Annotated in this window: 50 protein-coding genes and 1 pseudogene (2 of these 51 cut by a window edge); 26 read left to right on the forward strand and 25 right to left on the reverse strand. The window is 58.0% G+C overall.

Features of this window, described 5'->3' with window-relative positions; all coding sequences use genetic code 11:
* Nucleotides 1-743: the 5' portion of a heat-inducible transcriptional repressor HrcA gene (gene hrcA, locus ACTIEN_RS08830; RefSeq protein ID WP_439522760.1), read on the reverse strand. Its footprint begins 328 nt before the window's first position; only the first 743 of its 1,071 coding nucleotides appear in the window; the start codon lies at nucleotides 741-743; the stop codon falls past the left edge of the window.
* Nucleotides 744-849: 106 nt separating this feature from the next.
* Between hrcA and rph the strand changes: the two genes are divergently transcribed.
* From rph to hemW, 3 genes are read left to right on the forward strand one after another with little or no spacing between them, the layout of a single operon-like run.
* Nucleotides 850-1,563: a ribonuclease PH gene (rph, locus tag ACTIEN_RS08835; RefSeq protein ID WP_439522761.1), complete on the forward strand. Its 714-nt coding sequence runs from the start codon at nucleotides 850-852 to the stop codon at nucleotides 1,561-1,563.
* The gene (gene rdgB / locus ACTIEN_RS08840; protein ID WP_439522762.1) at nucleotides 1,560-2,171 is read left to right on the forward strand and encodes an RdgB/HAM1 family non-canonical purine NTP pyrophosphatase; all 612 of its coding nucleotides are present in this window, start codon (nucleotides 1,560-1,562) and stop codon (nucleotides 2,169-2,171) included. Before rph ends, rdgB begins: the two co-directional genes overlap by 4 nt.
* Nucleotides 2,134-3,309 (forward strand): radical SAM family heme chaperone HemW, encoded by a 1,176-nt coding sequence (hemW, locus tag ACTIEN_RS08845; protein ID WP_439522817.1) that lies wholly within the window; start codon nucleotides 2,134-2,136, stop codon nucleotides 3,307-3,309. Before rdgB ends, hemW begins: the two co-directional genes overlap by 38 nt.
* A 1-nt stretch (nucleotide 3,310) precedes the next feature.
* Here the strand turns inward: hemW and ACTIEN_RS08850 are convergent, their stop codons facing one another.
* Genes ACTIEN_RS08850 through rho form a run of 6 tightly spaced genes read right to left on the reverse strand, consistent with a single transcriptional unit; the run spans nucleotide 3,311 to nucleotide 10,078 of the window.
* Nucleotides 3,311-4,219 (reverse strand): ParB/RepB/Spo0J family partition protein, encoded by a 909-nt coding sequence (locus ACTIEN_RS08850; RefSeq protein ID WP_439522763.1) that lies wholly within the window; start codon nucleotides 4,217-4,219, stop codon nucleotides 3,311-3,313.
* 9 nt (nucleotides 4,220-4,228) lie between these two features.
* Nucleotides 4,229-5,041, reverse strand: coding sequence for a ParA family protein (locus ACTIEN_RS08855; RefSeq protein WP_439522764.1), 813 nt, complete (start codon nucleotides 5,039-5,041; stop codon nucleotides 4,229-4,231).
* Nucleotides 5,034-5,621, reverse strand: coding sequence for a 16S rRNA (guanine(527)-N(7))-methyltransferase RsmG (rsmG, locus tag ACTIEN_RS08860; RefSeq protein WP_439522765.1), 588 nt, complete (start codon nucleotides 5,619-5,621; stop codon nucleotides 5,034-5,036). The genes ACTIEN_RS08855 and rsmG overlap by 8 nt, the downstream gene beginning before the upstream one ends.
* Entirely contained in the window at nucleotides 5,618-7,492 is a 1,875-nt protein-coding gene (gene mnmG, locus ACTIEN_RS08865) for a tRNA uridine-5-carboxymethylaminomethyl(34) synthesis enzyme MnmG (RefSeq protein WP_439522766.1), read from the reverse strand. Before mnmG ends, rsmG begins: the two co-directional genes overlap by 4 nt.
* Before the next feature lie 12 nt (nucleotides 7,493-7,504).
* The gene (mnmE, locus tag ACTIEN_RS08870; RefSeq protein ID WP_439522767.1) at nucleotides 7,505-8,788 is read right to left on the reverse strand and encodes a tRNA uridine-5-carboxymethylaminomethyl(34) synthesis GTPase MnmE; all 1,284 of its coding nucleotides are present in this window, start codon (nucleotides 8,786-8,788) and stop codon (nucleotides 7,505-7,507) included.
* Nucleotides 8,789-8,809: 21 nt separating this feature from the next.
* Nucleotides 8,810-10,078: a transcription termination factor Rho gene (gene rho, locus ACTIEN_RS08875; protein ID WP_439522768.1), complete on the reverse strand. Its 1,269-nt coding sequence runs from the start codon at nucleotides 10,076-10,078 to the stop codon at nucleotides 8,810-8,812.
* A gap of 508 nt (nucleotides 10,079-10,586) precedes the next feature.
* Between rho and ACTIEN_RS08880 the strand changes: the two genes are divergently transcribed.
* From ACTIEN_RS08880 to dnaQ, 4 genes are read left to right on the forward strand one after another with little or no spacing between them, the layout of a single operon-like run.
* Nucleotides 10,587-11,186, forward strand: a complete 600-nt coding sequence (locus ACTIEN_RS08880) for a Maf family protein (RefSeq protein WP_439522769.1) — start codon at nucleotides 10,587-10,589, stop codon at nucleotides 11,184-11,186.
* Nucleotides 11,183-12,016 carry a shikimate dehydrogenase gene (locus tag ACTIEN_RS08885; protein ID WP_439522770.1) on the forward strand — a complete coding sequence of 278 codons (834 nt, stop codon included), beginning with the start codon at nucleotides 11,183-11,185 and terminating at the stop codon, nucleotides 12,014-12,016. The genes ACTIEN_RS08880 and ACTIEN_RS08885 overlap by 4 nt, the downstream gene beginning before the upstream one ends.
* Nucleotides 12,013-12,606, forward strand: a complete 594-nt coding sequence (gene coaE / locus ACTIEN_RS08890) for a dephospho-CoA kinase (RefSeq protein WP_439522771.1) — start codon at nucleotides 12,013-12,015, stop codon at nucleotides 12,604-12,606. The genes ACTIEN_RS08885 and coaE overlap by 4 nt, the downstream gene beginning before the upstream one ends.
* Nucleotides 12,599-13,288 (forward strand): DNA polymerase III subunit epsilon, encoded by a 690-nt coding sequence (gene dnaQ, locus ACTIEN_RS08895; protein ID WP_439522772.1) that lies wholly within the window; start codon nucleotides 12,599-12,601, stop codon nucleotides 13,286-13,288. Before coaE ends, dnaQ begins: the two co-directional genes overlap by 8 nt.
* 3 nt (nucleotides 13,289-13,291) lie before the next feature.
* Here the strand turns inward: dnaQ and secB are convergent, their stop codons facing one another.
* Together secB and ACTIEN_RS08905 are read right to left on the reverse strand one after the other, a co-directional pair.
* Complete coding sequence (gene secB / locus ACTIEN_RS08900) at nucleotides 13,292-13,798, reverse strand: protein-export chaperone SecB (RefSeq protein WP_439522773.1); 507 nt, start codon at nucleotides 13,796-13,798, stop codon at nucleotides 13,292-13,294.
* A 65-nt stretch (nucleotides 13,799-13,863) separates the two neighbouring features.
* Entirely contained in the window at nucleotides 13,864-14,358 is a 495-nt protein-coding gene (locus ACTIEN_RS08905; RefSeq protein WP_439522774.1) for an FxsA family protein, read from the reverse strand.
* A gap of 104 nt (nucleotides 14,359-14,462) precedes the next feature.
* Between ACTIEN_RS08905 and ACTIEN_RS08910 the strand changes: the two genes are divergently transcribed.
* The 3 genes from ACTIEN_RS08910 to ACTIEN_RS08920 all read left to right on the forward strand — a co-directional run bounded on the left by ACTIEN_RS08910 (nucleotide 14,463) and on the right by ACTIEN_RS08920 (nucleotide 16,743).
* On the forward strand, nucleotides 14,463-15,122 hold the full coding sequence (locus ACTIEN_RS08910; RefSeq protein WP_439522775.1) for a Tim44/TimA family putative adaptor protein: 660 nt from the start codon (nucleotides 14,463-14,465) through the stop codon (nucleotides 15,120-15,122).
* A 38-nt stretch (nucleotides 15,123-15,160) separates the two neighbouring features.
* Nucleotides 15,161-16,162 (forward strand): murein transglycosylase A, encoded by a 1,002-nt coding sequence (gene mltA, locus ACTIEN_RS08915; protein ID WP_439522776.1) that lies wholly within the window; start codon nucleotides 15,161-15,163, stop codon nucleotides 16,160-16,162.
* Between the two features lie 233 nt (nucleotides 16,163-16,395).
* Entirely contained in the window at nucleotides 16,396-16,743 is a 348-nt protein-coding gene (locus ACTIEN_RS08920; RefSeq protein WP_439522777.1) for a Smr/MutS family protein, read from the forward strand.
* Here ACTIEN_RS08920 and bchO read toward each other — a convergent pair.
* From bchO to crtA, 4 genes are read right to left on the reverse strand one after another with little or no spacing between them, the layout of a single operon-like run.
* Entirely contained in the window at nucleotides 16,710-17,570 is an 861-nt protein-coding gene (gene bchO, locus ACTIEN_RS08925; protein WP_439522778.1) for an alpha/beta fold hydrolase BchO, read from the reverse strand. The two genes, ACTIEN_RS08920 and bchO, sit on opposite strands and share 34 nt — an antisense overlap.
* Before the next feature lie 4 nt (nucleotides 17,571-17,574).
* Complete coding sequence (locus ACTIEN_RS08930) at nucleotides 17,575-19,263, reverse strand: magnesium chelatase subunit D (protein WP_439522779.1); 1,689 nt, start codon at nucleotides 19,261-19,263, stop codon at nucleotides 17,575-17,577.
* Entirely contained in the window at nucleotides 19,260-20,264 is a 1,005-nt protein-coding gene (gene bchI, locus ACTIEN_RS08935) for a magnesium chelatase ATPase subunit I (protein WP_439522780.1), read from the reverse strand. Before bchI ends, ACTIEN_RS08930 begins: the two co-directional genes overlap by 4 nt.
* Nucleotides 20,261-20,968: a spheroidene monooxygenase gene (crtA, locus tag ACTIEN_RS08940; protein WP_439522781.1), complete on the reverse strand. Its 708-nt coding sequence runs from the start codon at nucleotides 20,966-20,968 to the stop codon at nucleotides 20,261-20,263. Before crtA ends, bchI begins: the two co-directional genes overlap by 4 nt.
* 123 nt (nucleotides 20,969-21,091) lie before the next feature.
* On the opposite strand from crtA, the gene ACTIEN_RS08945 reads away from it, so the two are divergent.
* The 4 genes and pseudogenes from ACTIEN_RS08945 to ACTIEN_RS08960 all read left to right on the forward strand — a co-directional run.
* Complete coding sequence (locus ACTIEN_RS08945) at nucleotides 21,092-22,642, forward strand: phytoene desaturase (protein WP_439522782.1); 1,551 nt, start codon at nucleotides 21,092-21,094, stop codon at nucleotides 22,640-22,642.
* Nucleotides 22,639-23,679, forward strand: coding sequence for a 15-cis-phytoene synthase (crtB, locus tag ACTIEN_RS08950; RefSeq protein WP_439522783.1), 1,041 nt, complete (start codon nucleotides 22,639-22,641; stop codon nucleotides 23,677-23,679). Before ACTIEN_RS08945 ends, crtB begins: the two co-directional genes overlap by 4 nt.
* A 5-nt stretch (nucleotides 23,680-23,684) precedes the next feature.
* A complete protein-coding gene (gene tspO, locus ACTIEN_RS08955) occupies nucleotides 23,685-24,164 on the forward strand; it encodes a tryptophan-rich sensory protein TspO (protein ID WP_439522784.1) in 480 nt (159 codons plus the stop codon).
* A gap of 8 nt (nucleotides 24,165-24,172) precedes the next feature.
* Nucleotides 24,173-24,357, forward strand: a pseudogene (locus ACTIEN_RS08960) (creatininase); the annotation flags it as partial.
* A 52-nt stretch (nucleotides 24,358-24,409) separates the two neighbouring features.
* Here the strand turns inward: ACTIEN_RS08960 and guaD are convergent.
* The 5 genes from guaD to xdhA all read right to left on the reverse strand — a co-directional run bounded on the left by guaD (nucleotide 24,410) and on the right by xdhA (nucleotide 32,122).
* Nucleotides 24,410-25,747, reverse strand: a complete 1,338-nt coding sequence (gene guaD / locus ACTIEN_RS08965) for a guanine deaminase (protein WP_439522785.1) — start codon at nucleotides 25,745-25,747, stop codon at nucleotides 24,410-24,412.
* Nucleotides 25,748-25,810: 63 nt separating this feature from the next.
* Nucleotides 25,811-27,412 (reverse strand): xanthine/uracil/vitamin C permease, encoded by a 1,602-nt coding sequence (locus ACTIEN_RS08970; RefSeq protein WP_439522786.1) that lies wholly within the window; start codon nucleotides 27,410-27,412, stop codon nucleotides 25,811-25,813.
* Nucleotides 27,413-27,451: 39 nt separating this feature from the next.
* The gene (gene xdhC, locus ACTIEN_RS08975; RefSeq protein WP_439522787.1) at nucleotides 27,452-28,333 is read right to left on the reverse strand and encodes a xanthine dehydrogenase accessory protein XdhC; all 882 of its coding nucleotides are present in this window, start codon (nucleotides 28,331-28,333) and stop codon (nucleotides 27,452-27,454) included.
* A gap of 3 nt (nucleotides 28,334-28,336) precedes the next feature.
* Entirely contained in the window at nucleotides 28,337-30,655 is a 2,319-nt protein-coding gene (gene xdhB / locus ACTIEN_RS08980; RefSeq protein WP_439522788.1) for a xanthine dehydrogenase molybdopterin binding subunit, read from the reverse strand.
* A gap of 15 nt (nucleotides 30,656-30,670) precedes the next feature.
* Entirely contained in the window at nucleotides 30,671-32,122 is a 1,452-nt protein-coding gene (xdhA, locus tag ACTIEN_RS08985; RefSeq protein ID WP_439522789.1) for a xanthine dehydrogenase small subunit, read from the reverse strand.
* A 157-nt stretch (nucleotides 32,123-32,279) separates the two neighbouring features.
* Between xdhA and ACTIEN_RS08990 the strand changes: the two genes are divergently transcribed.
* Nucleotides 32,280-33,182: a LysR family transcriptional regulator gene (locus ACTIEN_RS08990; RefSeq protein WP_439522790.1), complete on the forward strand. Its 903-nt coding sequence runs from the start codon at nucleotides 32,280-32,282 to the stop codon at nucleotides 33,180-33,182.
* Between the two features lie 475 nt (nucleotides 33,183-33,657).
* On the opposite strand, the gene ACTIEN_RS08995 is transcribed toward ACTIEN_RS08990, so the two are convergent.
* Nucleotides 33,658-34,527 (reverse strand): HpcH/HpaI aldolase/citrate lyase family protein, encoded by an 870-nt coding sequence (locus tag ACTIEN_RS08995; protein WP_439522791.1) that lies wholly within the window; start codon nucleotides 34,525-34,527, stop codon nucleotides 33,658-33,660.
* 14 nt (nucleotides 34,528-34,541) lie between these two features.
* Nucleotides 34,542-35,753 (reverse strand): CaiB/BaiF CoA transferase family protein, encoded by a 1,212-nt coding sequence (locus ACTIEN_RS09000; protein ID WP_439522792.1) that lies wholly within the window; start codon nucleotides 35,751-35,753, stop codon nucleotides 34,542-34,544.
* 92 nt (nucleotides 35,754-35,845) lie between these two features.
* Between ACTIEN_RS09000 and ACTIEN_RS09005 the strand changes: the two genes are divergently transcribed.
* Nucleotides 35,846-36,793, forward strand: coding sequence for a LysR substrate-binding domain-containing protein (locus tag ACTIEN_RS09005; protein ID WP_439522793.1), 948 nt, complete (start codon nucleotides 35,846-35,848; stop codon nucleotides 36,791-36,793).
* A gap of 324 nt (nucleotides 36,794-37,117) precedes the next feature.
* Nucleotides 37,118-38,512 (forward strand): hypothetical protein, encoded by a 1,395-nt coding sequence (locus ACTIEN_RS09010; RefSeq protein ID WP_439522794.1) that lies wholly within the window; start codon nucleotides 37,118-37,120, stop codon nucleotides 38,510-38,512.
* 4 nt (nucleotides 38,513-38,516) lie between these two features.
* Here ACTIEN_RS09010 and ACTIEN_RS09015 read toward each other — a convergent pair whose 3' ends face one another.
* From ACTIEN_RS09015 to ACTIEN_RS09025, 3 genes are read right to left on the reverse strand one after another with little or no spacing between them, the layout of a single operon-like run.
* Entirely contained in the window at nucleotides 38,517-39,740 is a 1,224-nt protein-coding gene (locus ACTIEN_RS09015; RefSeq protein WP_439522795.1) for a CaiB/BaiF CoA transferase family protein, read from the reverse strand.
* The gene (locus tag ACTIEN_RS09020; RefSeq protein WP_439522796.1) at nucleotides 39,737-40,108 is read right to left on the reverse strand and encodes a PaaI family thioesterase; all 372 of its coding nucleotides are present in this window, start codon (nucleotides 40,106-40,108) and stop codon (nucleotides 39,737-39,739) included. Before ACTIEN_RS09020 ends, ACTIEN_RS09015 begins: the two co-directional genes overlap by 4 nt.
* A gap of 60 nt (nucleotides 40,109-40,168) precedes the next feature.
* Nucleotides 40,169-40,954: an IclR family transcriptional regulator gene (locus tag ACTIEN_RS09025; protein ID WP_439522797.1), complete on the reverse strand. Its 786-nt coding sequence runs from the start codon at nucleotides 40,952-40,954 to the stop codon at nucleotides 40,169-40,171.
* 148 nt (nucleotides 40,955-41,102) lie between these two features.
* On the opposite strand from ACTIEN_RS09025, the gene ACTIEN_RS09030 reads away from it, so the two are divergent.
* From ACTIEN_RS09030 to ACTIEN_RS09070, 9 genes are all read left to right on the forward strand, one after another.
* Nucleotides 41,103-42,662, forward strand: a complete 1,560-nt coding sequence (locus ACTIEN_RS09030) for an acyl-CoA synthetase (protein WP_439522798.1) — start codon at nucleotides 41,103-41,105, stop codon at nucleotides 42,660-42,662.
* A gap of 39 nt (nucleotides 42,663-42,701) precedes the next feature.
* Nucleotides 42,702-43,841 carry an FAS1-like dehydratase domain-containing protein gene (locus ACTIEN_RS09035; RefSeq protein ID WP_439522799.1) on the forward strand — a complete coding sequence of 380 codons (1,140 nt, stop codon included), beginning with the start codon at nucleotides 42,702-42,704 and terminating at the stop codon, nucleotides 43,839-43,841.
* 35 nt (nucleotides 43,842-43,876) lie between these two features.
* Nucleotides 43,877-44,362, forward strand: coding sequence for a TRAP transporter small permease (locus tag ACTIEN_RS09040; protein WP_439522800.1), 486 nt, complete (start codon nucleotides 43,877-43,879; stop codon nucleotides 44,360-44,362).
* A gap of 21 nt (nucleotides 44,363-44,383) precedes the next feature.
* On the forward strand, nucleotides 44,384-45,385 hold the full coding sequence (locus tag ACTIEN_RS09045) for a TRAP transporter substrate-binding protein (RefSeq protein ID WP_439522801.1): 1,002 nt from the start codon (nucleotides 44,384-44,386) through the stop codon (nucleotides 45,383-45,385).
* Nucleotides 45,386-45,467: 82 nt separating this feature from the next.
* The gene (locus tag ACTIEN_RS09050) at nucleotides 45,468-46,757 is read left to right on the forward strand and encodes a TRAP transporter large permease (protein WP_439522802.1); all 1,290 of its coding nucleotides are present in this window, start codon (nucleotides 45,468-45,470) and stop codon (nucleotides 46,755-46,757) included.
* A gap of 92 nt (nucleotides 46,758-46,849) precedes the next feature.
* Complete coding sequence (locus ACTIEN_RS09055) at nucleotides 46,850-48,457, forward strand: carboxyl transferase domain-containing protein (protein WP_439522803.1); 1,608 nt, start codon at nucleotides 46,850-46,852, stop codon at nucleotides 48,455-48,457.
* A 2-nt stretch (nucleotides 48,458-48,459) separates the two neighbouring features.
* Nucleotides 48,460-50,454: an acetyl/propionyl/methylcrotonyl-CoA carboxylase subunit alpha gene (locus ACTIEN_RS09060; protein ID WP_439522804.1), complete on the forward strand. Its 1,995-nt coding sequence runs from the start codon at nucleotides 48,460-48,462 to the stop codon at nucleotides 50,452-50,454.
* A complete protein-coding gene (locus ACTIEN_RS09065) occupies nucleotides 50,451-51,332 on the forward strand; it encodes a hydroxymethylglutaryl-CoA lyase (protein WP_439522805.1) in 882 nt (293 codons plus the stop codon). The genes ACTIEN_RS09060 and ACTIEN_RS09065 overlap by 4 nt, the downstream gene beginning before the upstream one ends.
* Nucleotides 51,329-52,120, forward strand: coding sequence for a crotonase/enoyl-CoA hydratase family protein (locus ACTIEN_RS09070; RefSeq protein ID WP_439522806.1), 792 nt, complete (start codon nucleotides 51,329-51,331; stop codon nucleotides 52,118-52,120). Before ACTIEN_RS09065 ends, ACTIEN_RS09070 begins: the two co-directional genes overlap by 4 nt.
* A gap of 404 nt (nucleotides 52,121-52,524) precedes the next feature.
* On the opposite strand, the gene ACTIEN_RS09075 is transcribed toward ACTIEN_RS09070, so the two are convergent.
* Together ACTIEN_RS09075 and ACTIEN_RS09080 are read right to left on the reverse strand one after the other, a co-directional pair.
* Complete coding sequence (locus ACTIEN_RS09075) at nucleotides 52,525-55,677, reverse strand: efflux RND transporter permease subunit (RefSeq protein WP_439522807.1); 3,153 nt, start codon at nucleotides 55,675-55,677, stop codon at nucleotides 52,525-52,527.
* A protein-coding gene (locus ACTIEN_RS09080) for an efflux RND transporter periplasmic adaptor subunit (protein WP_439522808.1) crosses the window boundary here: on the reverse strand, nucleotides 55,674-56,714 show its 3' portion. The gene runs 120 nt beyond the window's last position; only the last 1,041 of its 1,161 coding nucleotides appear in the window; the start codon falls outside the window, past its right edge; it ends in the stop codon at nucleotides 55,674-55,676. Before ACTIEN_RS09080 ends, ACTIEN_RS09075 begins: the two co-directional genes overlap by 4 nt.

A 56,714-nucleotide genomic window follows, 5' to 3' on the forward strand; every position in this document is an offset into this window, starting at 1 on the left:
TTGGCACGACCACGCACAATCAGACGCTCTGTATGGTTGCCGTCCCCATCCCACATCGCAAGACCCTGTTCAACCAGGGTCGCCGCCAGTGCGTTCAGTTCCCTCCGCTTACGCGCGATGTCGTCTTTGATCGTAAGGCGCAGATCGGACAGGGTTTTTCCCTCGACCAGCGCATTAAGGAAATTCGCTGCTTCCCTCATCGAACTGGGCGTTTGGCCCGCCGGGGGCGTGAACAGGCGATTCTCGACATGTCCATCCGCAAAGACCAGCACGACCAGCGCCTGATCTCCGCCAACCGGAACAAATTCGATATGCTTGATTGCCGCTTCGTGCTTTGGCGTCAACACAAGGGACGCGCCCTGCGTTACGCCTGACAGCGCAGATCCGACACGATCAAGAATGGTACCCACGTCCTGACTGTTACTGGTCACCGTGGCGTCGATCTTTTGTCGATCATCCACATCCAGATCACGGACTTCCAGCAACCCGTCAACAAACATGCGCAGGCCCAACTGTGTCGGAACACGCCCCGCACTGATATGTGGGCTGTCCAGCAAACCCAGAAATTCCAGATCCTGCATCACATTGCGAATGGTCGCTGCCGACACCTTTTCCTCAAGTGTCCGAGTCAGCGTCCGCGAACCAACAGGCTCTCCGCTTGTCAGGTAGCCTTCGACCACCTTGCGAAACACCTCTCGCGAGCGGTCATTCATTTCATCCAGTAGTTTTGATCCGTCGCTCAATCGTTAACCTCGTTTGACTGGTGACAGCCCTGCGTATGACAGACTATTGGGTTGCGAAACCAGAAGGCCTGCCTGTATCCGTACACGGTAATCAAAGGGACATACCATGCGACCGTCAGGACGGAAATTAAGCGAAATGCGCGCGGTTTCAATCGAAACCGGGATTAGCAAACATGCAGAAGGGTCCTGTATGATCCGCATGGGTGACACACATGTGCTGTGCACCGCCACCATAGAAGACCGCGTTCCTCCATTTATCAAGGGGTCAGGTCTTGGTTGGGTCACTGCGGAATACGGTATGCTGCCCCGATCCACAACAAGCCGGATGCGCCGCGAAAGCACGGCCGGCAAACAAGGAGGCCGCACTGTCGAGATCCAGCGCCTGATCGGACGTAGCCTGCGCGCTGGCGTTGATCGTGTGGCGCTTGGCGAACGACAGATCACAATCGACTGCGACGTGATTCAGGCGGATGGCGGCACCCGCTGCGCGTCGATCACGGGGGGCTGGCTGGCGCTGCGGCTTGCCGTGAATAAGCTGATGAAAGCGGGTGATGTTAAAACCGATCCCCTTATTTCACCAGTGGCAGCAGTCAGCTGTGGCATTTACGCAGGTCAGGCCGTGCTCGATCTGGATTACCCCGAAGACAGCGAAGCCGGCGTTGACGGAAATTTCATCCTGCGTGGTGACGGTCAGTTGATCGAGGTGCAGATGTCTGCCGAAGGCGCGACATTCTCGCGCGTTCAAATGGCCCAACTTCTGGATCTTGCCGATGCCGGCGTTCAGGAACTGGTCGCATTGCAGCTCAAGGCCGCAGGATGACACGCAAATTCGAAGGGAAACGGCTTCTCGTGGCAACCCACAACCAGGGGAAACTGGACGAGATTGCAGACCTTTTGAAAGATTACAGCATCTCGGTCGTTGGCGCGGCCGAGATGAACTTGCCAGAACCAAAAGAAGACGGAACGACTTTTGTCGAAAACGCCCGGTTGAAAGCCCACGCCGCTGCCAAGGCAACCGGCCTGCCCGCCCTGTCCGACGACAGCGGACTCGAGATTGACGCGTTGGACGGTGCGCCCGGCGTCTACACGGCGGATTGGGCCGAAACAGAGACAGGACGTGACTTCACCATGGCAATGGAAAAGGCCCACAAAGCCATCCTTCAATCGGAAACACCACCGCCCTGGTCGGGGCGGTTCTGCTGCACTCTGGTCCTCGCCTGGCCCGATGGCCATGACGAAGTGTTCCCCGGCACCATGAGTGGCCAAATTGTCTGGCCGATGCGCGGCGATCAGGGTCATGGGTACGATCCAGTATTTCTACCGGACGGATACGACATCACTTTCGGTGAAATGGACCGTTGGGAAAAGAACAAGATCAGCCATCGTGCAGATGCTTTCAGAAAATTCGTGGCGGGGTGCTTTGCCTGAACTTTGGCAAGACCGTGGTTTTGGCCTTTATGTACACTGGCCTTTTTGCGCAGCGAAATGCCCGTATTGCGACTTCAACAGCCATGTTAGAGCCGAAATTGATCAGTCGATCTGGGCAGACGCCCTTGCATCGGAAATCCGGCGCACCGGGGTAGAAACCGGGCCCCGTGTCCTGACTTCGATCTTCTTTGGCGGCGGAACGCCCAGCCTGATGGAGCCCTCCACAGTCGCGACAATCCTGGCGGCGGCACGCGATGTCTGGAGCTTTGCCAACGATATCGAAATCACACTCGAAGCCAACCCGACTTCTGTCGAAGCACACCGCTTTGAAGGATACGCCAAGCACGGTGTCAACCGCGTGTCCTTGGGTGTTCAGGCTCTGAATAACCCGGATCTACGAAAACTCGGCCGTTTGCATACCGTGGAAGAAGCCCAAAATGCGTTTTTAATTGCCCGAGACTTTTTCGACCGGGTGAGTTTTGATCTGATCTATGCACGACAGGATCAAACTCTTGAAGATTGGCATAAAGAACTCAGCGTCGCTCTTGAGATGGCAGTCGATCACTTGTCACTTTACCAACTGACCATCGAGGAAGGCACAGCCTTCTGGGATCGCGCGCAGCGAGGCTTGCTGAAGGGTCTGCCGACTGATGATCTTGGCGCGGATTTGTATGATCTGACACAAGAGCTTTGCGAAAATTCCGACCTGCAGGCTTACGAAGTTTCCAATCACGCAAGACCTGGCGCAGAATCCATGCACAATTTGCTTTATTGGCGCGGCGGGGATTATGCAGGCATTGGGCCCGGCGCCCATGGTCGGTTGACGATCGAAGGACAAAGAACGGCAATCGCCTGCTGGAAACAACCCGAAGCCTGGCTCAATGCTGCGTCACACGGAAATGGGATAAAGACCGCAAATTCACTTTCGCCTCTAGATATTGCGGATGAACGCCTCATCATGGGTCTGAGGCTATCCGAAGGCCTAAATGTGGAAGACGTGGCGCCCCAAATTGATTGGCCGCGCCTTGAACGGCTTCTAAATGACGGTTTCATCTGGCAGAAAGACAATCGCATTGGGGCGACAAAGGCAGGTCGCCCGGTATTGAATTATCTCATTTCGCAATTGGCGGCAGTCTAGTCTAACTGCTTGCGCTCAGAACCATGCAAAGCGCGTCAAGATCTTCAAGCGTATCATAGGTGATCGTCAGCGCCCCGGATTCCTTGCCCGCATGATGATTGATCGACACCTTCATCCCCAATGCAGCCGAAAGATCAGCCTCCAACGCCTTGGTGTCCGCATCCTTGGCCGAATCGTTCGATTTGGCAGGAGCCTTAGTCTTGGGCTTTGCATCGGGACTTAGCGCTTCTTTAACCATCCTTTCGGCGTCTCGGACGGAAAGTCCGCGGCGAACGATGTCTCCGGCAAGCAAAACAGGGTCTGGGGCCGTGACTAGCGCTCGGGCATGTCCTGCAGACAACTTGCCGTCTGTTACCGCCTTTTTAACCACATCTGGCAAATTCAGAAGGCGCAGCATGTTCGCGATATGACTACGGCTCTTGCCCAGCGCTTGTGCCAGTTTCTCTTGGGTATGGCCAAAACGCGTCATCAACTGGTCATAGCCCGTCGCCTCTTCGATCGCATTCAGATCAGCGCGCTGGATGTTTTCGATGATTGCGATTTCCAGAACGTCTTCGTCAGAGAATTCGCGTACGACGACCGGCACCTCATGCACCCCCGCCGCTTGCGCAGCCCTCCAGCGGCGCTCGCCAGCAACAATTTCGTACTCGCTTTCTGAAGTTCCTCGCTGACGCACGATAAGGGGCTGAATAACACCTTTGCTGCGGATGGAATTGGCCAGGTCCTCAAGCGCACTGACGTCGAACTGGCGTCGAGGCTGATTTGGATTGGGGAAAAGTTTATCTATCGGCAGCGTACGCGCCGGCCGTTGTGCAGAGGGCGCGCTGGTCTCAACCCCAGGCTCAATATCTGCCATCAACGCAGATAAACCGCGCCCAAGACCTCTCCGCTGCTCTTTTTTGTCGGACATGATAAATCCCTACGCTGCGTTCATTGTTTCATTTTTGCCCAGAAACTCCCGCGCCAATGCACGATAAGCGATGGCCCCTTTGGAATTTGTATCATATTCGAGAACCGGCATCGCATATGACGGTGCCTCACTCACCCGGACATTGCGGGGAATGACTGTCTTGAACACGAGATCACCAAGATTGTCGCGGGCATCTGTCTCAACTTGCTGGGACAGATTATTTCGCGAGTCATACATTGTCAGAACAACACCTTCGATCCGCAGTTTTGGATTTGCCGACTGGCGCACTTCGCGAATGGTCAGCATCAATTGACTGAGTCCTTCCAAAGCAAAAAACTCACTTTGCAGCGGCACAAGCACTGAATGCGCTGCGACCATCGCATTGACGGTCAGCAAGTTCAGGGATGGCGGGCAGTCGATCAGGATAAAATCAAATTCAAACTGATCCATGTCCGTTTGCCGCAAAGCATCATGAAGCAGATAGCTGCGTTTTTCGTTGGCAATCAATTCGATATCTGCAGAACTTAGGTCCGTCGTCGAAGGAACAAGACTCAGGTTTTCCTGATTGGTTTTGCAAATGATGTCGCTTAGTGGGAAGTCATCCAGCAACAAATCATATGTGGTCGCACGACGATTTTCGGGCATGACGCCCAATCCCGTTGACGCATTTCCCTGTGGATCAAGGTCCACCACAAGAACATTCTGACCGATTTCGGCCAAAGCGGAGGCGAAATTGATTGCGGTTGTGGTCTTACCTACTCCGCCCTTTTGGTTCGCAATTGCGATGATTTTTGGGCCAGCTGGGCGCGTCGGATCATACACGAGAGAGGCCTCCAATCTCAAGAATTGCAGCGTCTGGGCGTGTGGCACTTGTATGTGCTTCGCAAATGAATCGCCACTTCTTTTGTGCGTCCTCTACCTCATTTTGCCATGTCTCCCCTTTCAGAAACAGGGCGCGTCCTTCTGGGTTCATATGCTGCTCTACATATCCAAGCAGATGAGTTAACGACGCCAGCGCCCTAGCGCTGACAACGTCGGCATTAAGGAAGTCAACGTCCTCGATTCTCGTTGCCAAAACCTTAAAAGGAACTTTTGTTTCACGTGAAACAGCCCGAAGGAACGTTGCTTTCCGCTGATCGCTTTCGACAAGGGTTACACTTACGCCCTTATCCGCAAGAACAATCGCGACGACAGCGCCGGGAAAACCTCCGCCAGACCCAAAATCCACCCAAGCCCTAGCATCTATCGGACAATGAGACGCAATCTGCAATGAATCTTCAAAATGCCGTCTTGCCGCGTCTTTCAACGAAGCAGAAGATACCAAGTTTATTTTGGGCGACCATTTCCTGAGCAGTTCAAGATATACCTCAAGCCGCGCCTTTGTTTCACGTGAAACATTCATCCAACAGCACGCTCACGAGCAGAGAGCGTTTTCAGTTTTGACAAGACAAGCAAGAGAGCGGACGGCGTCATTCCATCAACGCGAGAAGCCTGGGCGATATTGCCGGGCTTAGCAGAAGACAGCTTGATTTTTAGCTCATTTGACAATCCGTCAATCTTGCCAAAGTCAAAGTCTGGCGGGATGACCTGAGCTTCATCCCGACGCAACGCATCAATGTCTTTCTGCTGACGTTCGATGTAATTCGCGTAGAGCGCGTCTTTGGACAACTGGTCACGGGTATCGCCTTCGATTGCATTTAGCTCAGGCGAAATCTCAAGCAGAGCGTCCCATGTGACTGCCTCAATGGCCAGTGCCTCAAACGCGGTGCGCTTGGCTCCGTCCTGCGAAATAGGAACGCCAGCCTCTACAAGTTGCTTGGAACTAACAATTAGCGCGTCCAAAACCGTTTTACCTGAGTTGATCCGCGTCATTTTCTCCTCAAAAGCAACGCGACGTTCGTCAGACACACCTCCAATGGCAATCGCCTTCGGTGTCAGCCGCTGATCCGCGTTATCTGCCCGTAACGACAGCCGATACTCAGCGCGAGACGTGAACATGCGATATGGTTCGGCCACTCCCCGCGAAGTAAGATCATCAATCATAACGCCGATATAGCTATCTGATCGACCAAAGGTAAACGGTTCCAGATTTTTTGCCCGACGTGCAGCGTTCAGACCCGCAACAAGCCCTTGGGCGGCAGCCTCTTCATATCCAGTTGTGCCATTGACTTGACCTGCCAAGTAAAGCCCTTCCTGACTCTTTAGCGACAAATCAAGGTTCAATGCACGAGGATCAACGTAGTCATATTCAATAGCATACCCAGGTTGCAGGATCGTCGCCGCCTCCAAACCCGCAATCGAACGCACATAATCCTGTTGGATTTCCTCCGGTAACGACGTGGAAATGCCATTTGGATAGATCGTGTGGTCATCCAAGCCTTCTGGTTCAAGAAAGATTTGGTGGGATGTCTTATCGGCAAACCGGACAATCTTGTCCTCAATGGACGGACAGTACCGCGGGCCCACTCCGTCGATATGTCCACCGTACATCGCCGAACGGCCAAGATTGTCGCGTATAATCTGATGCGTGCGCGCATTTGTATGCGTGATCGCGCAGGAAACCTGACGAGCAATTGGCATTTTGGAGAGGAAGGAAAACATCACCGGGTCTTCATCACCGGGTTGTTCGTCCAATTCATCCCAGTTGATTGTGCGGCCGTCCAGACGCGGAGGTGTTCCAGTCTTCAATCTGCCAAGTGGCAACTCAAAGGCATCCAACGTCTTGGCCAAGTCATTCGAAGGCTTTTCACCCATGCGACCACCTGAGATTTGACAATCCCCAATGTGAATGACCCCACGCAAAAATGTTCCTGTGGTCAAGACCACTGCATGCGCTGTGAGGATCTTGTCTCCATCAATCTTCACGCCAGAAACTCTTGTCCCGTCCAGAACCAGGTCCGTGACTTCGCCAATCACAATATCCAAGTTTGGTTGAGCCTTGGTCGCTGCTAACATTTCTGTCCTATAGATCTTGCGATCCGCCTGCGCTCTTGGGCCTTGTACAGCAGGTCCCTTGCGACGGTTCAGCAATCTGAATTGTATGCCGGCCTTATCGGCAACCCGCCCCATCACGCCGTCAAAGGCGTCAATTTCGCGAACCAAGTGACCTTTCCCAAGTCCACCGATCGCAGGATTACACGACATCACACCAATGCCCGCCTCACTCAAAGTGATCAATGCAGTCTTGGCGCCAAGACGTGCAGAAGCGTGTGCCGCTTCACATCCAGCGTGCCCGCCACCTACGACGATGACATCGAAATCAAATTGTTTCACGTGAAACACTCCTTACTTTCCGATGCAAAAACTTGAGAACACCTTGTCTAACACATCTTCAACATCAACGCGACCCACGAGCCTCTCGAGCGTAAAGATCCCTGCGCGCAGTTCTTCTGATGCAAGGTCGTAGCGTTCGGAACTCGAGATCACAATTGATTGAGCCTTCCCAAGCAGTTCCTTGGCCTGAACAAGAACATCATTCTGACGTTGGTGGGATACAAGGCCTGCAGCAACAGACCGTGACAAGAGCAAGGCTTTCACATCGGTGACCAGTTGTTGGATACCGCCCCCGGTCAACCCGGACACACCTTGACCATCAGACCGCAAGTCGGATTTTCCCTGAACAATGATGTCATCTTCGGTCGGGGAAAGTCCGCCAAAGTCGCCGTTCCCTTTCAAGAACACGCGGAGATCTGCCCGTTTCGCACGGTCTATCGCGCGTTGGACGCCGATGGATTCCACTGTGTCGTCGGTATCGCGCAGTCCAGCGGTGTCCAGAAATGTAACTGGTACAGAATCGAGGTCCATACGAACTTCAATCACGTCTCTTGTCGTCCCGGCGATTTCCGACGTTATCGCTGCATCCCGGCCTGCCAAAGCATTCAGCAGTGTTGATTTCCCGGCGTTCGGCGGTCCGACAATGGCCACTTCAAATCCAGTGCGCACGCGCTCTGCGATTCCAAAACCATTGATTTCCTTATCAATTGTCGCAATGACACCCGCCAGCAATCGATCCACATCGTCAGAAACATCGACCGGAACCTCTTCATCCGCAAAATCAATTGTGGCTTCCAACAATGACAAGGCGTGAATCAGGTCGGCACGCCATGTTTCGGCTTGTTCCCTCAGGCGGCCGGTAAATCCTTTAATCGCCTGTTTACGCTGCATTTCCGTTTCTGCGTCAATGAGATCGGACAACGCCTCCACTTGGGTCAGGTCAAGACGTCCATTCGCCAGAGCTCTTCTGGTGAATTCCCCAGCCTCTGCCATCCGGTAGTTGGGCAGTTCCTTCAAACAGTCCAGTACTGCGTTCACAATTGCCAGACTGCCGTGAACGTGGAATTCGACAACGGGTTCGCCTGTAAAGCTCGCCCCCTCTTCGAAAAGAAGCACAAGCGCCTCGTCCAGAAAGCCACGATCTGGGTGAACCAGCTTGCGCACGGCTGTACGCCGGGGCGCGATAGGATCAAACCCGAAAGCGTGACAGCTATCAAACGCGCGCGCACCCGAGACCCGGATCACGGCAACGCCGGATTTACCTGGAACAGTCGCCAGCGCAAAAATGGTATCCATGGCAGTTCTGACCCACCGGATTTACGAATTCATGGAGTCGAAGAATTCCGCGTTGGATTTGGTTTGCTTCAGCTTGGAAATCAGGAACTCGATTGCGTCCGTTGTGCCCATCGGATTCAGGATACGTCGCAGAACAAAGGTCTTCTGAAGGTCGATTTTGTCGACCAACAATTCCTCTTTCCGGGTTCCGGACTTGAGAATATCCATCGACGGGAAGACACGTTTGTCCGCAACCTTGCGATCAAGAACAATCTCGGAGTTACCGGTCCCTTTGAATTCCTCAAAGATGACTTCATCCATCCGGCTACCCGTGTCGATCAACGCCGTTGCGATGATGGTCAGGGATCCACCTTCTTCGATATTACGGGCTGCGCCAAAGAACCTCTTGGGACGCTGAAGCGCGTTTGCGTCCACACCACCGGTCAAAACCTTGCCGGAGGACGGAACAACGGTATTAAATGCTCTACCAAGTCTTGTGATTGAATCGAGAAGAATAACAACATCTCGTTTATGTTCCACCAGACGCTTGGCTTTTTCAATCACCATCTCGGATACGGCAACGTGCCGGGTTGCAGGTTCGTCAAAGGTTGAGGACACCACCTCACCTTTCACCGAGCGCTGCATGTCGGTCACTTCTTCCGGGCGTTCGTCGATCAGAAGAACGATCAGGTAACATTCGGGGTGATTACGTTCGATGGAGTGTGCGATGTTCTGCAAAAGCACGGTTTTACCCGTCCGCGGGGGTGCCACGATCAGGGACCGCTGGCCTTTGCCGATCGGTGCAACCAGATCGATGATCCGGGCCGACCGATCCTTGATCGTGGGATCTTCGATCTCCATGTTCAGGCGTTCATCAGGATAAAGTGGTGTGAGGTTATCAAACGCGATCTTGTGACGCGCTCGCTCTGGATCCTGAAAGTTGATCTGGCTGCAATCCATCAACGCGAAGTACCGTTCGTTGTCTTCAGGCGCTTTGATTTCACCATCAATGGTGTCCCCGGTCCGCAAAGAGAATTTGCGGATCATCTCGGGTGAAACATAGATGTCGTCCGGACCCGGCAGATAGTTTGCCTCGGGGGACCGAAGAAAGCCAAACCCGTCCTGAAGCACTTCGAGAACGCCATCCCCGAAGATTTCCCACCCTTCGTCCGCGCGTTCGCGCAGGACTTGAAACATGATCTCGCCTTTGCGCATTGTGGATGCGTTTTCGATCTCGAGGTCTTCTGCGATGGCAAGAAGGTCTTTGGGGCTTGTTGCCTTCAGGTCGGCAAGATGCAGCTTTTCTGTCATGAAATATCCAGGACCGCAGGGAAACGCAGTCTTCTTTGTTGTCTTAGGAAGGTTTCGCCCAGAACAGGACTGTGTTGCTCTTAGCCGAGGGTGGGGAACCTGTCAAACCGCACCTCTTTCTTAAATAAATAAAGAAAAAAGAAAGGATTTGGTTGATTGTAGTCAAGAGGTATGGCTGTGGATTAAAGGTTTGTACACGACTTATCCAACGGGTTCGGGTCTTCTGATAGATGTGGGTATGATATCCAGTAAACTTGAAGAACTGAATTAAACCTTTGGATTAAAAAGATTTTCTGACCGTCCGATCGGTGGATAATTCCGGGAAAACCTTTGATATCCTGGCTCAGGACATGGTTTTCATCTGTGACCACTTATCCCTTCCACAACGCGCAAAACCCGTGGTGAGGCAAAGAACAACTTGGTGAGATTTCAAACGACTTGCCGATAGGGGCAGTTTTCCTCAAAACACCCCGATAAACAAACCGAACTTGTCCGTAGAGTTGTCCACATGAATCTTGATCTTGTTCTGGCGTCCGGGTCTCAAATCCGCGCTGATCTGCTGCAAAATGCAGGGATTCGATTCGATGTTAGCGTGGCTCGAATCGATGAAGATGCGATCCGTCAGGCACTTGAGGTGGAAGAGGCCTCGCCGCGAGATATTGCTGATACTCTTGCAGAGATGAAGGCGCGCAAGGTGTCCGACAAGATGCCGGGTCGTCTGGTTCTGGGATGTGATCAGGTTTTGTCGGTCGACAAGACGGTTTTTGGCAAACCGGCCAGTCCGGAAGACGCGCGCGATCAGCTGTGCCAACTGCGAAACCGGTCGCACACCCTATTGTCTGCGGCAGTCCTATATGAAGATGGTGAACCCAAATGGCGCCATGTCGGAGTCGTTCGTCTGCGGATGCGCGATTTCTCGGATGCCTATCTGGATGCGTATATCGGGCGTAACTGGGACAGCATTCGCCACTCGGTTGGGGGGTACAAGCTCGAGGAAGAAGGCGCACGCTTGTTCACGCAGGTACAAGGTGACTATTTTACGGTGCTTGGACTTCCGTTACTGGAACTTCTGAACCACCTTACTTTGACCGGACGGATCGACGGATGAGTGATACTAGAATTCCCTTGGCCGGAGTGATCGGTCATCCCGTGGCGCATTCCAAAAGCCCTAATGTACATGGGTATTGGCTTCGGAAATATGGGCTGAAGGGGCATTATGTTCCGATGGACATCGCTCCGGAAAAGCTGGGTGATTTGCTGCCGCGCCTGGCAGATCTTGGGTTTGTCGGGGCAAATGTCACTATTCCGCACAAAGAAAAGGTGATGGAGATTGCCGACTTGATCACTGATCGGGCGACGTTGATTGGTGCGGCAAACACGTTGATTTTCCGCAAGGATGGGCGCATTCATGCCGATAACACCGACGGATATGGGTTTATCGAAAACATTCGGCAAACCATTCCCGGTTGGAACCCGAAATCGGGACCGGCGGTTGTGTTTGGTGCGGGTGGTGCATCGCGCGCTGTGCTTGCGTCATTGCTGGATGTGGGTGTCCCGAAGATCATGCTGACCAACCGAACCCGCATTCGTGCCGAGAAACTGCGCGAGGATTTTGGACATCGCGTTCAGGTGGTTGAATGGGTGCAGGCCGGGAATGTTCTGGAAGACGCGGATTTGGTGGTGAATACAACGTCGCTGGGCATGACGGGCAAACCGGAAATGCGGGTTCCCCTAGATGGATTGAAACCGGGTGCCATTGTGAATGACCTGGTTTATGCGCCGTTGCGCACGCGCCTTCTGGCGACAGCCGAAGAACGCGGATGCCAGGTGGTTGATGGGCTTGGCATGTTGTTGCATCAGGCCGTTCCGGGGTTCGAGCGCTGGTTCGGGAAACGCCCGGTTATCGACGAAAACGTCCGCGCGGCGGTGCTCCGATGACATTCAAGTTGGGGCTGACCGGCTCGATTGGTATGGGCAAATCAACCACGGCACAGCTTTTTGCCGAGGCTGGATGTGCGGTTTGGGATGCGGATGCGGCGGTTCATCGGCTTTACGAAGAGGGTGGCGCGGCAGTGTCCCCAATGGAGGCGTTGTTTCCGGACGCAATTTCAGGCGGGTCCGTCGATCGCGCAGCGTTGCGGGGGATTATCGGACGTGATGCCGAAGCGTTGACACAGATCGAGGGGGTTGTTCACCCACTGGTGCGCGACGACCGGGCGCAATTTGCGGAAATGACTGAAGCGGACATCACCGTATTCGACATCCCGCTTTTGTTTGAAACAGCATCGGAGGCGGATATGGACGCAGTTGTATGTGTCACTGTTTCGCCTGAACTCCAGGAAAAGCGCGTAATGGAGCGGGGCACGATGACCCGTGAACAGTTCCTTGCGATCCGCGACAAACAGATGCCCAACGCCGAAAAATGTGCTCGGTCGGATTTTGTCATCCAGACCGATACGCTTGAACATGCGGGTCAGCAGGTTCACGATATTCTTGGGCAGATCAGGAAACGGATGACCGATGCGTGAGATCGTTCTCGATACCGAAACCACTGGTTTCGAGCCGGAACAAGGCGACAGGATTGTCGAGATTGGCGCGGTTGAGTTGTTCAACCATGTCCCGACTGGAAAAACCTATCATCAGTATATCAATCCAGAACGCGCCATGCCGCAGGAAGCGTTCGAAGTTCACGGATTGGGTGACGATTTTCTTCGAGACAAGCCGGTTTTTGCACATGTCGCTCAGGCGTTTGTGGATTTTATTGGTGATGCCAAGTTGGTCATTCACAACGCGGCCTTCGACATGAAATTTCTCAACGCCGAACTGACATGGGTCAAGCGCCCGACGATTCCCTTTGATCAGGCGGTTGATACGCTCGCGATCGCGCGGCGGAGGTTTCCCGGTTCGCCGGCATCCCTGGATGCGTTGTGCCGGCGGTTCGGGATCGATAATTCCTCACGAACGCTGCACGGCGCGTTGCTCGATTCCGAAATTCTGGCCGAAGTGTATCTGGAGCTGATTGGTGGCAAGCAGCCGGATTTCGGATTGAACGTATCTCAAAGCAAATCAGACACCGATGTGGAATCCCGCGAATGGCGGCCGCAGCCTCGTCCTGTTCCGCTTGAGCCCCGGGTGTCGGAAAGCGAAAAGGCGGCACATGCCGCCTTTGTCGAAAAGCTGGGAAACGCCGCCTTGTGGAAGCGGCTTTAATCCTTAGGCGTTTTCTGTTGCTGCCTGCTGTTCGCTGTTGCGACGCGCCAATTCAGTGCGATAAAGCTGAAGGAAATCAATCGTTTCAAGGTTCAGCGGCGGGAATCCACCATCGCGAGTCACGTCGCTGACGATGCGGCGTACAAACGGGAAAAGCATCCGTGGGCATTCGATCAGAAGGAACGGATGAAGTTGTTCGTCCGGCACGTTCTCGATGTGGAAGACACCAGCGTATTCCAGTTCCAGCAGGAAGAGGTTGTCGCCGCTTTCCTTGGCCTTTGAGGTGATCTGGACTTTCAGGATCACTTCATACTGGTTGTCAGCCGTGCGCTTTTTCGCGTCCAGATTCACTTGCAGTTGAACGTCGGGCTGAACGTCGCCCTGCACACCCTTTTGGGCCAGAATGTTTTCGAACGACATGTCGCGCACGAATTGTGCGAGTACGTTCATCTTTGCAGGCGCAGCCTGCGTTGCAGCGCCGTTGGCGCCTGTTTCCGGCGTATCAGCCATGTGTCTCTCCCTCGGATCGAGCGGTTAAAAAGCTGGATGTTGCTTACCAGCCGCAATCACAAGCCTCAATGCTTCGTCCACCCGGAACCTTCATGTGTCGGTTTTTTCGTCTCCGACACGTCCTGAAAGTCACCATCAATCACCGTGTCGCGCGGGCGTGGATGTGGGTCGCGACGATATGGATCAGTCTGCGAGCCCATTTCAAAGCGCTGCACCTTGATGTGTTTGCGCATATACGCGATCAGGGCTGACCGGATTGGCGGGGCAAGCAGGGCGAACCCGACCGCATCGGTGAAAAAGCCAGGAGTGAGCAACAAGGCGCCGGCCAAGAGGATCATTGCGCCATGCGCCAGCGGTTGTGACGGATCTTCGAGCCGCGAGAACGAACTTCGCAAATTGTTGATCGCCATGAGACCCTGGGATCGCACCAGATACGTCCCCATAATAGCTGTCAGGACAACGATCCCGAGGGTTGGCCAAAGGCCGATCAAACCGCCGATCTGGATAAAAAGACCTATCTCGATCAACGGGACCAGTAAGAAAGCCACAAATAGCCACATAACGGAGGACTCCTTTCGCTGGGCGTGCGGTGGACTATGCATCGCCCAACACCTACATAAGAACGCAACAACGACGTTTCCACTTTGGTCTGGGCGAGGTCCTGATGAATTCTCCGCTGATACAGCTTTTGGTGCTTGCCGGCATCGCCGTGTTTTTGATCCTGCGCTTGAAAAGCGTTCTGGGGACAAGAGAAGGTTTTGAAAAACCGTCTGCACCCCGGCAGGATTCAGCATCTTCGTCCCGTCGCGATTTCGAAGTGATCGAAGGTGGCCCTGATCCTGACATCATTGATCACGTCGATGCGGACAGCGATGCTGCTGATGCTCTGGCCCGCATGAAACGGGTAGAACCGTCTTTTGGAGTGGGCGATTTCCTTGGGGGCGCGCGCGGCGCTTACGAGATGATCCTGATGGGGTTCGAACGTGGCGACCTTGCCGAGATCAAACCGTTCCTTGCCGACGATGTGTACGAGTCGTTCGCGGAAGTGGTTGAATCGCGTGAGCAGCAAGGCCTGACAATCGAAGCCGAATTCATCGGCGTGCGCGAGCTGTCTTTGGCAGATGCGACATTCGACGAAGATACACGGATTGCCGAGATTTCGGTGAAATATATCGGAGAGCTGACATCAGCCGTCCGTGACAGTTCGGGCGAGATTATCGAGGGATCAACAACCCAGATGAAGCGGCAAAAGGATGTTTGGACATATGCACGACGCATGGGTGCAGATGATCCCAACTGGCAACTTGTCGCCACGGGCGAATGATCCGAAGGCTGGGCGCAGTCCTCTCCCTGGGTTTACTGATGGCGGGGCCAGCTGTGTCGAATGAGCCGGAAACACAGTACGCGATTCTTGGGTTCGAGGATCTGGATGGATGGGCCGAGGATGATCACGCTGCGGCTCTGACCGTCTTCAAGAACACCTGTGGAGATCTGGACGGACCCGATTGGGGGTCGCTTTGCGCCTTGGCCCATGATGCGACCGATGCCCGCCAGTTCTTTGAATTGTTCTTCCGGCCCCTGCGGATCACTGATGGGCAAGAGCCATTGTTTACCGGCTATTTTGAACCTGAGTTGTCCGGTTCACCCATACCGACCGCACGCTATCGCCATCCCATCTACAAGATGCCAGACGAAGCCCACGACACGCGCCCCTGGATGACACGGCGCGATATTCTTTCAAGCGGTGTCATGGACGGTCGAGGGCTCGAGATTGCGTGGGTCGATGATCCAGTGGAATTGTTCTTTTTGCAGGTGCAGGGATCAGGACGCATTCGCTATCCCGATGGACGGGTGATCCGGGTTGGGTATGGTGGTGCCAATGGGCATAGCTATCGCTCCATTGGTCAGGAATTGGTACGCCGGGGAGTGTATCAGCCGCACCAGGTGTCTGCGGATGTGATCAAGAACTGGGTGCGGCGTAATCCGGTAGATGGTCAGGATTTGCTGTTCCACAACGATTCCTATGTGTTTTTTCGCGAAGTCAGTCAGGTTCCGGCTGACAAAGGCCCGTTGGGCGCGATGAACCGGTCAATCACACCAATGCGGACGATTGCGGTCGATCCGGCCTTTACCCCTCTGGGCGCGCCGGTTTGGATAGAAAAAGGTGGCCGCAATCCATTAAAACGCTTGATGGTTGCGCAGGACACCGGCTCGGCCATCAAGGGCGCACAGCGCGCAGATGTATTTTTCGGCACAGGCGACGACGCAGGACGGGCTGCCGGACGGATCAAGGATCCCGGTCGGTTGGTTGTGCTGATGCCAATTCAAAGAGCTTATGCTTTCCTGCCTGAGTCGTTGCAGTGACCAGGCGCAAGCTGCGTCCGGAAGAGCGTGAGCTCTGGCAAAAAGTGGCACATTCAACCACACCCCTGCCCCAGGCGTTGCGTCGGGTTGTTGAGTCGACCAAGCCAGAGGTGTCCCGCAAGCCAGAACCTGAACCCATGAATCTGCCCAAGGCGTTTGGAATTGGGACCAAGAGACCGCCGCCAAACGCGCAGATCACCACGCCCCAGCCTTCACTTCGTACCAAGCCGAGCATGGACAAGAAGACGTTCGGCAAGATGCGGCGCGGGAAGTTGGTCCCGGAAGCCCGGATTGATTTGCATGGCATGACGCTTGATCAGGCGCATCCGGCGCTGACCCGTTTCGTGCTTACATCCTATTCGCGGGGGTTTCGCCTTGTTCTGGTGATCACCGGGAAAGGGCAGCATGACGATCCGCATGACCCAATGCCGCGACAGCGCGGTATTTTGAAACGGCAGGTTCCGATGTGGCTAAAGATGGCACCGCTGAACACAGCCGTTCTTGACGTGTCAGAGGCACATATCCGCCACGGCGGCGGCGGCGCGTTTTATGTGTACTTGCGCAGGGCATCGCGCAGCTGACCCGCCACCAGATCTGGCGCTTCTTCATGAAGCAGATGACCATACCCTTCGAACGAGATCGTCTTGGCTTTTGGCATCTTCTTTGCGCTGTCTCTGACAGACGAGGGCGGAACCGCCTTGTCGTTTTCTCCGACCAGAAAGGTGCAAGGTACGTCGATCCGAGGCAGGTCAGAGACCAGACCATCAAGCTTCCATTGTGCCATCATCAAGAGCGTTCCATCGAGATGTGCATCACTGCGGAAGAGCTTGGCATAAAGGTTAAGCCCTTCAGGTGAAATCTTGGACCCCGTGGTCTCCATCATGGACACCACCTGCCCCGGCCCTGCCATCCGCCGTTTGATCATTTTCGCCATCACCGGGCTAAGAGCGATCACGCGCGCGGCGATTGGAAAAAGCACACCTGCAAAACCCTTGAACGGAGTCAGCGCCGGATTGACCGCAATAAGCGGGATGTCCAAATGCGAGCCCTGCAAGATGCGCAACCCAAGCGCGGCACCCGCTGAATGGGCCAGGATCGCCTTGAGAGCCCAGCCTTCGTGATCAATCAGGCTTTGAACATCCTGTGCCATCAAAGGCAGCGATGACCTGTGTCGCGAACCCAGTCTGGTTTGCCCATGACCGGGCAGGTCAATCGCGATGACATGGTAGTCCCGTGCAAGATTGGTCATCACGTCGCGCCAAGAATGGGTTGATCCACTTGCGCCATGCAGCAGCAGAATGCTGTCACCCTGGCCCAATTCCTGCACATGCCAATGATGTGGCCGGACATCGACAAAGCGGGAATGCTTGGCGTGCGGCCAAGCCGTCAGGGTGTCTGCCGCGCCCATGATGTCATTCGCCTAACGCCGTTTCAATTGCGTGGCTCAGTGCCTTGGCGTCTGCGCGTGGCAACGGGATGTACTTGGCCGACATCACGTCACAAAGCGTACGAAGATCACGGTGTGGTCGTACGGATGTGTCGATCATCGCGCTTGGAATGTTCAACGCGCGAACATGCCGTGCCATCGCCTGTGCATCCTCGTTGGCAGCAGCGCGTCCCGTCTTGCCGGGTAATGGCACATTGGCGCGGCCATCGGTCAGGACGGCAATTGACGGTGACAGGCCTTGCGCACGGGCGCGTTGCGCCAATTCGGCGGCGGCCTTGAGGCCTGAGGCAAGTGGTGTTCCTCCACCGCCGGGCAGACCTGCCAGGCGGCGTTTGGTTTGCACAAGCGACCGGGTCGGCGACAGGATCAGTTCAGCACCTTCACCCCGAAACGCGATCAGCGCGACATGGTCCCGCCGCGCATACGCGTCAGCAAGCATGAGTTCGACCGCACCCTTCGCTTCGGACAAACGGGCAACCGCCGAAGACCCCGACGCATCGACAGCAAAGATCACCAGACGGTCCGAAACTTCTTGAAACACCTTAACGTGGATATCGGACGAACGAATAAGGACTCCTGTGCGCTCCGGGTTCTGTTTGCGGCGAATGGTCTGCCATGGCACGGCCGCGCGGAGCGTTGCGACAAGATCAATCCGGTTGCCACCATCCAGTCGCCCTGCCCGCGATGGCAAGGGACGCCCGCGCCGGTTGCCGCGCTTCTTCTGACCTGCGCCGCCGCTGCCTGTCGCGGATTTCACGCGACCGTTGCCTGCCAGCATGGCCAGAACATCGAACGGCAGAACCGCTTTGACAGCCTCGATCAACAAATCGTCCGGCAGTGTCAGTTCTGACTCATCCTGATCTGGGCTTTGGGTGTCCGGGGTATCGTCGGGATTGGCGTTATCCTCTGGCTCGTCCGTCTCTTCCTCAACCGGCATCTGCGTCGCGCGGTGGGCGTAGACCAGTTGAACAGCGATCTGGAGATCGTCCTCATTCACCGTTTTGCGGTTATTCAGAGCCGCATTGGCGCGCGCGGTTGCCAAGGCAATCAGCGGCGCGCGCAACGACAGAATACCGAACCTGACTGCGGCAACTGCCAGGGCGGCGGGCACATCCTCGGGGATTTCAATGTCCGCCAGATGCGCCCTTGCCTTGATGACGTCGGCTTGCGAAATGACCAGGTGCGCCAATTCGACGTGACGCAGCCCCTCCAGATCCACCCGAAATGCGAGCCGTTCGGTCAAGGTCGTTGGGGCGATTTCGTCATCTTCGGCCCCTTCATCCAGAAGGATCAGGGCGTGCCCGACACCTGAATCAAGGCTTTGTGCCAACCGTGCCGCAAGGCCGGGTTCGCAGCGTTCGGCCATCGTAAAGACCAGCGGTGTCGGCGTTTCAAGAAGACCTTGGGCATACGCTATCTTTCCGCGAGTGAGTGTTTCGCCAATATCAACGCCGCCAAACAATTGCAGGTCGGAGATCGACGGAGTGATGCGGCGCGCCTTGGGAAAAAGCGTCTTGATCGGGGCGCAGAACATGTCGCGCACCGGACCAGCCCGTGCACGCAGGTGAAGCCCCCCCAACCCGACCGGGTCGACCGCCAAAAGTGTCAGGGCCAGCTGGCCATGCACCTGAACGGTAGAGGGGTCTTCCTTCATGCAAAAACTTCCTCAACCGTGCGATTCACGCGGGTGGACGACCCTGCATCGTCCAGCGGATCGCGTCGCAAACGGTGACTGAGCGCCATGGATGCCACAGACCGAAGATGATCACGGGTTACGATTGGGCTTCCCCTATAGGCGGCCAAGGCCCGTGCTGCGCGCAACAGGGTGAGTTCACCGCGCAATCCGTCCGATCCGATGGCGACGCAAAGACCGGCGCAATCGCGCAACGTGTCATCCGGCGCATCAACGGTCTTGAGAGCATCGCGCGCGACCATGATGGCATCGCGGATCTTGCGATCTTCGACCGACCATTTTTCAACAAACGTATCCGGGTTGATGTCAAAAGCAGCGCGGCGACGGATCACTTCGACCCGTTCCTCGATGTCATTTGGTGAGCGGACTTCAACGGACAGGCCAAAGCGGTCAAGCAATTGCGGGCGCAGTTCGCCTTCTTCGGGATTGCCAGAGCCGACCAGCACAAATCGCGCATCGTGGCGGATCGACAGGCCTTCGCGTTCAATGACGTTTTCGCCGGACTGCGCCACGTCGAGAAGCAGGTCGACAAGGTGATCCTCAAGCAGGTTCACTTCGTCGATATAAAGATAGCCGCGGTTTGCCTTGGCCAGCAAACCGGGCTCAAACGCCTTTTCCCCACGGCTGAGCGCGCGTTCGATATCAAGCGCGCCGACCAGCCGGTCTTCGGTTGTGCCAAGCGGAAGATCAATCACTGGGGTAGGCACATTGATGATGGTACCGGCCACGGGATCAGCCCAATCCGGCATCTCGGCCTCGGAGGGCGCGTTGGTTGGGCTTCCCTCAAGTTTGGAAATCTCTGGCAAGAGAGCCGCCAGTGCACGGACAGCGGTGGATTTTCCGGTGCCACGATCCCCGAAGACAAGCACCCCGCCAATGCCGGGGTCAATCGCGGTCAGGATCATGGCGAGTTTCATCTGGTCCTGGCCGACAATGGCCGAGAAAGGAAAGGGATGTCTCATGCGGCGATATCCTTGAGAATGCGGGGGGATTTGCCCTCCCAGCTGCCGATCTCGTCGGCAACGCGAAAGCGGGCATAGAGCTCTTCGCGGAACCACTTGCCGTCACGCACGGCGCGAATGGCCTGAGCGTGGGGGCCGTTGTTGCGGGCAAATTGTGCCATGGATTGGGAATCCGGCCAGATCGAAAAGGTGATCTGTTGCAGCAGAGGAAGTTCCCCGATTCCGATCTTGAAAAGAACGTTCGGATCTTCGCCGATCACGTCGCTGATACCCGGCACACGTTTCCAGAATTGCGCGGCGACGCCAGGGCGAACGGTTGCGCGGGTGAGGGCGGCAATGGGGCCGGTTTGCGGGGGCGATTCTTCGATGAAGGGACTGCCCCCCGACCACGCACCGCGAGCGGAATAGGGGTTGAGGAACAGCGTCCAATGCTCGGACGCCTTGGCGCGGTAGCGCTGAAAGATGCCTTCCGACCCAAGAGCGGTGCGTGCGCGCTCCAGGTCGGGCCAGACCGTCAGGATGGCATAGACAGATGTGTTGGGGATCGGCGTAAAGCCTTCGCCCGTTCCAGATCCGCACAGCTTCCAGAACTGAATCCCGTCGATTCGAGGAAGCGAAAGCCGCGCGGCACCCATCATTGTCAGCGCCCAAAGCCGCGATAGCGGTGTGGCAAAGCGATAAAAGCTCAGGCTCACGGTCTGCATTTCGGTTCCCATAGTGTCAACTAAGTCTGACACATAATCACGAAACAGGAAAGATATTAAATAAATTGACGCGCCACTCCGGCAAAATATTGTAAAGTAAAGTTGACAGTATATCATGAGCCTATGATGACGAAACTTGATACCGCCCTTGCGGCACATTCCGACAAGCTTAACTCGGCGCATGCCGTGGTGATCGGTGCCGGGCTTGGAGGCTTGGCGTCGGCCATGCGATTGGGTGCGATGGGTTACCGTGTGACCGTGATCGACAAGCTTGATGTCCCCGGTGGGCGCGGGTCGTGCATCTGGAAAGATGGTCACCGGTTTGACCTGGGGCCGACGATCGTCACTGTGCCGCAGGTTTTCAAAGAGTTATGGGCCGCTTGCGGGCGGGATTTCCATGAAGAGGTCGATCTGAGACCCTTGGATCCCTTTTACGAAATCCGCTGGCCGGATGGATCGACATTCACCGCACGACAGGACACCGAAGCGATGCGCGAAGAAGTCAGGCGGTTGTCGCCCGGCGATGTTGCGGGCTACGACACGTTCCTGCGCGACAGCGAGGAACGCTATTGGTTCGGGTTCGAGGATCTGGGTCGTCGGTCGATGCACAAGCTGAGCGACCTGATTCGTGTGTTGCCGCGTTTCGCCATGCTGCGCGCCGATCGGTCAGTCTATACGCACGCTGCCAGGCGCGTCAAAGACGAGCGGTTGCGCATGGCGCTGTCGTTTCATCCGCTTTTTATCGGCGGTGATCCTTTCAACGTGACGTCGATGTATATCCTGGTGTCGCATCTCGAAAAGGAATTCGGCGTGCATTACGCGATGGGCGGTGTTGCCGCGATTGCGGAAAACATGGCGAAGATCATCGGCGAACAGGGTGGAACCCTGCGGATGGAGACCGAGGTTGACGAGATCCTCGTCAAGAACGGATGCGCACGCGGGGTAAAGCTTGCGTCCGGGGAAGTTCTTACCGCCGACATCGTCGTGTCGAATGCGGATGCCGGATTTACCTATGACCACCTGTTGCGCAACCAGCCGCGCAAACGCTGGACGCCGAAAAAGCTGAAATCACGGCGTTGGTCGATGGGGCTCTACGTCTGGTACTTTGGAACCAAGGGCACGCAGGACAAGTGGAAAGATGTGGGGCACCACACCATCCTTAACGGTCCGCGCTACAAGGAACTGGTGCGCGACATCTTCAAGGGCGGCAAGGTTCCAGAGGATTACTCGCTTTACGTCCACCGCCCCACGGTGACAGATCCAAGTGCCGCACCTGAAGGGGATGACACGTTTTATGTGCTCAGCCCTGTTCCGCATCTTGGCCATACTGATGCAGCAAACTGGAAACAGCTTGAGCACGAATATCGTGCGCGTCTGACCAAAACGCTGGAAGACCAGTTGTTGCCGGGGTTTTCGGGCCGTATCACGGCAAGTGAAGTGTTCACGCCGGAGACGTTCAAGGACAGGTATCTGTCGCCGCATGGTTCGGGTTTTTCGATCGAGCCGCGTATCCTGCAAAGCGCCTGGTTCCGGCCGCACAATGTCAGTGAGGAACTGAAGGGTCTGTTTCTGACCGGTGCAGGCACCCACCCCGGCGCGGGTTTACCCGGAGTGATTTCATCAGCCGAGGTGCTGGAACAACTGGTTCCCGATCCCGCTACGGTGCGCGGATGACCTGTTACGAAACGGATATGGAGGCCTGCCGCGAGGCGATCCGGCATGGATCCCTGTCGTTTCACATGGCGTCCCGGTTGCTGCCTGCATCGGTGCGCGATCCGTCGTTGGCGCTTTACGCGTTCTGCCGTCTGGCGGACGACGCCGTGGATTTGCAGCAGCAAAAAGCCGCCGCTGTCCTGCGGCTTCAGGACAGGCTGGACCGGATTTACGACGGTCGGCCAGACAATGCTGCCGCCGATCGGGCCTTTGCGCGTGTGGTCGAAGACTTCGACATGCCGCGTGCTTTGCCGGACGCCCTATTGGAAGGTCTGGCCTGGGACGCGATGGGCCGCCGCTATGAAACCCTTTCAGAGCTGTTTGACTATTCAGCGCGGGTGGCATCCGCAGTTGGCGTGATGATGTGTGTTCTGATGCGAGTTCGCGACCCGAACGCACTTGCCCGTGCCTGTGATCTTGGCGTTGCCATGCAACTGACCAATATCGCGCGGGACATTGGTGAGGATGCGTTGGAGGGGCGGATTTACCTGCCGCTCGAGTGGCTGGACGAAGCTGGACTGAATCCGGATCAGTTTCTTGACAACCCCAAGGCGACCAAGGCCATTCGGCAAATGACACGGCGACTGGTGATGCAAGCCAACCGTCTCTATATGCGGTCCGAAGCCGGTGTAGCGGGTCTACCGGTGTCCTCTCGCCCAGGGATCTACGCAGCGCGGTTCATATATGCCGGGATCGGTGGGCAGGTGCAGCGAAGCGGGTACGATTCGATTTCTTCCCGTGCACGCACGTCGAGACCGCAAAAGCTTGGTTGGTTGGCCGTGTCGGCGGCAAGAGCGGCAATGACGGTGGTCATGCCGAAATCCGCTGTGCTTTATGCGCGCAGCTTGCCGGAAACCATGTTCCTGGTAAACGCCGCTGGCCGTGAAAATGAACGCAGGTCACGGTCTGATGCCATATTCGAGGCGTTGTCACAGGCCGCACAACGCGAGAGAGACCAACAAAACGCCTTGAATGGAGCGCAAGGGCGGCTTACCTGACGTAAATGTTTTGGGTCTTGTTCGGCATCTTTTTGGCTGCATGTTTGGCAGCAGGGTCGACCGGTGGGTTATTCTCGCCAGGTCCTTGGTATCGCAACCTCAACAAACCCTCGTGGACGCCGCCTGACTGGGTCTTCCCGGCTGTCTGGACAACGCTCTACTTGTGTATGGCAACGGCTGGTGCCCGCGTGGCGCTGTTGCCGGACAATGGGCTTGCGATGGCGTTCTGGTCCTTGCAGGTCGCGTTGAACGGACTTTGGACTCCGGTGTTTTTCGGGTTGAAGCGGATCAAGTTGGGAATGGCGGTTCTGTCAGCGCTCTGGCTGTCTGTTGCCGCGACGCTGTGGGCGCTTTGGCAAGTGGACGCAATTGCGGGGCTCTTGTTTGTGCCTTACCTCGTCTGGGTGTCCATCGCGGGCGCATTGAATGCAAGCGTCTGGAGGCTGAATCCCCGCGAAGCGAAAGAGTCTGGCGAGTTAACGTGACAACACCGCGCGAGGATATCGAAACGGTTCTCGAACCCGGAATGGTAATCAGCATTGAGCCGACGGTGACCTTCGCCCGCGATCAGCACGGTGCCAGTGGCAGTCGTGAACTCGACATCCTGATTATCACTGAAACGGCAACGCCGACATCACGGGCGACCTCTATAGCCTGAATGTCAACGTCGTCGGTTGATGTGCTGACCTGGGATCAGCGCGACAACTTGCAGGGGCAGGCTTTGATGCGATCAGGCAGGTTCTGTAAGTAGGTTGTTCTTGGACGTCCGGCAAACGCCTGTCTTTTGTGGGGCGCCGCTGACATAGACCTGTTCAATCGAGCGATCGTCGCCCATCATTTGTAGCACGAACAACTCCTCTGCGACGTTCCTGGCCCGCTCCATGCGCAGCGCCATCGCTTCCGTTGCCCTTGCATTCAGGATCACGAGATCCGCCTCGGTTCCGGGGTCGAGCGTTCCGATCCTGTTTTCCAGCCCAAGCAGACAGGCATTGCCGCGCGTAGCCCAGTGAAAGGTTTGCAGCGGATGCAGGGTTTGACCCTGCAATTGCAAGATCTTGTAACCGTCGTTCATCGTCTGCAGCATTGAATAGCTTGTTCCTGCGCCGACATCGGTGGCGATGCCATTTGCAATGCCGCGACGGCGCAGGCCCGCATTGTCGAACAATCCGCTGCCCAGAAAGAGGTTGGATGTGGGGCAGAAGACCGGATGTGCGCCAGTCTCGGTCAGCGCGTCGATCTCGCGCGGTTCAAGGTGGATTGCATGGCCAAGAAGGGTTTTTTCGCCCAGCAGTCCATAAGACTGGTAGACATCCAGATAGTCGCGCGCCTGCGGATAAAGTTCTTTGGTAAAGGCGATTTCGTCGCGGTTCTCTGACAGATGCGTCTGGATGTGGCAGTCCGGATTCTCGGATACGAGCGCTTGCGCCATCTCCATTTGCTCGGGTGACGACGTGATGGCGAAGCGGGGCGAGATGACATAGCCATTGCGTCCACGACCGTGCCAGTCGGCAATCAGCGCCTTGGTCTCATCATAGCCGGATTGAGGCGTATCACGCAGCGCATCGGGCGCATTGCGGTCCATCAGAACCTTGCCACCCAGCATCCGCATGTTGCGTCGGGTCGCTTCGGAAAAGAAGGCATCTGCCGAGGTTTTATGAACTGAACAGAAAGCAACGGCGGTGGTCGTGCCATGCGCTGTGAGCTGGTCGAAAAACGCGCGTGCCATCGTCTGGCAGTGTGTCTCTGACGCGAAACGGGTTTCTTCGGGGAAGGTGTAGTTGTTCAGCCAGTCCAACAGTTGCGCACCCCAGGAAGCGATCACCTGCACTTGCGGAAAGTGGATATGGGTGTCGATGAACCCGGCCATCATCAGATGCGGCCGGTGATCTGTGACTGGCGTGTCGGGGGCTTTGGCCCACAAGGTCGCGAACGGGCCGGTGTCCCGAATGATCCCGTCCGCAATCAGCACCGCGCCGTCGTCGAGATAGGTATAGGCATCGAGGTCATCGCCGGACTGCGGTTCGCGATGAAAGGTCAGCAGGCGGCCACGGAGTAGGGTCTGTGTCATGGGTGTCTCGGGTGTTGTGCGGTTGCGGAAGATCGGGGCGGCACGATGGCCGCCCGGATATGGTCAGGCTCTTTGGGCTGGTGTGTCGTCGTCGATGAGATCAGGTTCATCGGGGATAATGATGCGATGCTCCAAATCCTCTTTCGGTGCGAACATCGGATAGAGGTAAAGGAAAGCACCCACGATCAGGTAGCCTATGGTGATGCCGTCAAACTGCGGCAGCTGAAGCGTGTAGGAATGGATGATCCCAACGGATGACATCAGGGACGCGGCGACCGCAAAGCCACCTGCGGTCTTGAAGCGCCCGTCGATCACGTCGGCCACGATGGCACCCCAGATCAGGCCGGTGATGATTGCGCCTTGGCTGAGGGCGAGGTGACCCTCGTAATGCGCACCTTCCATCAGCAGGGCCGCGGTCAGGTTGTCGTTTCCAAGTGCGGGCAGTCCTTCGACCCCCGAAGATCGAAGCGCGTTCATCAAAGAGCCCCACTTCACCATCAGGAAGGCCGAGATATGCGGCAGGATTGCAAAGGACACAGCGGCCATGTGCATCGGCTTCACGGCCCAGGCCGTGTTGGTGATGAGGCTGACAGACACGAATACGAGCACAGGCGCTGCAGCGGCAATCGGGATAAGACCCGCCAGAAATGACAGGAACCCGAGAAATGCAGCAGCGGCGATGACGACGGCAACGCCGACGATATACCCGGCATGGGCATCCAGACGCTTGTACGCGGGGTGGCCGATGTACACGGTCGTCGGAAAGGGCGAGCCAAAGAGTGCGCCCAGCATCGTTCCGGCGCCGTCGGTAACCTGGCACAGACCCACCGGATAGTGATCGCCTGCCGCTTCGGCGGACTCTACGTTGTTCATGGTCTCGATGAAATTATAGATCTGGACCGGGATCAGGACGAGGAACAATTCCGGATTCGCGAGCAGGTACTGAATACCGGCAATCAGGTCGCCGACATAAGGAACCGGTGGATAAAACCCGATGCCACTGACGTCGATTTCCGACTCCCCAAGCACCAGAGCGATCAAGGTTCCGGCTGCAATGGCAACCAGACCCGCAGGAACATTGCCCGGCAAACGAAAGCGCCCGATCAGCCCCCAAAGGATGAACAGAAGCGACGTGAAGCCGATCAACGGATGTTCAAAGATTTCGGCCAGGGGCACAGCGCCGATGAAGACAAGCGCGATGCCGCACAGCGTGCCCAACATACCTGCGCGCGGCGTAATGCGCTTGAGGAATGGCCCGATGATAGCGCCAAGCGCGGCGACGATACCGCCGACAAATCCAGCGCCGATGCCCACCTGCCAAGCCAGGAGCGGATCGTTGGTGGCCCAGTAAATCGGGCCAATCACGCCGAACAGGTAGACGAACATCACAGGTGTCGAGATGCCGTAGGGCAGGGCGGTTACATCCTTGCCCTGCTTGTTGGCAGCCCATTTCGCAAGGTAGGTGTAGACGGCGACACCTGCCAGAATGGCGATTGCTGCGCCGGGAACGATGCGTCCGAAGACAATTTCTGCAGGCATCTGGAAAACGAACTGACACACGCCAGACAAGATCAACAGGTTCACAAGGTTATCAGTAAAAAGCGCCCAGAATGCGCTGAAGTCGCTGCGGCTAAACAGCTTGTAATTGTAGGTCCTCCCGTCCATGACGGTCTCCTCCTCTGATGGGGCTGGATCTCTGGCGGGTCAGGCCAGTCTCCCTTCCAACCCCGGTTGAATGCCCGAAATGGGCGTCTTGAGTGTCTCGCTAGAGGCGGTCGCGGCAGTTTCAGAGGTCAATACAGCCATCACCTCGGCCACAACGAAGGCCGCGATGACGCTGGGCCGCTTGTCGCGGCTACCGCTTGCCCCGATAGGGCAATTCAAATGTTCGATGGTTTGGCCGCCACAGTGTCTGTGCGTCCAGCTTTTCAATTTTGCACGTTTTGTGGCTGACCCAATCATGCCGACATACGCGGCGTCACCCCGTTCCAGCGCGGCGGAGGCCAGCAGGAAGTCGAGCGCATGATCGTGCGTCAATAAGATAAAGGCGCTGCGAGCAGGCGCGTTCCAAATGTCTGCTTCGGGCAGAACGCTGACGCGTGTTTCCACTTTGGCAGTATTCAGCGCGATTTCCTCAGGCCGGGTGTCCATCAGCACGCAATTCACCGGCATGTGCTGGAAGAGGCTGGCCAGTGCACGGCCAACGTGACCAGCACCAAGAACATAGACATGAGGCAAAGCAGCATCGTTCTGCCGGGCGCGATCCTGTGCTACGCGCTTGTCCGACGCGCGCATCCGGGTCAGTCGCATCTCGATCCGGCCACCGCAGCACTGGCCGATTTCCGGGCCAAGTGGTATGTCCATGTCGCGTTGCAAGGCCCCGTCGCGCAGCATGTCTCGCGCGGCGTCGATGGCGAGGTATTCCAACTGTCCGCCGCCGATAGTGCCCCAAAGCGCGTTCGGGGCCACGAACATCTCGGTGCCTTCATTGCGCGGAGATGACCCGCGCACACGGGTCAGCGCAATTTTTATCACCGAGGCGTGCGCCGCAAGGAAGTCGGATAGTGAAGACGTGGAGAGAGACATGGATCAGCCCCCTGCCTTCAGTCGCGCCACCGCCATCAGGACGCGCTCGGGCGTGGCCGGAGCGTCAAGCCGTGGGCATTCGCGGTAATCTGCAACCGAGGCGACCGCCATGGACAGCGCCTCGAACACCGAGATGCCAAGCATGAATGGCGGTTCACCGACGGCCTTCGAGCGTTTGATGGTGAGCTCCCGGTTTTCGGACCAGTCGGCAAGATTCACGTTGAAAATGCGAGGGCGGTCTGAAGCGAGCGGGATCTTGTAGGTCGATGGTGCATGGGTGCGCAGGCGCCCGGCATCGTCCCACCAAAGTTCCTCGGTGGTGAGCCAGCCCATGCCCTGAATGAAGGCCCCTTCGACCTGACCCTTGTCCAGAACCGGGTTCAGCGAGCGACCGACATCATGCAGGATATCAGTCCGTTCGACCCGGTATTCGCCGGAGAGCGTATCAATGATGGCCTCAGAGCAGGCCGCACCATAGGCGTAGTAGTAAAATGGCCGTCCCTGACCCTTGGCCCGATCCCAATGGATCTTCGGGGTTTTATAGAACCCAGCCGCCGAAAGCTGCACGCGGGCAAGGTACGCCTTCTTGACGAAGGCTTCGAAACTTAGCGTGTCCTTGCCGATATGCACTTGATTGGCATGAAAGACGACCTCTGCGGGATCAACGCCCCAGTTCGTCGCAGCAAACTCGACCAGCCGGGCTTTGATCTGTTCCACAGCGTTGAGCGCCGCCATACCGTTCAGGTCAGTGCCGCTTGATGCTGCGGTGGCCGAGGTGTTGGGAACCTTCTCGGTGGTGGTTTTGGTGATCTTGATGCGTTCGAAATCAACCTGAAACGCTTCGGCGACCACTTGCGCCACCTTGGTATTCAACCCTTGGCCCATTTCCGTACCGCCGTGATTCAGGTGAATGGACCCGTCATTATAGACGTGCACCAAGGCACCCGCCTGATTGTACCAGGTCGCGGTGAAGGATATGCCGAATTTGACCGGAGTCAGAGCGATGCCTTTCTTCAGAATCGGCGACGTCCTGTTGAAGTCGATGATCTCGGCACGACGCTGGCGATAGTCTGATGTTTCTTCCAACTCACTCACCAGGCGGTCGAGGATGTTGTCCTCCACCTCCTGATGATACGGCGTCAGGGTGCGGTCTTCGCCACCGTAGAAATTCGCCTTGCGCACATCCAGCGGATCCTGTCCGGTGGCATAGGCGATTTCCTCGATCATGCGTTCGGCGGCAATGACACCTTGCGGGCCGCCAAAACCGCGAAAGGCGGTGTTGGAGACGGTGTTGGTCTTCATTGGATGGCTGTTGAGCCGCACATTGGGGTAAAAATACGCATTGTCGGCGTGAAACAGCGCACGGTCAGTCACCGGGCCAGAAAGATCGGCAGAGAATCCGCAGCGCGCTGCAAAGCTGGCGTCGAGCGCCTGAATCCGACCCGCATCGTCGAACGCGACGTCGTAGTCGATGACGAAGTCATGCCGTTTGCCTGTCGCCGTCATATCCTGATCGCGATCGGGACGGATTTTGACCGCACGGTTCCACTTTTTCGCCGCCATTGCAGCAACTGCGCAAAACAGGTTCATCTGGCTTTCCTTGCCACCGAACCCGCCGCCCATGCGGCGCACGTTCACCACCACGGCGTTCGATGGTACGCCAAGCACATGGGCGACCATATGCTGTGCTTCGGACGGGTGTTGGGTTGAGCAATGGACGATCACATCGTCATCTTCGCCGGGGATGGCAAAGGCGATATGCCCTTCGAGGTACATGTGATCCTGACCGCCGACAGTCATACGTCCCTGGATGCGGTTGGGCGCGTTTTTCAACACGGGGTCAACATTGCCACGCTCAAGCTTCAGCGGTGCGGTCACATAGCCATAGCCAGCCTCTTGCGCCGCAATAGGGTCCAGCGCGTGCGGCAGCGCGTCGTAGTCGATCCTGGCTTTTTCTGCCGCACGCCGGGCAATATCCCGGGTTTCTGCAACAACCGCAAAGAGCGGTTGACCGTAGAACTGGATCAGGTCAGTTGGAAAAACTGGTTCGTCATTCAGCCCGGTGGGGCTGATGTCGTTCACGCCGGGAACATCTTCAGCTGTCAGAACCCCGATCACTCCGGGCGTGGCCAGAACGTCCGTATAGTCAATACCCGGCAATTTCGCGTGCGCTACGGTCGACACCCCGAGATAGGCGTGCAACGTGCCCTCGGGCATGGCGATGTCATCGGTGTAATCTGCACGACCGGTGACATGCTTTGTGGCGCTGTCATGGATGCGGTCGGTATGTGCCGCGCCGGTGATGGAAACAGTGTCTTTCATGTTGCGTGCCCTTTCCTAAGCGATGGCGAGTTGAACGGGCGCGTCGGTCTGGCCGTCCTGTTCAAGAAAGAAGCGCCGCAGCAGATTTTGTGCGGAAAGCATCCGGTATTCCGAAGATGCGCGCCAATCGGTGAGAGGTTGGAAATCGTCGATCAAAGCCTTTGCTGCGGCTTCAAAGCTGTCATGTGACCAGGGCTGACCGTTCAGCGCAGCTTCTGCCTTGCTTGCCCGCTTTGGTGTCGCGGCCATTCCACCGAATGCGATACGTGCATTGCCAATCAGGTCATCCGTCACGGTCATATGGATGCCGACCGCAACTGACGAGATATCTTCGTCTCGCCGCTTGGAGATCTTGTAGGCGGCGTTACGGTCATTGGGACCGGGCAGCGGGACTTGAATGCTTTCGACAAATTCGCCCGCGGCGCGGTTCTGTTTGCCGTAGTCGATGAAGTAGTCCTGCAAAGCCAGCGTCCGGCGGTCACGACCGCGCCGCAGCGTGATCTCTGCCCCCAGAGCGATCAGGACCGGAGGCGTATCCCCGATGGGCGATCCGTTGGCGATGTTTCCGCCAACGGTTCCCAGATTTCGCACCTGCCACCCTGCGATGCGACCCCAATAAGAGGTCAGGTGTGGCAAGTGCTCAGACAGGGTGGACTGACAATCGGTGTAGCTTGCGCCAGCACCGATCAAGAGGAGGTCTCCCTGTCGTTTGACAGTCTTGAGTTCATTGAGGTGACCGATATAGATCGCCGGTCCGATGTTGCGAAGGAATTTCGTGACCCAGAGACCGACATCAGTCGCACCGGAGATGATCGTGGCGTCCGGCCATTCCAGCAGGCAGGCGGCAAGATCATCGACATTGGACGGAAGGATACTCAGGTTGTCCTGCGGACCAGTGACGATGCGTGTCTCGTGCTGCAGCGCGCGCAGGCGTGCCGTCATCGTGTCACGTTCAGTATTCAGATGATCCGCTGCAGGCGTGCCGTAGCGTGACACGGCAACGGCGGCCTTGATGATCGGCTCATATCCGGTGCAGCGACACAGGTTCCCTTGCAACGCGGTTTCAACTTGCGTGACGGTGGGTTCGGGAACCTGCATCCAGAGCGCATAGAGGGACATGACAAAGCCCGGTGTGCAAAAGCCACACTGGCTTCCATGATGCTCCACCATCGCCTCTTGTACTGGATGCAGCCGTCCATTTGGTCCGGACAGATGCTCGACCGTGACCACATGGCATCCCTGCACAGATGCAAGAAACCGGATGCAGGCGTTCACCGGTTCGTAGACCAGACCTGCGCAGGTCTGGCGACCGACCAGCACGGTACACGCGCCGCAATCCCCTTCTGCGCAGCCTTCCTTGGTTCCGGTCAGACGCCGTTCCAGACGCAGAAAGTCGAGTAATGTCTGGTTTGCCCCGACATTTTCGACAGAAACATCTTTGCCGTTGAGAATGAAGTGAATGGTCATGGTGTCCTCCCCATGCGCGGTCCGGGCGCTTGATCTAAGGGAAACCATAGGAGCAAATATTCAGATCGAAAATCATCGTAAACGGCAAATTCTTTCAACAATATGTTGAAAATGTTCGCTCAGCGCTGCATGCTTTCGCAGCAATCGAGGAAGCGCCATGTCCTACATTGAAAGCCTTCATGTGTTTGTCCGAGTGATGGAACTGGGCAGCATCACATCAGGAGGTCGCGACCTACGTCTGACACCTGCCGTGGCGAGCAAACGGTTGAAAGAATTGGAAAGACGCCTTGGCGTGCGACTGTTCAATCGCACCACGCGGTCAATGACGCCGACTGAAGCCGGGATCGTTTTCTACGAAGAGGCGAAAACCGTTCTCACGGCGTTGGAGACCGCCGAAGCGCGGGTCGCCAGCTTTTCAAAAACACCGCGCGGGGCAATCCGGGTGACGGCACCACTAGGTGTGGGACGTCGGATCGTGGCGCCTTTGGTACCGGAATTCTCGGAGACCTACCCAGATACAGAGATTCGCATGCGCCTGTCTGACCGAAAGGTCGACATTCTGGCCGACGGCTTGGACATCGCATTTTTCGTGGGAGAGCCGAGTGACTCGACCATGAAATTGCGCAAGTTTGCAGACTGTAATCGCGTCCTGTGTGCTGCGCCTGCTTACCTGTCTCAGCACGGCGTTCCTGAAACACCCGATGATCTTCTGCATGGCGATCACAACTGCCTGTTGCTGCGCTATCCGCGGTCGCCCGAATATTTCTGGTTGCTGAAGACCGATATGGGTCCGCGCAAGCTCGAGGTGCGGGGCAAGTTCGATGCGGATGATGGAGATGTCCTGACCGACTGGGCGTTGGCGGGCAAAGGGGTCGTTAACAAACCGCGGTTTGATGTACGCGAACATCTTGCGAGCGGACGGCTGGTAGAGGTTCTGCCCAATACGCCGCCAGTGTCGACGATCTTTGGCTGTTTGTACCCACACAAGAAGCTTCAGGACCCTAAGGTCCGCCTGTTCGTCGAACACGTCGCCCGGCACAGTAAATCGTATTTTGCCTGAAGTGATGTCCTATTTCTTCACGCGATTGTCGTAGGGTGTTTCACCGAAACACGCCTTGCCGTGCTGTGTGAGTACATTGGCAGAGTTTTGTCGCAAACTTGCACATTGACCGGAGGAAGGCTCTGATTTCTTGCAGTCAGGCAGCCACCCGCGACACACTATACTGCCTGTTTCGAGCGAAAGCGCCGCGTCCACGACAGTGTGCTTGCAAATCAGATGCGGTCGCCGCGAAAGTCGTTCTGCTTTCGCCGTTCAACGCGATGTTTCTTGATCGCGCAAGACCCGAACTCCTGCGCCTTCAGGCTGAACAGGGATCGCTCGGGCGCCGCGCTTTTCAAAAGGGCGGCTCGCAGCACGCTGGTCGCCCCTACCTATCGAGACGGGTCGTGCGGCGGTCATTGAAAGGCCGGCAGCGAAGCCAAAGCCACAGCGCCCACTTCGGTCAAGCAGAGACTGCGCAGCTTCGGTCTTCGTGTCAGCGCGCGGTTTTCCGCGCCTCTGCAAGCGCAATCGTCCGCGCTGCCCTGGCGACCACCGGAGCATCGACCATGCGGCCGTGATGCAGGAATGGTTGACCGCCATGTTCCGCATCGCGGGTGACGATCTCGCGCGCAGAGGCCACGGCTTCGGGAGAGGGCGTGAAGACGGCGTTGATGACATCGACCTGTCGGGGATGAATTGCAACTGCTGCACCGAAACCCATGCGCTGCCCAAGTTCCATCTGCTCTCGGTAGGCGGCCATATCCTCGATCTCTGCAATGGAGCCGGGCGAGCCGATCGGCACGAGGCCAGCGCCGCGCGCCGCCGCAACCATCATCTGAGCAAAGACTGCCATCACCGTCTGAGACGATTCCGCTCCCAGATCGACCGCCAAATCTTCGGGACCGATCATCAGGGTGGCCTGTCTCTCTGGTGCGGCCGCCGCAATGTCAGTCAGCCGTCCGAAGGCCACGGCGCTCTCAATCTGGGAGATGGTGTAAATCTGCGGCGGTGCCCCGAGTTCGCGGAGAATCTCGGCAACCGCGACGACGAATTGAGGCGTGTCGACTTTGGGAACCATGACGAAGTCGACACCGGCCGCAACGCAAGCCGTGAGGTCGGGGACAAGCAGAGTCCAGGGCCGGTTGACCCGGACACCGACTTGCGCTCCGCTGCTGCGCAAAGACGTGACATCTGCCGAGAGACCTTGGCGCGCGGCGTCTTTTTGTTCCGGTGGGATTGCATCTTCCAGATCCAGGACGAAGCCATCGGCAGGTCGGTTCAGGGCAGAGGCGAGCAGACGGTCGTTACCTGCCGGCAAGAACAGCAAGCTTGCAATGCCGGTGAGGCGGTCTGAAGCAATCATGTTGTGGCCTCCATCTATTGCGTTGGCACTTCGACAATGCCACGCGTCACGAGGTCGTCAATGCCATCGCGGCTGAAGCCAAGCGCCTTGAGGATTGCGACGGAATGGGCACCAAGAGCGGGACCTGGGGCTTTGATGACACCGGGCGTGCGTGAAAGGCGAGGCGTAATGGCGTGCATCGGAAAAGACGACATGTCAGAATCAGGCGTTTCAACAATGACCTCTCGGCTGGTCATGTAGGGGTGTCCATCCAGGTCGGCGACGCCAGCGACGATCCCGACCGTGACCTCGGCTTCGGTGAAGAGCGCGACCAGTTCGTCGCGGGGCAGAGAACGCATGAAGTCGGCCACCGCAGCGTCGCACTCTTCGAGGTGGTCGATCCGGTCCGAGTTGGTGGCAAAGCGCGGATCAATGATCATGTCGGGGCGGCCGATGACCCGAAAGACCCGTTCCGCCATCGCTTGGGTGGACGCCGAGAGAGCGACGAAGCCGCCATCGGCGGTTTCGTAAATATTGCGCGGCGCGCTGAGTTCAGACAGGCTGCCCATGCGACGGGGCTCGCGACCTGTCAGCCGATGGTTGGCGATTTGCGGCCCCAAGCACGCGAACATCGGCTCGAACAGCGACAGATCGATGACCTGTCCGGAACCGTCGCGGTCGCGCGCGCGAAGTGCCATGAGTGTTGCGGCGGCGCCGGATTGCCCCGCAATCATGTCGGCAAGCGCCAGTGGCGGAAGCACCGGAGGTCGATCCTCAAAGCCGTTCATCATTGCAAAACCGGACATGGCCTCAATGAGACTGCCGAAACCCGGCCGGCCACGCCATGTGCCGGTCTGGCCCCATCCCGAGATCCGAACCACGATCAGCCCTGGATTGCGGGCGAGCAGATCATCGGGTGCGAGACCTATCTTCTCGAGGGTGCCCGGCCTGAAATTCTCTACCAGAACATCAGCAGAGGCGATGAGTTCACGCGCCACGGCCAGACCTTCGGCGCTGCGCATGTCGACTGCGAGGCTTTGTTTGTTGCGACAGTATTCCTTCCAGAAGGTCGAAACGCCTTCGACACGCCAAGCTCTCAGGTCGTCGCCCTGACCTGGTTTTTCAATCTTGATCACTTCGGCGCCGAAATCCGCCAGCACATGGGTAAGTACGTTGCCAGCGACCAGCCGCGACATGTCGATGACCCTTAAGCCTTCGAGAGGGGCGCGTGCATTCTGTCCTGTCATCCGCTTATCTTTCTGTTGTTGCGGCGACACCTTGCCTTGCCCGGGTCAAACAAGGGAGAATGTAAGATATAAGAATTTGATATGGAATGCGGATGGATATTCGAAAACTGCGCAGTTTTGTAACCGTGGCCAAGCTGGGGTCGATCTCGGCCACGGCAAAGGCGATGCGGATGGCGCAGCCCGCTGTGAGCCAGCACATCAAGGCGGTGGAAACAGAGTTCGGCGCGCAGCTTTTCGAGCGCAAGCGCAAGGGCGTCACCCCGACGGAAGCAGGGCAGGAGGTGCTCCGGCAGATCACGCAGATGCTCGAGATCTACGACCGGGCGCGTTCGGACCTTCAGGATTCCCGCGGCGAGCCTCGTGGCGCTGTGACGCTGGGGCTGCCGACAACAGTCGCGGCGACCCTTTCGGCACAGCTGATCAAACGCGTGCTCGGAAAATACCCGGGGATCAGGCTGCGCATCATAGAGTCGATGTCGGGCCACCTGCGCGAATGGGTCGATCAGGGCCGTGTCGATCTTGCGGTTCTGTTCGAGCCGATCGACGCCGTCGAAACCGCCGGTGAACCCCTTCTGATCGAGGACCTGTTTCTCATCGTGTCGGCTTCTTCCTCTCAGTTCAAGGACCGGGTCACCGTCGAGTCGGCAGAGCTTTCGGCAGTGCCGCTCTGCCTGCCTGGAAATCCCCATTCGTTGCGTGTGATGGTTGATCGTTATGCGGTACAGAACGACATCGACCTTGATATTCGGTTCGAGCTCGATGCCACATTCGCCATGCGCGAGCTTGTTGCCGAGGGCTATGCCAACACGATCCTGCCGCTGTCCCCGATCCGACGCGATGTGGCCGAAGGTCGATTGAAGGCGCTGCGCATCGGTGTTCCGGACTTCGAGCGTCGACTGGTGTTCTGTCGCTCGCCAGTGCACTCTTTCACGCCGGCTTTCGCTGTTGTTCGGGACGAACTAATCGCCACTCTCGATGAGTTGCACGCCAACCACAGCCTGGGCGCGCGGATTGTTTCACGGCGTCGGACAAGGGCATAAAGAAATCTGATATCAAGCAGAAGGCATCTTCTTCTTCGAATGATTGCGTTCTTCGTCCATATCGGAGAGACACCAATATGACGGCAGCGACTGGCATTTCCAGCGCTACCGGGGGCAAGCCTATGTCGAAATCATGTGGGAGTCGCTTTTCGCATTTGGTGAGGTCGATGAACGCGTTGAGATGGGTAGGGAATGGGTGAAAACAACTAGCGCCCCATCATCGCAGCAAAACGTGGCGCTTGGGGAAAAGGCTCTGGGCACTCGCAAGGGATCATGCATTATCCCATTCGGACCTATCGCGCCGGAAAGGTATAGCGCACAACGATGACCAACGCGATTGCGGCAACAACCGGCCTTGGACTGGTCTTCCTAACCCTCGTCGTGGTCTTTGCGGAATGGGGCGCGGGCGATTGGGCGAATGGCTTGCAATCTCTGACCGCACTCGTTCTCCTTCTTGTGCTCGCGCCGCAGGTCAGGCGTGGGCGGCAAGTCTTTGTCGCGGTCGGAATTGTTCTGACAATCGGATTGGCCTTCCAAAGCCCGGATTGGGTGACGTTTGCACGCGTCGGGCTGGAGAAAGCGGCTTTCATAGGTGCCTTCTTCTGCGCCCTCGCTAGCCTTCGCAGCGTCGCAGAGGGTTCCCCCGCAATCCAGAACGCCGGCCGGTTTCTCGCCTTGCAACCACCGGGGCGCCGCTACATCGCTTTGACCTTCGGCGGTCAAGTGTTCGCACTGGTTCTCAATTACGGCGCTATTGCCCTGCTTGGCGGCTTGGCGACTGCCAGTGCCAAAACCGAACAAAACCCAGAGATCAGGCGGCATCGGACCCGACGCATGCTGCTGGCCATTCAGCGTGGGTTCGGCTCCACCTTGCCATGGTCGCCGCTGTCATTTGCGGTTGCGATCACGACAGCGATCATCCCGGGCACCACCTTTGTCTCGGTCGCGGTGCCGGGAATGGTGACAGGGTTTCTGATGGCGGTGACGGGTTGGGCGCTGGATACGATCTTCAAGCCCCGGATTGCCGGTTCGCCGCGCATCAGGCAAGCACCAGAAGGAAACTGGATGTTGATGTCGCCTCTCCTGATCCTGCTGATCACGATCATGGGGGGCATCGGCGGGCTTTACATGCTCACCGGAATCCGCGTGGTGGGACTTGTCATACTGCTCGTCCCGACCGTCGCGATTTTCTGGGTCTTGGTGCAAAGTCGAAGCCAGGGCGGAACGAGACGTTTCCGAAGCTGGTTCAGAGCCTATGTTTTCACCGAACTGCCCGCTGTGAAGGGTGAGGTCGTCTTGCTCATGATGGCGGGATATATCGGAACGGTCGGCTCCGCGCTGCTGGTGCCGGCCATTGCCGCCAGCGGTCTTGATCTTTCGGGCGTTCCGACGTCCCTTATTCTGGTGGCTTTCGTCTTTGTCATTCCGGCCGCGGGCCAGATCGGCATGAATCCCATCCTTGCGGTGACGCTTCTCGTGCCGGTCATTCCGTCGGCCGAACTTCTCGGTGTCACGCCCACGGCGGTTGTTGTTGCGCTGACCGCAGGATGGGCCTTGTCAGGCATGACGTCACCGTTCACTGCGTCGACACTGATGGTCGGAGCCTTTGGCGAAGTTCCAGCACGGCATGTCGGTCTGGTGTGGAACGGTGGATACTTCCTGGTCGCCTCAATCATCGTTTCGATCTGGGTGCTTGGATTTGCCGGACTGCTTGCGTGACGCCTCACGACGCCTTCAGAACCGTGCCCTCCCTGGCAAGTCGTTCGATCTCTACGTCGTCGTAGCCGAGTGTTTCACTGAGGACGTCAAGTGTATCTTGTCCAAGAAGGCTGGGCGCCCGCGAAGGGGATGGGCCGTCGCCATCAAACCGGATTGGCCCCCGGACGAGACGTACATCGCCTTCGGTCGGATGACTGGCGGTTTCAACCAGTCCACGAGACACGACGTGTGGCTGTTCCAGCGCCTCGCCAATCGATAGAATGGGAGCGTTGGGAACATCGAATTTGCTGAGCTGCTCGAGCCAGTATTCACTGGTATCACGGGTCATCCGGTCTTGAATAATGGCTTCCAGCGCATCCCGGTTGGCCAAGCGATTTTCGTAGACCGAGAAACGGGTGTCCTCGATCAGATCGTCGCGACCCAGACATTGCGCGAAGTTGTGCCAGAAGCGTTCCGTGAGGCAAGCCACGATAACATGCCCGTCAAGCGTGGGAAACGCTCCGTATGGTACGATACTGGGATGCTGAGTGCCGACCGGCTGAGGGCTTTGGCCTGTGACGAAGTAGATTTGCGACAGGTAGCCCTGAAGGGCAATCAGGCTGTCCAGCATCGCGACCTCGACATGCCGGCCCTTGCCGGTGGCGTTGCGCTCGTGCAGTGCGGCAAGAAGGCCAAAAATCGAGAAGATGCTGCCAGCCATATCGCCCATGGGAATGCCCAGCTTGTTCGGAGCCTGACCCGGTTCACGATTGACACTCATGACCCCGGACAGCGCCTGGGCCACGATGTCGAATGCCGGCTTTTCGCCAAGAGGGCTGTCCGTGCCAAAGCCCGTGATCGAGCAATAGATCAGCCGCGCATTGTCTTCGCTCAGGCGCTGGTAGCCCAATCCCAACCGATCCATGACGCCGGGACGAAAGTTCTCTAACACGATGTCGCTTTGCCGCGCCAGGTCGCGCGCGATCTGTGCGCCTTCGGGGGATTTGAGGTTCAATGCGATGCTTTTCTTGTTCTTGTTAAGCGCGATGTAATAGTGGCTCAGCTTTCCTTTGAAGGGAGGGAAATTGCGCGTCTCGTCGCCTTTTTCGATAGGTTCGACCTTGATGACCTCAGCGCCGAGATCGGCAAGAACCATACTGGCATATGGACCGGATAGAATACGTGAAAAATCCAGCACCTTGATGCCGGTAAGCGGCCCGGTGTGTTTGGGATTTGCGGAATCGGTCATGAGTTCTTACCTGACTGTCTTGAGATTTTCATGATGGCCGTGGCGCTTGCGACCTGACGGTTTGAACAAGAGACTTCGGCATCAACGAACATTAGGGATCGCGTTGCATGTTGGATTGTTGCGCGTGTTTCCAGAAAGTCACCCGATCGGGCGGATCCGAGGAAACGTGTATCCATTTGGAGCGTAACTATAGGCTGTCGGTCCGCTGCGTTCCACGCGACAAGGGCAATCACCTGATCAAGAAGGCTGGTCACGACACCGCCATGTATCAGGCCGATGTGGTTTTGGTGATCATCTGACGTTTGAAGGCCGTAAATGTGCTTATCTTCGACGCTGGTCGAGCGGAGCAGGGGGCCGATCTTCTCCATGAACCCAGTAATTCGAACGGGCTTCCACCTTTCCGTGCTGCTGTGTTGTATCGTCAAATCCTAGCTCCCTGTCTCGATTTGCAATTCTTGAATTTGATCGCGGACGGCTTGCATGGCTTTGGCCAGTCTCGGAATTTCCTTGTCCTTGAGTCGCTCGGAGATGCCGATTGCCACAATGGATCGAACCATTGCTCCGTTGCTGCCGAAAACGGGAACCGCTACAACTGTCACGCCGGAAATATAGACACCCTGATCGACGGAATACCCGCGGGTCCGGGCGTCGCGAACCTCTTGTCGCCACACATCGAATGCTGGCGGGTGATCCCAGACCAGCTTCTCGAACCGCTTTTGGAGGTCGGATTCATCGTTTGCGTTGAATGCGGCGAAGAGGCGTCCGGTGGCACTGATCAAAGCGGGAAAGCGGCTGCCCAGATCCACCTGCAAGCGGAAAGGCAAATTGGATTGTGACAGCGCCACGACAATCATCTGGCCCGGTTCTGAAAGCTGTGTGGCGATGCTCGTGACCCCGAACTCCCGTGACAACTCTGACAGTTTTGGTTGAATCAGCGTCGAGAACGTATTGCGCTGAAGAGCCGCTCTGGCGATAGGAAGAATCCCAACTCCGATTGTGTAGCGTTTCGTTTTCGAATCGAATTCCACCAGCCCCTCATCCTGCAAGACACGCAGGATGTGCAGGCAGGTGCTTGGCACGAGTGACAGTTCCCGGGCGAGCGGATTGACCCCTACCGGCTCGGGAGATCGAGCGAGAAACCTCAATATAGCAACGGCGCGTGAGACGGCAGGGACCTGCCGTTTCGTTGTCTGTGCGGGGGTTTCGACTTGCATTTCTGGACCTCGTTTCGCCAATTTTCATTGTATCTGTACAACAACATTAGCGTATTGACAATACTTGCCGTCGATCTTTACGTTTGTCAACGAAGCAGATGGCGCCGTCCGGGCGCTTCGGATGCACAGAACTGGGAGAGAGTCACAAATGACCCGCCTGACGGATTTCACGTCTTACGCTGACGCGCAGAAACACTATTCCAAAGAAGGTTTGTGGGAGTTGTTCGACGGCACACGGGCGCGGTTCAACATTGCTCACGAGTGCATCGACCGCCACGCAACAGGCGAAGATACGGCCCTGCATGTGGCGCATGCCGACGGTTCTGACGAGGTCGTGACCTTTGCGGAGATTTCTCGTCGGTCATCGCAGATCGCGCATTTCCTGCGCGCAAGGGGCTTGGGCAAGGGCGACCGGGTGGCCGTGATGATCGACCCATCACTTGCGTTCTATTGTGCGCTCTTCGGCGTAATAAAGGCGGGCTGTGTTGCGGTGCCGATGTTCTCGCTATTCGGCCCCGATGGCATCCGACTGCGTATCGGCGATTGCAAACCCGAGGTCTTTTTCACCAACGAAGAAAAGGCTCCAGAGGCGGTCGAGGGCGGCGCGAAGAACGTGATTGTTGTCGATCTGGCGTTCCTGAACGGGTTGGACGATCTTCCGGTGACTTTCGACTGGGACACCTCTGGCCGCGATCTGGCTGTGCTGCAATACACCTCGGGCACAACCCGCGCATTGCCGGCTGCGGTCGAGCACAACCACCAGTCCATTGTAACCTTGATGGTCGCCGCGCTCTATGCAACGGGGATCCGGCCTGGCGACAGGTTCTTTTGTCCGTCGTCCCCGGCCTGGGGTCACGGGTTGTGGCACGGCACGTTTGCGCCGCTGGCGATGGGAGTGCCCACGGGTACGTTCAGCGGCAAGTTCGATCCTGTGCGTTTGCTCAAGGCGTTGCAGGATTTCCGCATCACAAATTTGACGGCTGCGGCAACGCATTACCGGATGATGCGCAATTCGGGCGCTGCAGAAATCTACACCTATTGCTTCGAGAAGCTATCCTTCACCGGCGAGCCGATCGACTCCGAGACCGCCGCCTATGTAGAGCAAGTCTTCGGCACAAAGGTCCGGTCCATGTACGGCACGACCGAGATCGGTGTGATCATCGCCAACTATCCCGGTGCCAGCGATCTTGAGGTCCGCGACGGTGCCATGGGCAAAGCCGTACCGGGGGTCGAAGTCGAGGTACAGCGCGCAGACGGCACACCCGCCGCGCCCGGAGAGGCCGGCGAGTTGATGGTGAAGAAGCGCGGCGCATGGTTCCCCACCAAGGATTTGGGCCGAGTAGACGAGGACGGTTACTTCTACCACGGCGGGCGTGCAGACGACGTGATCATCTCTGCCGGCTGGACCATTGGCGCGGTGGAAGTAGAGGACGCGTTGCTTAGCCACCCGGCAGTCGCTGATTGTGGCGTGATCGGTGCGCCTGACGCCATTCGCGGACTGGTGGTCAAAGCCTTCATTATCCTCAAGAAAGCAGAGACGTCGGGCCTTGTCGGAGACATCCAGGACCACGTCCGCGCGCGGCTCGCCCGTCATGAATATCCCCGCCAGATCGAATTCGTCAAAGAGTTGCCGAAAACCCCGGCGGGGAAGGTCAACCGCAAAATCCTGCGCGATCAAGAAGCAAAGAAATTCGAAACCGCGGAATGATCCGCGCGTCCCGAAGCATGTTCTGAGGAGTGAAGACACATGAACGACATGACCCACAAGAAATTCCCGAAAATCACACAAGAAGGGCTAGACGACCTGCGTCAGCGTATTGGTGTGAAGATCGAGAAGACGGTGGAGCCTTGGTGCTACGAGGCGACACGCGATAACATTCGCCACTACGCGCACGGCATCGGTGACGACAATCCGCTGTGGTGTGATCCCGATTATGCCAAGACCACGAAATACGGCGACGTGATCGCCCTGCCAAGCTTTCTTTTTGCGACCAACCGGATCATTTCGGGCTATGTCGGCGGCCTGCCGGGTGTGCATGCGATGTGGTCGGGGGCCAACTGGAACTGGCACAAGACGATCACCCGCAACATGGAATTCCGCACCGAAGCTGTGTTGAAGGACCTGATCGAACACGACACCCGCTTTGCCGGACGCGCCGTGCAACAGATCTATCATGTGGATTTCTACGACGCCGCAACTGGTGATCTCGTTGCGGACGCGGACAGCTGGTGTTTCCGCACCGACCGCGACCAGGCGCGCGAAAACGGAACCAAGTATACCGAGGCCAAGGAAAAAGGCCGTCGTGTCTGGACCGATGAAGAACTGCAGGAATTCTACAAGTATTACGAGCAGGAAACGATCCGTGGCGCAGAGACCCGCTATTGGGACGATGTGGCCGAAGGCGATGCGCTGCCCACGATGGTCAAGGGACCGATGACCGCGACCGGCTTCATTGCGTATGCGCAGGGCTGGGGCGGTTTGTATATCCGCGCCAACAAATTGGCGTGGCAGCTTCAGCAGAAGCACCCCAGCGCCGGACCCAAGAACAAGTTCGGCATTCCCGATTGCCCCGAACGTGTGCACTGGGAAGAAGAATTCGCGCTCGAGGTCGGCGCCCCCGGTGCCTATGACTACGGTCCCGAGCGGACGTCTTGGCTGACCCACCAGATCACCAACTGGATGGGCGATGACGGGTTCCTGCGCCAGGCGAAGTGCCAGGTCCGCCGGCACAACCCCGAGGGTGACATCATCCTGATCAACAGCACCGTTGTTCGCAAGTTCGAGGAAGACGGCCGCTATCTGCTGGAGATCCAGCAGCGCGCGGAACAGCAGGATGGCGAATTGTCTGCCATGGGCTCGGCCATCGTCGAGCTGCCCAAGCGCTGAATTCGTCAAACGCAACGGCAAGGGAGGCAAGGCCGATGCTTGATAAAGTTCTGAGCAAACTGGAGGACATCCTGCATCTTGCAGGGTGCCTCGCCTTGGTGGGTGTCGCGGCGCTTATCAACGCTGATATCCTGCTGCGCATATTTGCGAACCGCCCGGTGCAGATTCAATTCGAACTGACCGAACTGTTTCTGATGCCGGCGCTTGCGACTCTATCGCTGTCGCGGGTGTTTCGCGAAGGGGGCCATTTGGCGCTCGAATTCACGGCCAAGGATTTGCCCGGTCTGCTCGGGCGCGCGATTTCGCTGCTTCGCCTGGTGTTGCCGGCGATCTTCTTTGCCGCTGTCACCTACATGTCCGGAAAGTTCGCCTTCGAAGCCATTTACCACGGGGACGTGGAATACGGGGTGATCGATTGGCCGCTCGGTTGGGCCTACTCCGTCGTTCCTTTGGGATGCGGTGTGCTGGTTCTGCGGCTGCTCCACGACGCGCTGATCGGGCGCGCTGTGGTTGAAAACTGAAACTCAATGGGAGGAAATAACATGAAAACGACGAACACAATGCTTGCTGCGGTTGCCGCATTTCTTGCGATTGGGCCAGGGGCCGCGTACTCGGAAACGCTGCGTCTCGGCGATTTCCAATCGACCAGCCATATCGTTTCGATTGAAGGCACGACAAAGTGGATGTCTGCGGTCGAGGACGCGACCGATGGCGCAGTGACTTTCGAGCACTTTCCGTCTCAACAGGCCGCCAAGTCCAAGGCGCAACTCGATGCTGTGAATAATGGCATTCTCGATGCGGCACTCTTGGGCACACCCTATCACGCCGATGTCTTGCCGTTGAATTCGGTAGTAGCCTTGCCTGGTTTCTACGGCTCGGCCGAACAGGGCACGAAAGCGTTGCAATCGATGCTTGAAGAAGGACCGCTGCGTGAAGAAATCCTTGCGTCCGGCGTCACCCCGATATTCGGTTTCGTCCTGCCGCCCTACCAAGTGCTGGCCAAGACCCGTCTTGGTGCGCCGGCTGACTGGGATGCAAAAGATATCCGCACCTCGGGTTCGACTCAGGCGATGACGGCCCGCGCGCTCGGTGGTGTCGGTATCTCGATCCCGGGGCCGGAGGTTTACACCGCTGTTGAACGTGGCCGCCTCGATGCAGTGCTGTTCCCGCTGGCTTCCGTCCCGGGTTACAAGCTGAACGAAGTTGTCAGCCACATTTCCACGAACGGATCATTTGGTGGTTACAGCTTCGTCATGGTCGTGCGCAGTGAGCTCTTCGACAGTTTGCCGGAAGAGGTGAGGTCAGACATGTTGCGGCTCGGCAGTGAGACGGCACTGCATGTCGCGAAAGCGCAGGATGACTCCGTGGCGGATCTGATTGAGGCATGGAACGCCGAAGGCATCGACACCTACACCTTCACTGAAGAAGAGTTGGCCACTGTGTCCGAACAGCTAAAAGCTGTCAGCACCGATTGGGTCGAACGGATCAGCAATGATCGGGCACAAGAAGTGCTCGAAAGCTATCGTGACCTGACCAGCCAATAGATCACGAACTCTTCGAAACATCAGAGGCAGTCGCCGAAGCCGCGGCGGCTGCCCTCACCCCAAGACTCTGTCCGGATCCCAGATGCTGACCTTCTTTGCAATTCTCGTAATCCTGGCCGTCCTCATGACGTTCCGAGTTCCAATTGCTTTTGCAATGGGAATTACAGGTACGCTTGGTCTGGCCGCCCAACTGGGACCGCGCCCCGCGCTCGCGGTATTGGAGCGAACTTTCTTCGATACCTCCGCGTCCTTTATCCTGGTTGCCATCCCTCTGTTCATTCTCATGGCTGAGCTGTTGACGGCAGGTGACGTGACGCGTCGCGCGATCTTGTCCTGCCAGTCCTGGATCGGGCATGTCAAAGGCGGCCTTGCCATGGCAACCGTAGCCGCCTCTGTCCTTCTGGCCGCTCTGGTCGGGAGTTCGACGGCCTCGACGGCCGCGATGGCCGCGTCCGCCTTTCCCGAGATGCGTGCGCACAAATACTCTGATCGGCTTGCCTCGGCCGTGGTCAGCGTCGGCGGCACCCTCGCCGTTGTTGTGCCACCTTCCATCGTTCTGGTCGTCTATGGTGTGCTGACCGAGACCTCGATCGGGAAACTCTTCATTGCCGGGATCATTCCGGGGCTTTTGACGGCGTTCGGCTTGGCCTTGGTCATCAAAGTCATCGCCGAAACGACCGATCAGGCCCCGAAGGGCGAACCCTTTGTGCTCAAGAAGGCCATAAAGCAAAGCCGCCACGTCGTTCCGATGGTGTTGCTGATGATCGCGGTGATCGGTGCGATCTATGGTGGTATCGCATCGCCTTCGGAAGCGGCAGCACTTGGTGTCATGGGCTCTTTGATCATCGTCCTGATGCAGCGCACCTTGAGTTTTGTGCAGTTCAACAAATCAATCAGCGGTGCGATCCGGGCCACGGTCATGATCGTGGCGATCATTGCCTGCTCGGCGATCTTTTCGAACTACCTTGCCTTTACCCGTATCACCCATGCGATGCTCGAGTTCGTTGCGACAACCGACATGCGACGCGAAGTCATCATGATGATCATTATCCTGATCTTGCTTGTGATGGGCATGTTCATGGACCAGCTTGCGATCCTTTCACTGGCCATGCCCCTGGCTTTTCCGACGGCCATGGCACTGGGTTACGATCCGGTATGGTTTGGCATTGTCGTGACCAAGACAGTCGAGATCGGCCTTCTGACTCCGCCATTGGGGCTGAACGTGTATGTCGCGGCGGCACAGACCCGCGTTCCGCTCGGTACGATCTTTCGCGGGATACTACCGTTCCTCTGCATTGAAATCCTGGTTTTGATCCTGCTGCTCTCTTTCCCGCAGATCACCTTGTTTCTGCCTGATCTCATGACGCGCTGACGCATAGGCCCCCTGCTCAATTTCGAACTGACCCCCTTCCTGAAAGGGCACAGGGAAGGTGCGCGCGCCAACAAACGGAGAACAATGTAAACATGAGCATTTTGCAAAGCAGCCTTGGTCCCAACTCTCCGGACTTTGCTGAAAACGCCGCAGCAATGCAGGCGCAATACGCCGAAATGGAGGAACGGGCCTTCCGGATCATGCAAGGCGGATCGGAAGCGTCGCGGAACCGCCACGTTTCGCGCGGAAAGCTCCTGCCGCGTGACCGGATCGTCGGTCTTCTGGACCCCGGTTCACCATTTCTGGAAGTAGGGTTGTTCGCCGCGTCGGACATGTACGGCGACGAGGTTCCCTCAGCCGGCGCGATTGCCGGAATTGGGCGGGTCGAAGGGCGTGATTGCATGATCCTGTGCAACGACGCCACGGTCAAAGGCGGCACCTACTTTCCGATGACGGTGAAAAAACACCTGCGCGCCCAGGAGATTGCCGAGGAAAACCATCTGCCATGTATCTATCTGGTGGATAGCGGTGGGGCGAACCTGAACAACCAGGACGAGGTCTTTCCGGACCGGGACCATTTTGGGCGGATCTTCTTCAACCAGGCACGGATGTCGGCAAAGGGGATTGCCCAGATAGCCGTCGTCATGGGGTCGTGTACTGCCGGCGGTGCCTATGTTCCCGCCATGAGCGACCAGACAATCATCGTGCGCGAACAGGGGACAATCTTCCTCGCTGGCCCGCCGCTGGTCAAGGTGGCGACCGGTGAGATCGTCGATGCCGAAACCCTTGGAGGCGGCGATACGCACACGCGCCTGTCTGGCGTAGCCGATTACCTGGCTGACGATGACCGGCATGCGCTGGCCTTGGCGCGCGAGATCGTGAGCCATCTTGGCCCGGCACCGCGTCCCGCTGTCGATTTCAAAGAGCCGAAAGAGCCGCTTTTCGCCCCTGACGAGATCATGGGTATTGTTCCGGCAAATGAAAAGACGCCCTATGACGCGCGCGAATTGATCGCGCGGCTGGTCGATGGATCAGACTTTGCCGAATTCAAGCCGCGCTACGGCACATCGCTCGTGACCGGTTTTGCTCATATCGACGGTGTCCCGGTCGGAATCATTGCCAACAACGGCGTACTGTTCTCGGAAAGCTCGACCAAGGGCGCGCATTTCATCGAACTGTGCTGCCAGCGCAAGATACCGCTGCTGTTCCTTCAGAACATTACCGGTTTCATGGTTGGCTCGAAATACGAGGCGGGCGGCATCGCCAAAGATGGCGCCAAGCTGGTCACGGCGGTGTCCACTGCTTCCGTTCCCAAGATCACTGTCATTGTCGGCGGTTCCTATGGGGCAGGTAATTACGGAATGTGCGGACGCGCCTTTGGTCCCCGGTTCGTCTGGATGTGGCCCAATGCGCGGATCGCGGTGATGGGAGGAGCGCAGGCGTCGGGCGTGCTGGCAGATGTGCGCCGCGCGGCCATCGAAGCCAAGGGCGGCGCATGGTCGGCCGAAGAAGAAGCCGCCTTCAGGCAGCCTATGCTGGACATGTTCGAGGAGCAGTCCAAGCCGATCTACGGGTCTGCCCGGCTTTGGGACGACGGGATCATCGACCCGCGGAAAACACGCGATGTCGTTGCGCTGTCACTTCGGGCGGCACTGAATGCACCCGTCGCAGACACGAAATTCGGCATTTTCAGGATGTGATGATGACTCAGACCTTCTCAAAGATACTGATCGCCAATCGGGGCGAGATTGCAGTTCGTGTTATTCGCACCGCGCGCCGTATGGGAATTGCGACCGTGGCGGTCTATTCCGACGCGGACGAAAAGGCGCTGCATGTTTCCTTGGCCGACGAAGCCATCCATATCGGCCCCTCGCCCGTCTCGGACAGCTATCTTGTCGCCGAGCGCATCATTAAAGCGGCACAGGCAACAGGCGCACAGGCGATCCATCCGGGTTATGGCTTTCTGTCAGAGAACCCGGATTTTGTCGACGCGGTCGAGTCCGCAGGTCTGACCTTCATCGGCCCGTCTTCGAAAGCGATCCGGGCCATGGGACTGAAGGATGCCGCCAAGGACTTGATGGCGACCGCCGGGGTGCCGATCGTTCCGGGCTACCAGGGCGACAGCCAGGATGCGGATTTCCTTGCCACAGAGGCGGAGCGCATCGGCTATCCTGTGCTGATCAAGGCCCGCGCCGGCGGTGGCGGCAAAGGGATGCGCAAGGTCGATGTGCCCGACGAGTTCACAACGGCTCTGGAATCGGCTCGGCGGGAAGGGCAGGCCAGCTTTGGCGATCCGCATGTCCTGATCGAGAAATACATCACCACCCCTCGTCACATCGAGGTTCAGGTATTCGGCGATAGCCAAGGCCATGTTGTGCACCTCTTCGAACGGGATTGTTCGCTTCAGCGGCGCCACCAGAAGGTGATCGAGGAAGCACCGGCCCCAGGCATGACCGAGGCTGTTCGCCGTGCCATGACTGAGGCGGCCGTCAAGGCTGCGCAAGCTATCGACTATTGTGGTGCAGGCACAATCGAGTTCATCGCTGATGGATCGGGGCCGCTGCGCGTGGACGGGTTCTGGTTCATGGAGATGAACACCCGGCTTCAGGTTGAACACCCGGTGACCGAGGCCATCACCGGTGTCGATCTTGTCGAATGGCAGATCCGCGTAGCTGCAGGAGAACCTCTGCCGTTGCGGCAGGACGACCTATCCATCACCGGACATGCTTTCGAAGCGCGCCTCTACGCCGAGGACCCGGCCAACGGTTTTCTACCCGCGACCGGCAAGCTCGAGCATCTTGCTTTCAGCGATGTCGCTCGCAACGACACCGGCGTGCGCAGCGGCGACGTGATCAGCCCCTTCTACGACCCCATGATCGCCAAGATCATTACCCACGCGACTGATCGAAAGAGCGCCCGGTTGTCCTTGTTGAAGTCGTTGCGCGAGACGCATGTGGTTGGCACCGTGTGCAATGCGGATTTCCTGGTCGCACTGGCGGCTCACGCAGATTTTGCGGCTGGGCAGTTCGACACAGGATTGATCGAGCGTGATCTGGAGCTCCTGGTGACCAATGCGGATCCGGGCGGCGTACATTTGGCCGTTGCGGCGCTTGCTGCGCTGGGTATCGAACCGGCGTCGCGGCATCTGGGCTGGCGCCTTTGGGGGGCGGCGGTGCATGACCTGACCTTTGTGTATAAAGGGGCTCCCTTGTCTTGCCGGTTGACGCTCCATCCGGACGACACGGTGACTCTCGTGCGCGACGGGCACGAGGTCATCGACTTGAGGGAGGTTGCTTTCGACGGTCCGCACTTTTCGGCGCGCAGCGGCCAAACGAATGCGCAGATCAAGGCAACTGTGCGGCTCGCCCACCGGGACGCGGCAGTATTGGTCTCTGTATTGACCGAGGACTCCACTTGCGAATTCCTGCTTCCGGACCTGAGGTCAGGCAGTGCCGCGTTGATCGATACCAGCGACAGCGTGGTGGCGCCCATGACCGGGAGGATCGTCACACTCGAGGTCGCCAAGGGCGACCTCGTAACTGCGGGTGCGCGGCTGGGAGTCATGGAGGCGATGAAGATGGAAACGTCGCTCGTCGCCCCGCGTGACGGCCTGGTGTCAGACGTGTTTTTCGCCGCAGGTGATGCCGTCGAAGGCGGTGCCATTCTGGTCACGCTCGAAGTGGAGTCGGCAGCATGAGGGAGACCGTCAGAATCTTCGAAGTTGGACCGCGCGACGGCTTGCAGAATGAGATGACCCCGATCCCAACCGGGGATAAGGTCGCGTTGATCAATTTGCTGTCCAAAGCAGGTTTCGACAGGATCGAAGCAACCAGTTTTGTGTCCCCCAAATGGGTGCCACAGCTGGCCGATGCGGCCGATGTCATGGCTGGGATCACGCGCACCGAAGGTGTTGGCTATGCCGTGCTGACCCCCAATCTCAGGGGGTTCGAGCGCGCCTTGGCTGCCGGAGCCGACGAAATTGCCGTTTTCGCCTCTGCTTCCGAGGCGTTCAGTGAGAAGAACATCAATTGTTCAATCGCCGAGAGCCTTACCCGGTTCGGCCCGCTGATGCAGGCGGCGAAAGAAGCGGCGTTGCTCGTCCGTGGCTACGTTTCCTGTGCCGTGGAATGCCCCTATTCCGGACCCGTGGCGCCAAATGCCGTTCGTGACGTTGCTGCCGCGCTCCATGAGATGGGGTGCTACCAAATATCATTGGCCGACACGATCGGTCGGGCAAGGCCGAACGAGACCTTCGCGATGCTGGAGGCGGTCATTGATCTGATCGCACCCGACTGCCTTGCCGGCCATTTCCACGACACCGGCGGGCACGCGCTGAGCAATGTCGAAGTGGCGCTGGTCCTTGGATTGAGAACTTTCGACAGTGCCGTCGGTGGGTTGGGAGGGTGCCCCTACGCGCCTGGTGCCAAAGGAAATTTGTCAACGATGGCGCTGGTCGAGATGCTCGAGGATCGGGGATTCCGCACCGGCATTGATCGGGCGCGTCTGGCAGAGGCCGAGCGCTTCGTGGCCCGACTGTCCACCACACCCGCACAATCAAGGGAGGCCGCAGAATGAGCTTCGAAACCATTCGCCTCGAACAGGATGCACGCGGCGTAGCCACGGTCACGCTTGCGCGTCCTGAGAAACACAATGCGATGAACGCCACCATGATCGCCGAACTGACCGCAACTGCCGAGGCGCTGGCCGCAGACGGATCGGTGCGAGCGGTTGTCCTGACAGGTGAAGGGCGCAGCTTTTGCGCCGGTGGTGATCTGGGCTGGATGCGTGCACAGGCCGAACAGGACAGGACCGGAAAGATGAACGAGGCCAAAGCTCTCGCCGGTATGCTTGGTCTTTGGAATGCCCTTCCCAAACCCGTCATCGGGCGGGTTCACGGTGCCGCCTACGGAGGTGGGATCGGGCTGATTGCCATTTGCGATGTCGTTATAGCCGAGGAAGACACGCGTTTCGCCCTTACCGAAACCCGACTTGGTCTCATCCCTGCGACGATCGGGCCGTTTGTCGTACGCCGTATGGGTGAAGCATTCGCGCGTCAGGTTTTTTTCACGGCACGTTCCTTTGACGCCGCATTCCTGATGCGGGCCGGTCTCGTGGCGAGGATTTGCGATCCAGAGGGGATGAACCTCGCGGTGGAGGAAGAAGTGCAGGCCGTTCTTCAGTGCGCACCCGGTGCCGTTTCCGCCGCCAAGGAGTTGTGCCGCGCATTGGCTGGGGCAGACCCGGCAAACTCTGCAACGCTGACAGCCAATGCCTTGGCCGATTGCTGGGAAACACAAGAGACACAGGAAGGCATTGCCGCCTTCTTCGCAAAGGAACCGCCGTCTTGGAGGCAAAGTTCATGAGGAGTTCGACCTCGCGGTACAGGTCCTTGGTCTCGCAGCGCGCGCCTGGCTTGATCGCAGCATGCCGGGCATGGCGCAGGCGCTTCTGGCGGGGAACTGCGTCACCTATCTCCCCGGTTGGCTCTGGCTTGGCGAAATTCTGTCAATCCTGACAAGGAGCGGCCTGAGGGAAAAGGTCTACGGTTCCGCCAGGAAAGCCATCGATGGCACCCTATTCGACGGTGTGATCATCGCCGCGGGCAGTCTTCGGCACGCGCAACACTCTTGCCAGCGATCGACTCAAGGTTAACAGCGGAATTCGGCAAACGTCTTTCGGCGAAATCTCACCTGATCAGTCGACGGGGCTGATAGAGTTTTGGACTCTTGAAGCCCGTATTTTTGGGGACTCTCCAAGTCTTGGGTGATTACCCAGCGGAATCCTGAATATTCGCACTCATTTCCGTGCGTTTCACTCCAACAAGCTCGCTCGAGGCGCGTTTCTGACCGAGCATCAGCATCGCAGGCGTGACGACAAGGGTTAGCAAGGTCGCGATGACCAGCCCGCCGGCGATGGCAGAGGACAGCTCTGTCCAATATTGCGTTGACGGAGCGCCGAAGACGAGTTCTCGTCCAAAGACATCCACGTTCAATCCCAGCACCATCGGCATCAACCCCAGCGCTGTGGTGATCGACGTCAGCAGCACGGGGCGCAAGCGTTGCGCACCTGTGCGCAGGGCCGCGTCCTGCAGAGACAGGCCGGCGCGGCGCAGATCGTTGAAGGTGTCAATGAGAACAATGTTGTTGTTCACCACGATCCCGGCCAGCGCGATAACGCCGACGCCGCCCATGACGATGCCAAAGGGCCGCCCGGTTACAATAAGTCCCAGCAGCACACCCGCGATGGAAAAGACGATGGCGCTCATCACGACGAAGGCCTGATAGAAATTGTTGAATTGCAGGACGAGGATCGTGAACATCAACACGATGGCGGAGACAAAGGCCCCGGCGAGGAAGATCATCGACTCCATCTGATCCTCGGCCTCCCCTGCGAAATCCACTGTCGAGCTTTCGGGCAACACGTCGCCGTCCAGTGCTGCGCGCAGGGCGGCGATCTGGTCGTTGACCAGCACTCCGGGCGCGACACCGGCCTCGATCGTGGTCACGCGCCGCTCATCGATGCGGCGGATCACGCCAACACGCTCGGCAGGTTCGAAAGAGACGAAGTTCGAGATCGGGACAAGACCCGAAGAGGTTGGCACCCTCAGGTTCCCAAGCTCGCTGAGCGAACGGTCGTCATCGGGGAAACGCACACGCACATCCATCTCGCCGTCGGTGTCGTCGGGACGGAAGTTGGTGACGGTTATGCCTTGGGTCAGCAACTGGACCGCCTGTCCCAGCAGGCTGACGTCCGCGCCATAGCGCGCGGCCTCGACCCGGTCGACGATGATCGCGACTTCGACTCCCGGCAGGGGGCGGGTGTCGGTCACATCAACAAAACCACCCAGTTCGTCCATGATGGTGCGCACGGTCTCGACCGCGCGGGTCTGGTCGGCGGGGTTGGGCGCCGCGACCTTGAGGTTCACCGGCTTGCCACCCGAGGGGCCTCCGCTCTCGGTTTCGACCTGAACGCCGATCCCGGCCACGTCGGCCATGCTGCTACGGATGCCCGCACCGATCTCGGCTGCGGTTCGGCGCTGGTCCCAATCCACAAGGTCAAGTTGGATCGTGCCGATGATATCCTCGTCACCGCCCGACGCGCTCAGGATCGAGCGGGAATAAATGCTTTCCACGCCGTCCGTTCCGACCAGCCGCGCCTCGACCTGACGGACTAGGTCGTCACGCTCATAGATCGACAGGTTGTCGCGTGCGCGGATCTGAACTTGCATTGCCTCGGGTTCGATCGAGGGGAAAAAGCTGATGCCGCGCCCAAACTCGCCATAGGTCGCAAAGGCCCCGAGTAGCAGCGACAGCGCAAGCACCACGGTCGTCCAGGGGCGACCCACTGCCAGCCCCAGCAGGCGGATATAGCCGCCTGTCAGCCCGCCGATGCGGCGCGGATCGCCATGCTCGGCCTCATAGAGCGCCGCCTTGGCAGCGGCAGACTGCGGCTGGGCGCGCCCGATCACGCCACCTACAACCGGAATGAAGATCAGCGCCATGAAGAGCGAGGCCGACAACGTCAGGATCACTGTGATCGGCAGATATTTCATGAACTGGCCGATAAGGCCGGTCCAGAAGAGTAGCGGGAAGAACACGCTGAGCGTGGTGGCGGTGGAGGCGATGACAGGCCACGCCATGCGCTTGGCAGCAGCAGCATAAGCCCGGCGCGGGGTGTCTCCTTCGTGCAGGCGGCGGTCGGCGAGCTCGACCGTGACGATGGCCCCGTCCACCAGCATGCCCACCACGAGTATCAGAGCGAAGAGGACCACTATGTTCATGGTCAAACCCATCACCCAGATCGCCGCGACGCCCGCGAGAAACGCCCCGGGAATGGCGAGACCGACGAGGATCGCGGAACGCAGGCCAAGCGCGAAGACGACCACCACCATCACCAGCAGCACGGCGGCGATGACGTTGGATTCCAGATCCGACAGCAGCGTCTTGACCTCTTCGGACTGGTCCTGAAGGTACGTCACGCGCAGGCTGTCGGGCCAATCCGCGCTCATTCTTTCGATGGTCGCGCGCACATCGGCCACCGTGTCGATGACGTTGGCTCCCGATCGTTTGACGACCTCCAGAGACAGCGCAGGCTGGCCGTCGATACGGGCAAAGCCGGTGGGATCTTCAAAGGTGCGCCGGACGGTTGCGACATCGGCAAAGGTGATAACCGTGCCGTCCTCGACCTTCACCGGCATGGACAGCACGTCCGACATGTCCTCCACGAGGCCCGGTACTTTCAGAACAATGCGCCCGCCGCCGTTGTTGATGGCGCCCGCCGCGATCAGCTGGTTGTTGCGTTGCAGCTGGCTGGTCAGCGTTTCAAGATTCAGATCGTAGGTCTGAAAGACCGTCGGATCGATCAGCACTTCCACGAATTCCTCGCGCTCGCCGCCAATATCGACCTCGAGTACGCCGGGCAGGCCCTCGACCTCCTGGCGCACGTCCTCGGCCAGACTGTTCAGGGTTCGTTCGGGCACGGGGCCAGACAGGGTGGCGGTGATGACGGGGAAGAGGGCGGTATTGATCTCGGTCAGGGTCAGATCACGCGCATCATCGGGCAGATCGCCCTGCACCTTGTCGGCGGCTTCGCGCACCTTGCGCAGCGCCTCCTCGATGTCGCCGCCCGGCTGGAATTCGAGCTGCACACTGGCAAAGCCTTCGGCGGCCTCGCTCGACATCTGGTCAAGCCCCTCGATGGCTCCAAACTCTGCCTCCATCGGTTCGAGAAGCAGGCGCTCGGCGTCGCTTGGACTGATGCCGTCGATGCCAGTGGAGACATAGACGAGCGGCAGAGGCACCTCCGGATTGGCCTCCTTGGGGATCGCGATGTAGGCTGCGGCCCCGACAGTGAGCAGCATCGTGAAGACCATCAGCACCACACGGGTGCGCGAAAAAGCGGCGTCGATCAGCGCGTTCATTGATCGGCCTCTGCCAGCGGGACCGGGTCCCCGGCATCCGCGTCGTTTTCGGTCTGGGTGCGAACGGTCTCACCGTCACGCACAAAGCCTTGGCCGACGGTGATGATCTCGGCTGTATCCGGCAGGCCGGTGGCCCATAGTCCGTCAACCTCTGCGGTGACAATCTCGATCCTGTGGAACTTTACCTTGCCATCCTCAACCGTCTTGATGCCGGTCGCGCCCTCGGGGCTGAGCGACACGACAGAGGCTTCGACGAAATGCGCGGTCTCCTCTCGGGTCGGGATGATCACCTCTGCCGAGATTCCGGGACGCAGGCTTCGGTCTGCGTTCTCGATGCTGATCTCGGCGAGAAACGTGCGGGTGTCGGGCGAGGCAGCGGCGGCGACGAAAGCGACGACACCCTCGCGGGTTTCGTCGGTGATGAAAGCGACCTTGGCGCGTTGGCCCACCTCGATCTGCTTGCGCGAGCGCTGGGGAATCTGGATCGAAACAGTGATCGGGTCGCTATCCACAATGCGCGCGACCGCGGTGCCCGCTACGGCATGCTCGCCGTCATTGAGCATCAGTTCCTCGATTGTGCCATCGAAGGGGGCGAGGATGGTGAAATTGGCCAGCGTTTCCTCGGCGGCGGAAACCTGTGCCTGTGCTGCGGCAAGATCAGCCCTGGCCGAGACCACACGATCGACCGTTGCACTTCCCCGGTCCAGCAGGGTTTGCGCGTTGTCGAGTTCGCGCTGCGCACGGCTACGCTCCTCCTTGGCTTGGGCCAGGGCAGCGTCGGCCCGGCTGGCGTCGAGCGCGGCAATCACTTCGCCTCGTGTCACAGCTTGACCCTTTTCGACAGGTAGAGAAACGACAGTTCCTGCAGCTTCCGTCAGGATCTCGGTGTCACGCTCGGGCAGAGCCTGCCCCTGCGCGCTAAAGCTCAGTTGGACGGTTTCGGCAGTGGATCTGCGCACGACGACCGCCGGGGGTGGCGGGGCTTCAGTGGCGGTCAACAGAGGCTCGGCGGAGTCCTCGCCTACGAACCCACTTGC

The organism is Marivita sp. (assembly GCF_051859345.1).
Lineage (GTDB): Bacteria > Pseudomonadota > Alphaproteobacteria > Rhodobacterales > Rhodobacteraceae > Marivita.

Excerpts from the sequence above, each read along its gene's own strand:
- ACTIEN_RS08990 (WP_439522790.1), top strand. The coding sequence starts at position 32,280 with ATGTCCTACATTGAAAGCCTTCATGTGTTTGTCCGAGTGATGGAACTG.
- ACTIEN_RS08885 (WP_439522770.1), top strand. The coding sequence starts at position 11,183 with ATGAGTGATACTAGAATTCCCTTGGCCGGAGTGATCGGTCATCCCGTG.
- bchI (WP_439522780.1), bottom strand. The coding sequence starts at position 20,264 with ATGAGACATCCCTTTCCTTTCTCGGCCATTGTCGGCCAGGACCAGATG.
- rsmG (WP_439522765.1), bottom strand. The coding sequence starts at position 5,621 with ATGAATGTTTCACGTGAAACAAAGGCGCGGCTTGAGGTATATCTTGAA.
- ACTIEN_RS09045 (WP_439522801.1), top strand. The coding sequence starts at position 44,384 with ATGAAAACGACGAACACAATGCTTGCTGCGGTTGCCGCATTTCTTGCG.
- ACTIEN_RS08970 (WP_439522786.1), bottom strand. The coding sequence starts at position 27,412 with ATGGACGGGAGGACCTACAATTACAAGCTGTTTAGCCGCAGCGACTTC.
- ACTIEN_RS09005 (WP_439522793.1), top strand. The coding sequence starts at position 35,846 with ATGGATATTCGAAAACTGCGCAGTTTTGTAACCGTGGCCAAGCTGGGG.
- ACTIEN_RS09035 (WP_439522799.1), top strand. The coding sequence starts at position 42,702 with ATGAACGACATGACCCACAAGAAATTCCCGAAAATCACACAAGAAGGG.
- ACTIEN_RS08920 (WP_439522777.1), top strand. The coding sequence starts at position 16,396 with ATGGACAAGAAGACGTTCGGCAAGATGCGGCGCGGGAAGTTGGTCCCG.
- ACTIEN_RS08905 (WP_439522774.1), bottom strand. The coding sequence starts at position 14,358 with ATGTGGCTATTTGTGGCTTTCTTACTGGTCCCGTTGATCGAGATAGGT.
- ACTIEN_RS08910 (WP_439522775.1), top strand. The coding sequence starts at position 14,463 with ATGAATTCTCCGCTGATACAGCTTTTGGTGCTTGCCGGCATCGCCGTG.
- coaE (WP_439522771.1), top strand. The coding sequence starts at position 12,013 with ATGACATTCAAGTTGGGGCTGACCGGCTCGATTGGTATGGGCAAATCA.
- rho (WP_439522768.1), bottom strand. The coding sequence starts at position 10,078 with ATGACAGAAAAGCTGCATCTTGCCGACCTGAAGGCAACAAGCCCCAAA.
- ACTIEN_RS09070 (WP_439522806.1), top strand. The coding sequence starts at position 51,329 with ATGAGCTTCGAAACCATTCGCCTCGAACAGGATGCACGCGGCGTAGCC.
- ACTIEN_RS09010 (WP_439522794.1), top strand. The coding sequence starts at position 37,118 with ATGACCAACGCGATTGCGGCAACAACCGGCCTTGGACTGGTCTTCCTA.
- xdhC (WP_439522787.1), bottom strand. The coding sequence starts at position 28,333 with ATGTCTCTCTCCACGTCTTCACTATCCGACTTCCTTGCGGCGCACGCC.
- ACTIEN_RS09060 (WP_439522804.1), top strand. The coding sequence starts at position 48,460 with ATGACTCAGACCTTCTCAAAGATACTGATCGCCAATCGGGGCGAGATT.
- xdhB (WP_439522788.1), bottom strand. The coding sequence starts at position 30,655 with ATGAAAGACACTGTTTCCATCACCGGCGCGGCACATACCGACCGCATC.
- mltA (WP_439522776.1), top strand. The coding sequence starts at position 15,161 with ATGGCGGGGCCAGCTGTGTCGAATGAGCCGGAAACACAGTACGCGATT.
- ACTIEN_RS09040 (WP_439522800.1), top strand. The coding sequence starts at position 43,877 with ATGCTTGATAAAGTTCTGAGCAAACTGGAGGACATCCTGCATCTTGCA.
- bchO (WP_439522778.1), bottom strand. The coding sequence starts at position 17,570 with ATGGGCGCGGCAGACACCCTGACGGCTTGGCCGCACGCCAAGCATTCC.
- ACTIEN_RS09050 (WP_439522802.1), top strand. The coding sequence starts at position 45,468 with ATGCTGACCTTCTTTGCAATTCTCGTAATCCTGGCCGTCCTCATGACG.
- ACTIEN_RS08850 (WP_439522763.1), bottom strand. The coding sequence starts at position 4,219 with ATGTCCGACAAAAAAGAGCAGCGGAGAGGTCTTGGGCGCGGTTTATCT.
- rph (WP_439522761.1), top strand. The coding sequence starts at position 850 with ATGCGACCGTCAGGACGGAAATTAAGCGAAATGCGCGCGGTTTCAATC.
- ACTIEN_RS09065 (WP_439522805.1), top strand. The coding sequence starts at position 50,451 with ATGAGGGAGACCGTCAGAATCTTCGAAGTTGGACCGCGCGACGGCTTG.
- ACTIEN_RS09015 (WP_439522795.1), bottom strand. The coding sequence starts at position 39,740 with ATGACCGATTCCGCAAATCCCAAACACACCGGGCCGCTTACCGGCATC.
- hemW (WP_439522817.1), top strand. The coding sequence starts at position 2,134 with ATGCTTTCAGAAAATTCGTGGCGGGGTGCTTTGCCTGAACTTTGGCAA.
- rdgB (WP_439522762.1), top strand. The coding sequence starts at position 1,560 with ATGACACGCAAATTCGAAGGGAAACGGCTTCTCGTGGCAACCCACAAC.
- crtB (WP_439522783.1), top strand. The coding sequence starts at position 22,639 with ATGACCTGTTACGAAACGGATATGGAGGCCTGCCGCGAGGCGATCCGG.
- ACTIEN_RS08995 (WP_439522791.1), bottom strand. The coding sequence starts at position 34,527 with ATGATTGCTTCAGACCGCCTCACCGGCATTGCAAGCTTGCTGTTCTTG.
- xdhA (WP_439522789.1), bottom strand. The coding sequence starts at position 32,122 with ATGACCATTCACTTCATTCTCAACGGCAAAGATGTTTCTGTCGAAAAT.
- ACTIEN_RS09000 (WP_439522792.1), bottom strand. The coding sequence starts at position 35,753 with ATGACAGGACAGAATGCACGCGCCCCTCTCGAAGGCTTAAGGGTCATC.
- tspO (WP_439522784.1), top strand. The coding sequence starts at position 23,685 with ATGTTTTGGGTCTTGTTCGGCATCTTTTTGGCTGCATGTTTGGCAGCA.
- ACTIEN_RS09020 (WP_439522796.1), bottom strand. The coding sequence starts at position 40,108 with ATGGAGAAGATCGGCCCCCTGCTCCGCTCGACCAGCGTCGAAGATAAG.
- mnmE (WP_439522767.1), bottom strand. The coding sequence starts at position 8,788 with ATGGATACCATTTTTGCGCTGGCGACTGTTCCAGGTAAATCCGGCGTT.
- dnaQ (WP_439522772.1), top strand. The coding sequence starts at position 12,599 with ATGCGTGAGATCGTTCTCGATACCGAAACCACTGGTTTCGAGCCGGAA.
- ACTIEN_RS09055 (WP_439522803.1), top strand. The coding sequence starts at position 46,850 with ATGAGCATTTTGCAAAGCAGCCTTGGTCCCAACTCTCCGGACTTTGCT.
- ACTIEN_RS08930 (WP_439522779.1), bottom strand. The coding sequence starts at position 19,263 with ATGAAGGAAGACCCCTCTACCGTTCAGGTGCATGGCCAGCTGGCCCTG.
- guaD (WP_439522785.1), bottom strand. The coding sequence starts at position 25,747 with ATGACACAGACCCTACTCCGTGGCCGCCTGCTGACCTTTCATCGCGAA.
- crtA (WP_439522781.1), bottom strand. The coding sequence starts at position 20,968 with ATGCAGACCGTGAGCCTGAGCTTTTATCGCTTTGCCACACCGCTATCG.
- ACTIEN_RS09075 (WP_439522807.1), bottom strand. The coding sequence starts at position 55,677 with ATGAACGCGCTGATCGACGCCGCTTTTTCGCGCACCCGTGTGGTGCTG.
- ACTIEN_RS09030 (WP_439522798.1), top strand. The coding sequence starts at position 41,103 with ATGACCCGCCTGACGGATTTCACGTCTTACGCTGACGCGCAGAAACAC.
- ACTIEN_RS09025 (WP_439522797.1), bottom strand. The coding sequence starts at position 40,954 with ATGCAAGTCGAAACCCCCGCACAGACAACGAAACGGCAGGTCCCTGCC.
- secB (WP_439522773.1), bottom strand. The coding sequence starts at position 13,798 with ATGGCTGATACGCCGGAAACAGGCGCCAACGGCGCTGCAACGCAGGCT.
- ACTIEN_RS08945 (WP_439522782.1), top strand. The coding sequence starts at position 21,092 with ATGATGACGAAACTTGATACCGCCCTTGCGGCACATTCCGACAAGCTT.
- ACTIEN_RS08880 (WP_439522769.1), top strand. The coding sequence starts at position 10,587 with ATGAATCTTGATCTTGTTCTGGCGTCCGGGTCTCAAATCCGCGCTGAT.